This window comes from Aeromicrobium sp. MLTX1 (assembly GCF_046452335.1).
Classification (GTDB): domain Bacteria; phylum Actinomycetota; class Actinomycetes; order Propionibacteriales; family Nocardioidaceae; genus Aeromicrobium.
The window spans coordinates 1,903,857-1,959,391 of record NZ_JBKFDN010000001.1; the positions used below are offsets into that span (position 1 = coordinate 1,903,857).

The window sequence follows — 55,535 nt, forward strand, 5'->3', positions numbered from 1 at the left end:
GGTTGTAGGTCTTCTGGGCGTCGCGGACGGCGACGCGGTCCCAGTGGTGCGAGGCGATCGCGGTCTCGAGCTCGAGCACGCGGTCGGCGCGGTCGGCGGCATCGTCGAAGCCGGCCAGCTGGAGCATCGCGGCGACGTGGTCGCGGTAGGCGTCGCGGATCTCGGTGAACTGCTCGTCGCGGTAGTACGACTCGTCGGGCAGGCCGATGCCCGCCTGGACGACGTGCGTGACGTAGCGGTCGGGCTGGCCGCGGTCGGGCGCGATGTAGAGGCCGACGATGCTGTTGACGCCCGCACGCTCGAGCGCGCCGATCGTGCGGACGAGCGAGGGGATCGAGTCGATCGCGTCGATGGCGGCCAGGTCGTCGGCCAGGGGAGCGGCGCCGAGCTGCTCGATGCGCTCGGTGTCCATGAAGCTGGCGAACAGGTCGCCGATCTTGCGCTGCTCGTCGTCCTGTGGCTCGGCGGCGCAGGACTCGACGATGGAGCGGACGAGGATCTCGGCCTCGTCGACGAGGTCCACGAACCCTCCGGCGGTGGCCCGGTCGGGCTTGATCGGCGTGTCGCGCAGCCAAGGTCCGTTCACGTGGCGGAACAGGTCGTCCTGCGGGCGGATCTGGGTGTCGAACGTCGTGGGATCGAAGCCTTGGGTCACGCGGTTTAGGCTACACAGCGTGGCTCAGAAGACCGAGGTGGAACTGATCGTCCAGCGCACCGAGGACCTGGCGCCGCGACTGCGCCGCGTGGTACTCGGCGGACCCGCGTTCGACGAGTACCTGGCGCACCATCTCGACTCCACCGACACGTACGTCAAGCTCGTGTTCGCCGACGGCGACGACACCGTGCTGCGCACGTACACCGTGCGGTGGGTGGATCCCGAGGCCCGCGAGCTCGCGATCGACTTCGTCACGCACGGCACCGAGGGCCTCGCCGGGCCCTGGGCGCTGGCGGCACAGCCCGGCGACACGCTGCGATTCCGCGGCCCCGGCGGTGCCTACCGGCCACACCCCGACGCCGACCACCACCTGTTCGTGGGCGACGAGTCCGCCCTGCCGGCGATCGCCGCGTCCATCGCGGCCCTCGAGCCCGGCGCCACCGCGACGGCCTTCCTCGAGGTCGACGGCCCGGGGCACGAGATCGACCTGCCGACCTCGGGCGAGGTCGACGTGCACTGGCTGCACCGCGACGGCGCGGCACCCGGCTCCACCACGCTCCTCGACGACGCGGTGCGCGCCTGGCCGTGGCCGCAGGGTCGCGTCCAGGCCTTCGTGCACGGCGAGTCGGCACTGCTGAAGTCCGTGCGTCCCTACCTGCTCGACGGCCGCGTCGAACGCGCCGACATCTCCGTCTCGGCCTACTGGCGCAGCGGCGAGACCGAGGAGGGCTTCCGCGCCTGGAAGCGCGAGCAGCAGGACGCCGTCATGCGCCCCGGCGCCTGACGCCTACCCGCCGATCGCGGCCTCGAGCGCCTTCCGGCTGCCGCGCAGGTCGAACGCGAAGTCGGAGACGAACGCCACGGGGTCGTGCTTCCCGGGGCGCGGACGGATCGTGGACGTGCCGAAGAAGTAGTGGATCTCGTTGCCGTTCGCGGCGGCGAAGAGGTGCTCGTTCCGTGCCGTGTAGGCGTCGCCGGTGATGACGATGACGCGGGCGTCGGGATTGAACATCATGTTGAACATCCCGCTGCCGCCGTAGCCGGCGATCACCTTCGCGCGGGAGAAGATCCACGCCTGCTGACCCCACGTGAGCGTCTCGGGCCGCACGAGGCGGAAGCCCCGTCGCCGGAAGAACCGCTCGATCGCGGCGGCGCGTAGAGCCTCGCGCTGCGACCCCGGCGGGCGCGTGATGAAGAGGCGCTCGGGGGGCGGGACGTCGCGGGTCTCCGCGTCGCGCACGAGGTGACGGAACAGCGTCTGCCAGACCTCGCGCATCCGGAGGTCGACGAAGTGGGGGTTCTCGAACGCCGGCGTGCACGTGAGCAGCGCGTCCATCCGGACCGACTGGTTCGAGCGGAGGGCGATCACGGAGTCGGGCTCGATGCCGAATGCTCCCAGCATCTCCCGCTGGAACGGCCAGAGCTCGCGACGCTTCGGCGGCAGGGTCAGGACGACCCGGGCGTCGGGGAACCGCGACCGCACGAGGTCCCAGGCCCAGAGGTGGCCCAGCTGCTCGGTGACGGCGTGACCGAAGTGACCGGGATAGGTCGAGTCCAGCTGGAGGTGCGGGCCGGCGAGCGGCGGCAGCGACTCGTACTCGCGGCCCAGGCGCACGAAGTCCGGCGCGCTGGTGACGAGGTGCGGGTGGGTGAGCCGCTTGTTGTGGGGATGGCGGAACGAGCTGGGCAGGACGCGGCCGTGGCTCGTGGCGAGCATGCGGGGCAGGCACGTGACGTCGTGGGTGAGTCGCAGGTGCCGCTCCGGGACCTCGATCGTCGGGTGGAAGTGGGAGACGGAGGGTCGGCCGTGGACGTGCACGGTGGCCCGGGACGCGTAGGAGTAGGCGCGCTCCGTGTGGATCCGGTCCGCCTCATCGAGCGAGGGGCCGGAGGCATCCCGCAGCGGACGTGGCCACTCGCGCACGGTGAACAGGTGCGACGTGGCCTTGCGCACGAGCACCGCGCCGTCCATGACCTCCACGCCGTCGACGGCCAGCAGCGACTCCTCGTCCAGATCCGGGCGCGGGTCCGACGAGGACGCCGTGAGGACGTAAACGCCGCCGGGCTCCAGGGTCCACAGCAGCCGGTCGAGCACCGACGCGCCGGTGCGTCGCGCGCCGAGGTGGTCGACGATCGCCCGCGGCCGCACGCCGAGCGACTCCACGACCCAGGTGGCCAGGTCGGACCACCGCCGGTGGGCGTGCGGCGTGACGTTCTCGGGGAGGGCGCGCCGTGAAGGGTCCGTGCCCTTCGGGAGCACAAGGTGGATGCGGCTCTCCGGGAGCGCCTCGGCCAGCGCGACGAGTCCGGGATCGCCCGGGTCCAGACCGATGGCGACCACGTCGCCGGAGGCGGCGCCGGACCCCTCCACCGCCGCCAGCCACCGCGGTGCGGTGCGACCCTGGCGCATGAGGTGAGTGTAGGGACGGGAGGGACGCCAGAAACGCCTCCTTTGCCGCCCGGCGCGTCGTGGTGCCCCACCGGTAACCTCGACGGGTGACCGAATTGCGCAACGTGGCCGTGATCCTCGCCGGTGGCACCGGGACCCGTGTGGGGTTGGCGATCCCGAAGCAGCTGATCAAGATCGCCGGCAAGACGATCCTCGAGCACACCATCTCGGTGTTCCAGGCCGCCGACGCGGTCGACGAGATCATCATCCTCATGGCGCAGGGCCACCTCGACCCCGTGCACGCCATCGTGCGCGACGGCGCCTACCCGAAGGTCACGCAGGTGCTCGAGGGCGGCTCGACCCGCAACGAGACCACGAGCCTGGCGCTGCAGGCGCTCGGCGACGAGGAGTGCAACGTCCTCTTCCACGACGCGGTGCGTCCGCTCGTGTCGCAGACGATCATCTCCGACGTGGTCGACGCGCTCGCCACGTACGAGGCCGTCGACACCGCCATCCCGTCGGCCGACACCGTGGTCCAGGTGCACGACGAGCGCACGGGCGACCTCGACACGATCTCCGACGTGCTGCGTCGCGACCTGCTGCGCCGCGGCCAGACCCCGCAGGCCTTCCGGTCCTCGATCATCCGCGACGCCTACGAGAAGGCATGGCAGGACCCCGACTTCACCGCCACCGACGACTGCACCGTCGTGCTGCGCTACCGCCCCGACGTGCCGATCGCGGTCGTCCAGGGCCACGAGCGGAACATGAAGGTCACCGAGCCGATCGACGTCTACATCGCCGACAAGCTGTTCCAGCTGGCCTCGGCCGAGACGCCGGACGAGCTCGACGACGAGCAGTACCGCGCCGCCCTGGAGGGCAAGACGATGGTCGTGTTCGGCGGCTCCTACGGGATCGGCGGCGACATCGCGAAGCTCGCCGAGTCGTACGGCGCCCGGGTGTTCGCGTTCTCGCGCTCGTCCACGGGCACGCACGTCGACCGGCGCGAGGACGTCGCCGAGGCCGCGCGCGAGGTCGTGGAGAAGGCCGGCCGGGTCGACTTCGTCGTGAACACCGCCGGGGTGCTGCCGATCGGCGACCTCGCCGACACGTCCGAGGAGACGATCTGGGCCGCCACCGAGATCAACTACCTCGCCCCGATCTTCATCGCGCAGGAGTTCCGCCCGCTGCTGGCCGAGTCGAACGGCTCGCTGCTGCTGTTCACGTCGTCGTCCTACACGCGCGGCCGCAAGGGCTACTCGCTGTACTCGTCGGCGAAGGCCGCCACGGTGAACCTCACGCAGGCGCTGGCCGACGAGTGGGCCGGCGAGGTGCGCGTGAACTGCGTGAACCCCGAGCGCACCGGCACCCCGATGCGCACGAAGGCGTTCGGCGAGGAGCCCGAGGGCACGCTGCTGTCGTCCGAGGAGGTCGCGCGGCGCTCGCTCGACGTCCTCGTCGCGCCGATGACGGGCCACGTCATCGACATCCGCCGTGAGGCCGGCCCCGCCGCCATCGGCGGGGGCCACTGAGTCACGTCAGCGGGAACGTCCGGCCGCTCACCCAGCGGCGCTCGGTGCCGTCGACCGGGTCGGTGAGCTCGAGCTCGCTCGCGAGGAGCTGGAGCGGGCTCGAGAAGTCGTCGACCGAGACGTCGGCGACGGTCGGGTAGAGCGGGTCGCCGACGATCGGGCTGCCGAGCGCGGCCAGGTGCATCCGCAGCTGGTGGGTCCGTCCGGTGCGGGGACTGAGGCGGTAGACGGCGAGGTCGCCCCGGCGCTCCTCCATCTCGACCAGGGTCTCGGCGTTGACCGGCGCGTCCGGAACGACCTCGGCCCGGAGGGTGCCCCGGTCCTTGCGCAGGTGGTTGCGGACGACGACCGGCGACTCGAGCGCCTCCTGCCACAGCGCGAGGGCGCGGTAGGTCTTCTTGACCTTCCGCTGCTCGAAGAGGGTCTGGTACGGCCCGCGCCAGCGGCGCTCCGTCGCCAGCAGCAGGACGCCCGAGGTGACGCGGTCGAGCCGGTGCAGCGGCGTCAGCTCGGGGAGGTCGAGCTCGGTGCGCAGCCGCACGACGACGCTCTGCAGCACGTGGCGGCCACGCGGGATCGTCGAGAGGAACGGTGGCTTGTCCACCACGAGGATCCGCTCGTCGCGGTGCAGGATCCGGATCTCGCCGGGCACCTCGACCTCGTCGCGCAGGTCGCGGTGGAACCACACGAACGTGTGCGGCGCATAGGGGTCGCCGACCCTCACGGGCGTCAGGTCGTCGTAGACGATGCGCTCGTCCCCGAGCATCTCGCGGACGTCGGCGTGCGGGGCGATCTCGTGCTCGAGCCACGCGACCATCGACGGCCACGGCGGTCCCTGCGGATCGCGGTCTGGCGTGCGCAGCCAGGCCGCCTGGAGCCCGTGACGGGGCGGCAGCGGCGAACGGGGAGGCACCGCCCGAGTCTAGGCGCGGGATACTGGAGGGCGTGACGGTCACGAGGCGGGACGTGCAGGCAGCGGCGGATCGGATCGAGGGACGCGTGCGGCGCACGCCGCTGTGGCGGGCATCGGCGGACGACTCCCTGTGGCTCAAGCTCGAGCTGCTCCAGCACTGCGGCGTGTTCAAGACGCGCGGTGCGTTCAACCGCCAGCTCGCCGGCCTCGAGTCGGGGGAGATCACCGATGCCGGCATCGTGGTGGCGTCCGGCGGGAACGCGGGCCTCGCGCAGGCGTTCGCGGCCCGCGAGCTGGGCGTGCGGGCCACCGTGTTCGTCCCCGAGGCGGCACCGCAGGTCAAGGTCGACCGGATCGAGGCGTACGGGGCGGAGGTCCGCCGGGTCGGCTCCGAGTTCGCCGAGGCGCACCGCGCGTCCGTGGAGTACGCCGAGCAGGCCGGAGCGGCGCTCGCGCACGCCTACGACCAGGTCGACGTCGCAGCCGGTGCCGGCACGATCGCCGAGGAGCTGCTCGAGGACGAGCCGTCGATCGACACGATCGTCGTCGCCGTCGGCGGGGGAGGCCTGTACGCCGGGGTCGCGGCGTCCGCGCTGGGCCGGGCGCGCGTGGTGGTGGTCGAGCCCGAGCAGTGCCCCACGCTGCACCGCGCGGTCGAGGCGGGGCGACCCGTGGACGTCGCAGTCTCCGGCGTGGCCGCCGACTCGCTCGGCGCGCGCCGGCTCGGCGACCTCGCGTTCGCGGCCGTCGAGGCCGAGGCGCCGGTCCCGGTGATGGTCACCGACGACGAGATCGTCGCGGCCCGGACGGCGCTGTGGGACGAGTTCCGCCTCCCGTCCGAGCACGGCGCCGCCGCGGCCTACGCCGCGTTGCACTCCGGTCGCTACGTGCCGGAGCCCGGCGAGCGCGTCGCGGTCGTCGTCTGCGGCGCGAACACGGACCCCGCCACCCTCGCGCGGCCCTGAGGCGCCCGGCGGACGAACGATGAGGCATTCGGGTACCTGAGCGGGGCCGAATGCCTCATCGTTCGTCTTCCAGGACCATGCCGACCGACCGCGGGGCGCTGTCGACGAACCCGTGGCGCTCGTACAGGCGGCGGCCGAGCGGGTCGGCCATCAGCGAGACGTAGGCGCCCGGGGGAGCGTCGGCCGCGATCACGTCGAGCAGGTGCGACAGGACGAGGTCGCCGAGCCCGCGGCGCTGGTGGTCGGGCAGCACGGCCATGTCGACCACGTGGAAGTACCAGCCGCCGTCGCCGATGACGCGCCCCATCGCCACGGTCTCACCGGTGGCCTCGTGCACCACGTGGCACGCCGCCCAGCCGCCGGCGAGCGCCGGGCCTGCCTGGTCGGGACGCTTCGGCGTGAGCCCCGACTCCTCGCGCAGGCGCAGGTAGTCGACCTCCCGGCGCCGTTCCGTGCAGGGAGTATCCGTCCACCATGGCCCTACTGTCCCATCGTCGAGCCCGGCCGGAGGTGGCGGACGAGGAAGGCCATCGCGGGGTCGGCCTCGAACGCCGGCACGCCCGTGTGGCCTCCCAGGTTCGCGTGCAGGGTCTTCTCCTCGGTGGCGAACGCGTCGAACAGGTCGAGGGCCTGCTGCCGGTCGTTGCCCGCGTCGTCCCACTGCAGCAGGACGTGCACGGGGGTGCGCAGCCGCCGCGCCTCCCCGAGGGTGGATCGAGGCACGAAGCTGCCGGCGAACAGGAGTGCCGCCTCGATCCGCGGGTCGGTGACGGCCAGCCGGACGGCCAGCGCGATCACGCCGCCCGAGATGCCGACCGGGCCCTCGATCCCGGGCAGGGCGAGCGCGGCATCGAGCGCTGAGTGCCACTCGGGTGCGGCCAGGTCGACCAGCGTGAGGACGAGGGCATCGACGATCGTGTCGTCGACCGGTCGTCCCTCGGCCAGGGCCGATCGTAGGTCGGCGCGGGCCCGCTCCAGCTCCGGGACGCGAGGACGGACGCCCGCGCCGGGGAGCTCGATCGTGAGCGAGGCGAAGCCGTGCTCGGCGCCATGGCGGGCGCGGCCGAGGAGCCGCGGGTGCATCGGCTCCAGCCCGCCCGGGTGCCCGAGGAGGATCACGGGAGCGGGACCGGAGTCCGGCGTCCAGAGGATGCCGGGGATGTCGTCGTGGACGAGGTGGCGCTCGAGGACGCCGTCGAGCCGCTGCTCGGAGAGGAACTGCATGGTCGTGCCTTTCGGGAGTGCTGGAACGGCGCTCCCGGACGACCTATCGCCCGACCGTGACCCCGGAGGGGAGCACCCGTCGTGAAGTGTTCACGGGTACCACCTCCTCGCTGTGCTGCACGGACCTTCCGACCGTAGCAGCGCGCGGGCCGCTCACGAGCCTGATGCGACGCGCCGGCCGTCCACGTAGAGCGGAGCGCCGGGGGTGGTCGCGGCACGGAGGGCGGCCAGCGTGGCGTCCTCGAGGGCGGGGTGACGTCCGTCGAGGGCACCGACCCGGTTGGCGACGGCGAGGTCGAACGGGGCCTCGCCGGGCTCGAGCCGGAACGCCTCCGCCGAGGCGAGTCGCACGCCGAGGACGCCCGCCGCGATCTCGGCGGAGCAGGCGGTGCGGGTGGCCGCGACGCCCCGCTCCGAGCGGTCGACCACGAGGACGAAGCCGCCGGGGGAGACACGGGCGGCCATCGCGCGGGCGAGCGGGCCGGGCGCTCCGCCGACCTCGAGCACCCGCAGGCCCGGCGCGAGCGGCAGGGCCTCGAGGACCGCGGCCAGCCGGGGCGAGAGGGAGCTCATGGCGTCCATCGTCGCAACGAGCGGGCCTGTTCGGCACGCCCTCGCGGGGTTACCGTCGAGACATGTGCCGCAACATCCGAGTCCTCCACAACTTCGAGCCGGCGACGACGGACGAGGAGGTCCGCGAGGCCGCACTGCAGTTCGTGCGGAAGGTCAGCGGGTCCACCAAGCCGTCGCGCGCCAACCAGGAGGCGTTCGACCGCGCGATCGACGAGATCGCGGAGGCCACCCGACGGCTGCTCGACGACCTCGTGACGAAGGCGCCGCCGAAGAGCCGCGAGCGCGAGGCGATCAAGGGACGCGAGCGCCACGAGAAGCGGATGGAGCGCGAGGTCCGCCTGCGCACCGCCAGCGCCTGAGCCACTCGAGGGCGCACGTGAGGAGGGACACGTGCGCGTTCGGGAAGGTCCGGGCCCCCGCGGGGCGTTAGTTGAATCATGAACGATTTTCTCGAGCTCTCGTCCGACGCCCAGGACCTGCTGTTCCGTCAGGCCCGCACCGCGAACTCCTTCACCGACGAGCCGGTGACCGACGAGCAGGTCGCCGCGATCCAGGACCTCGTGAAGTTCGGTCCGACCGCGATGAACTCGCAGCCCCTGCGCGTCGTGCTGGTCCGCAGCGACGACGCCCGCGCGCGCCTGCTGAAGCACATGGCCGAGGGCAACCGCGACAAGACGGCCGCCGCCCCGCTGGTCGCCATCCTCGCCGCGGACACCGACTTCAACGAGCACCTGCCGACGGTCTTCCCGCACGCCGAGGGCGCCAAGGACTGGTTCCCGGACCCGGTCGCCCGTGAGGCCACGGCACGCCTCAACGCCGGCCTGCAGATCGGCTACTTCATCATGGGCGTGCGCGCCGCCGGACTGGCCGCGGGCCCGATGACCGGCTTCGACGCCGACGGCATCGACGAGGACCTGCTGGCCGGCACCGGCTACAAGACGATGGTCGTCGTCAACATCGGCCACCCGGGCGAGAACGCCTGGTTCGACCGCCTCCCGCGCCTCGAGCACGAGCAGGTCGTCACGGCTCTCTGAGCCCCACCGGGGGCGCGTCCACCGCGTCCTCCCCGTGCCCGCGTCGAGTCACCTCGGCGCGGGCACGGTCGATTCCACCGTGCTCCAGCGCCGCGAGCCCGGACTCGCCCTGCCACACCAGCCGGTCGCGGTGGTGGACCGTGACGTGCATGCGGGCGCCGAGGTGCTCGATCGCGCCCGGCACGTTGCGGCGCTCGCGGGGGAGCGGCACCGGCAGCACGTGGGCGGCGGCGAGGTCGCCCCAGCCCTCGATCTCGATTCGCCAGCGGGCACTGCGGCCGCGCAGGGACCAGCGCTCGTCGCTGACCTCGGCGCGCACCGGCGACACGACCGGGTCGCCGAGCCGCACCAGCCTCCCGTCGGGCAGCAGCACGACGACGGCTGTCACGGTGGTGCGCAGCGGTCCTGCCGAGACCTCGCCGCCCGCGAACGCGACGCACACCGACGGGTCCTCGAAGCCCTGCGCCTGGCCCCACCACCACGCGTCGGGGAAGCCGCCCTTGCCCCAGTTCTTCTCGCCGTAGACCTGCCAGCCGTCGAGCTGCCACGTCTCGGTGCCCACGACGGCCTCGCCGTGCGCGGAGCCGCCGAGCAGCCACGGATGCCAGTACTGGTTGAGGCCCGGGACCGCCTGGAAGCTGCTCGACCCTCCTAGGCTGCGACGCGGCCACGGCACGGGCCGCCTGACCTCGACGTCGATCCGCGCGTCGGGTCCGAGGTCGACGTGCAGGCGGTCGGGCGAGCCTCGGAACGCGACCCCGGAGACCACGCCGAGCCCGGTCTCGTCCGCCTGGCCCGCCGGATGCGCCGCCGTGCGCAGGAACCCGTTCGGGTGGGAGGCCACGCCGAGGGTCGACCACGTGCCGCCGGCCGCGCGGTTCACCCCGTCGAGAGCGATCAGCACGCGCCCGGAGGCCGGGTCGGTGAAGCGCCAGAAGTAGCCCTCCATCGCGACGCCGTGCGCCGGGAGGGGGTCGCCGAACGGGCGGTCCGCACCGCTCGCCCGGTAGGCGTCACGCAGCGCGGCGGGCCGGAGCATGGCTCAGTCGAACAGCTCGCCGAGCCAGTGGCTCTTCTTCTTGCCCCGGTAGCCGCTGCTGCGGTCGTCGTAGCGGCGGTCCCGGTCGTCGTACGACGGGCGCGGCGCGTAGCGGTCGTCGCGCTGCGGCGCGGCGGTGCGGGTGGCGTCCTGCTCGGCGCGCTCGAGGATCTTGTCCAGCTCGCCGCGGTCGAGCCACACGCCGCGGCACTCGGGGCAGTAGTCGATCTCCACGCCGGACCGCTCGCTCATCACGAGGGTCGTCGCGTCGTTGGGGCACTTCATCGGGGACCTCCAGGAGTGGGAACTGGATTCAGCGTAGGCGGGCCCTGCCAACGCCGCCGCCGCTCGGCGTGCTTGCCGAGCGGGCCGTGGGCGGTGAGCATGAGGCATGACCAGCCCGTCGCGCCGATGGCTCGTCCGGGCGCTCGTCGCGGCGGTCCTGCTGGTCGGGATGGGGGTGGCGGCCGTGTGGGCGCTGCAGCGCCAGCTGATCTACTTCCCCGACGCGGAGCCCGTGCCCGCGGCGGCGGAGGCGGTCCCGGGCGCGCGCGACGTCACGCTGAGCACCGCCGACGGGCTCGAGCTGGGGGCGTGGATCGTCCCCGCGGCCGAGCCCGACACCGGACTGGCGGTGCTCGTGGCGCCGGGCAACGGCGGCAACCGGCTGAGTCGCACGGGTCTCGCGGAGGAGCTGAGCCGGCGCGGTCTCACCGTCCTGCTGATGGACTACCGGGGGTACGGCGGCAACCCCGGCCGCCCGAGCGAGGACGGGCTCGCGGCCGACGCGGACGCCGCTCTCGAGGCCCTCGCCGACCTCGGGTACCCGCCCGAGCGCACGATCCTGTTCGGCGAGTCCCTCGGCTCGGGCGTGGTCGCCGCGCTGCAGGCCCGGACGCCACCGGCGGGCATCGTGCTGCGCTCGCCGTTCACCGAGCTGGCCGACGTCGGCGCGCACCACTACCCGTGGCTGCCGGTGCGGACGCTGCTGCGCGACCGCTTCCCGGTCTCTGAGCACCTGGCCGCCAGCGACGTGCCCGTCACGGTGGTCCACGGTCACCACGACGCGGTCGTGCCGACCGAGCTCAGCGAGCGCGTCGCCGACGGCGCGCCCTCCCTGTTCGAGCGCGTGGTGCTGACCGGGGACCACAACGACGCCGTGATGTTCGGCCCACCTGTCGCGGACGCCGTCCTGCGGCTCGCGAACCACGTGCGGTGAGACGCTGAGGCCGCGTCAGCCGCTCGGCCGCGTGGTCATCGGTCCCTGAGTCGTGCCGCGAGCGGCTCGACCCCGGGACCGTCGAGGTCGTCGAGAGCGACGGGACGGCCGGAGAGGGCGAGCAGCAGCGACAGCGCCGGTCCCCGGACCTCGGGCCCGTCGCCTGCGGTCAGGTCCGCGTCCGTGGCGGTCATGCGAACACCCGCCAGGTGCTCCTTGCCGCCGCCGAACGCCACGGCCGTGCGCTCCTGCAGACGGAACGCGCGCTCGACCGCCTCCTGCGGGTAGGCGCGCACCAGTCCCAGCGGTCGGCGGACGTCCTCACCGTGGACGACCTCCTCGACGAGGCGGCTGTCGAGCGGTGCCGGTGGCGTGGACGTGCGGTGCGCGACGTCGCGCAGGCGGTGCAGGGTCTCTCGAGGACTCGCACCGCGGTGGCGGCGGACGCCCCGCTCGTTCTGGCGATGGAAGTCGAACCGCGCCCGCACGAGTCCCGCGACGAAGCCCAGCCGTGTCGTGGAGGCCGTGTCCACGAGGTGCGCCGCGACGTCGTGCACGGTCCATCCCTCGCACAGCGAGGGCAGCTCCCACGAGGACTCCGGCAGCTGCTCGAGGTCGGCGATGAGCGCCCCGCGCTCGGCGTGCACGAGCGGCCAGACGTCGGACATGACGCCCACCCTACGAGGGATCGACGCCGCGCCCGGCCGGGCGTACATTCCGAGGATGAGCGCAGACGAGCTGCTCCCGCCGTTCCCCGCCGACGCGTTCGAGCGCGTCCTGTGCGTCGTGGCCCACCCGGACGACGTCGAGTACGGCACGTCCTCGGCCGTCGCGCGCTGGACGAGCGAGGGCGTCGACGTCGCCTATCTCCTGCTCACCCGTGGCGAGGCCGGCATGGACGCGCTGTCGCCGAAGGAGACCGCCGAGCTGCGCCGCGACGAGCAGCTGGCCGCCTCCGAGGTCGTCGGGGTGTCGCAGGTCGACTTCCTGGACTACCCGGACGGGATCCTCGAGTACTCCCTGGCGATGCGTCGCGACATCGCGATGTCGATCCGTGGGTTCCGCCCGGACGCGGTGCTGGTGGGCTCGTGGGACGTCGAGTTCGTCGCCGGGCTGAACCAGGCCGACCACCGCGTCGCCGGCCTCGCGGCGATCGACGGACTGCGCGACGCCGGCAACCGCTGGGTGTTCCCCGAGCTGCTCGCCGAGGGGCTGGAGCCGTGGTCGCCGCGCTGGCTGCTGGTCTCGGGCGACAACCGCCCGACCCACGGGGTCGACGTGACGGGCGAGCCGCTCGAGCGCGGCATCGCGTCGCTGGAGGCGCACGGACAGTACCTCGCCGGGATCGCCGGTCACCCGCCGCCGCGCCCGATGATCACGGGCATCACGGCGATGCAGGGCCGCCGGATGGGCGTCGACCACGCGGTCCTGTTCCGCGCCTTCGACTTCCATGCGCCGCCGCCGATCGCCCGCGAGGCGATGGAGCTCGGCGGAACGTGACCGGGCCGATGCGGACGAACCGGTCGGCGCCGCACGCCCGGCTGGTGCCCGTGCTGATCGTGTCCGACGTGCGGGCCGCCGTGGCCTGGTACGGCGATGTGATCGGGCTCGTCGAGCACGTCCGGATCGGCGAGCGGCACCGGGCACAGCTCGGCTTCCCTGACGGCCCGCCGGCGGAGCTGGTGGTCGCCGAGGTGCGACCCGGCAGGCGCGAGCCGGTGCCCGAGGTCTCGCACCAGGTGATGGCGAAGGTGGCCGACGTCGCGGCGACGGTCGAGGCTGCCGTGGACGCCGGTGCCCGCCTGGTCGACGAGCTGCACGACTGGGAGTACGGCGAGCGTCAGGCCACGATCGTGGACCCGTTCGGTCACCAGTGGGTGCTCAACCAGACGCTCCGCGACGTGGCGCCCGAGGAGTGGGGCGGCGTCGCCGTCACCCCGCGACCCGTCACGCCGTGAGCAGACCGATGCCCAGTGTCGTGAGGCTGATCGCGAGCAGCGCGGCCCCCGCGAACACGAGGGCGATCAGCGCGTTCGGTCGGGTGCGTCCGCGGCCCATCGACGCGAAGAAGAAGCCGCCCGGCATGAGCAGGGCCGAGACCGCGACGCCGGTGCGGGCGAGCCACTCCCAGACCCCGGTGAGCTCGGTGGCGTCGACGAAGGGCTGGCAGACCAGGGCGAGGACGAGCAGGACGCCCGCGTGGGCGTGACCGGCCCGCGCGAACTTCTCCTGGAACGCGGTGACGTCCTCGCGGCCGGTGACGATGCGCACCATGTACAGGCCGCCGGTCTCGACCGTGACGAGCGCGAGGAAGAGGATGCCGGCGAGCTGGCGCGAGTCGTCGGAGAGCAGGGATTCCATGGGGGCTCCAATGTTCGGATAGTGGAACTATCCCATTTATTGGAGACCTGAACTATCCGATCTGTCAAGATGGTCCGCATGCGCCTCGCCGAGCTCTCCGACCGCAGCGGCCTGCCGACCGCGACGATCAAGTACTACCTGCGCGCCGGGCTGGTCCCTCCGGGCGAGACCGAGGGCGCCACGTGGGCCCGCTACGACGACTCGCACCTGCGCCGGCTGCGGCTCGTGCGTGCCCTGACCGAGGTCGCGGGCCTCGCCCTCGACGACGTGCGCGCGGTGGTCGCGGCACTCGACGCGTCGGGCTCCGAGCACGAGGCCCGCGGGGTCGCCCAGTGGCCGCTCTCGACGCCCGTCGCCGAGGACCCGTCGGAGGACTCGCGCGAGCGGGTCGACGCCCTCCTCGCGCGGCACGACTGGCACCTGGAGGCCGAGAGCCCCCACCGCCGCACGCTCGCCGCCGCCCTCGACACGCTCCGAGAGCTCGACTTCCCGGCCACCGACGAGGTCCTCGACGCCTACCTCGGGGCGGCCGAGTCCGTGGCCGCCGTGGACGTCCCACGCGTCGCGGCCGAGACCGACCCCATCGTCGCGGCCGAGCGGCTCGTGGTCGGCACGCTGCTCTACGAGCCCGTGCTCACGACACTGCGACGCATGGCGCACGAGGTCGTCTCGGGCCGCGGCTAGTCGGGCAGCGAGCGGCGCTCGCCGACCGGGCTCTCGGCCTCGGGGAAGGCGAGGGTGCCCGAGGCGACCCACCACTGCATGACGTCGTACACGAGCCGGCCCGCGCGCACGGACGGGTCGGCCTCCGAGAGCCGGGCGGCCTCGGCGAGGTCGCAGCGGAAGATCGAGAGGCCGCGGTACGACTCGTCGGACTGCTCCAGGAACGGTCCGTTCGCGACGAGCACGCCCCGGCGTCGCAGGTCGGCGCGGTAGGCGAGGTGCTCGGCCTGGAGCGCGTCGAGGGCTTCCTCGGGCATCTCGGGCGCGTCCTCGGGCCGTCGCAGGACCTCGAGCGTGTAGACGTCGAACGAGTCGGGGATGTGGGGGTCGCGCACGGTCACCTCCGGGTCTCGCGGATGCGGTCGACGATGAGGCTCGGCACGTGGGCGGCGTCGGCGGGGCCGCCGCGCTCGGGGAAGTCGAACACCGCGAGCATGACCTGCATCGGGTAGCGCGGCGGGGTCGGGCAGGTGCGCAGGAGGCGGCCGTCGACCGAGAGGCCGACCTCGTCGGGCGTCCACTCCAGGCCGAAGGTGTGGAAGCGGCTCACGTCGATCGGCACCCGTGTCGTGGCGAAGTCCTCGGGGGCGTCCGGGTCGCGGAACGCGTGGAGTCCCGCGCCGACCTCGGCCGACTCGCCGGCGACGATCGTGTCGCCGAAGACCTCGAAGACGCAGATCTCGGCGCACTCCCGCGGGTCGACCTCGCGGCCCACCAGCCAGCACGACGCCATCGAGCGAGGGGAGAGGTCCATGCGCGCGGTGATCTCCAGTCCGGTCAGCCGCGGGGTCCAGCCCCAGAGCTCGGACTGCTCCTCCCGGACCTGCTGTCGTGGGCGGAACGGCTGCTGGCCCCGCATGCTGCCGACCGGACCGGAGTGGTTGCCGCTCTGCACGCCCGAGACCCGCAGCGGCGGCTCGTGGTCACCCTCGCACCAGACGCCCTGGTCCGGGCCGATGCGCAGGGTCAGGCAGGAGTCGGCGACGAGGAAGTCCGCCGCGGTGGTCTCGAGCGAGCTCCAGGCCGGGAGGTAGTGCGGCAGCCACACCGACCGGTCGAGGTCCGGGCCGTCGAAGTCGTCGTCGAAGCGCGTGCCCATGACTCATGGTGCCCCCGGGACGCGCCGAGGGGGACGGATCGTGGTACCAAGATGTCGCTGGAGCGACCCGAAGGTAGAAGGATCCGTCCCCCGCAGGGCGGTGCGGCGTCAGTCCTCGGGCTTGTCGGCGAACGCCTTCTTCATGTCGTTGTACCAGCCGAGGGACTTCTTGGGGTGGCGCCAGCGGCCCTTCATGGCGTCGCGCGCCGCCTGGTGGATGGCGTCGCCGGACTTCTCGGCGTCCTTGAGGTGCTTGTCCTGGGCCTGGATGACGTCGTCGGCCGTCTCGCCCCGGTGCTCGAGGTCGCAGGGTCCGCCGAGCTCGCGGCACGTCATGGTCTTCATGGTGTTCTCCTTCGAAGTGGGTCTTCTGCTCTTCTGACGATCGGGAGGGCGCGAGTGTGACCACTCAGCGCGGATCGGCGCCGTCGCGGCGCACGACCTGCTCGAGCACCTCGGGCGCGGCGCGGAACGTGATGCCCCGGACGAGGCCGTCGGCCACGGTGAAGTCGAAGACGACCTTGGCGTCGCCGAGGTGGAACCAGGCGGTGCCGGGCCGGTCCTCGACGAACACCGGGAGGGCCGCCTGGGCACTGCCGTTGAAGAAGGCCGCCACGTCGCCGCGCCCCTCGATCCGCTCGGGCGTGCCGACCAGGATCGCGGCGTCGTCCGCCGTGACGAGGGCGTCGGGGGCCAGCAGCTGCAGCAGCCGGTCGAACTCGCCGTTCTTCGCCGCGGCCATGAACGCGTCGACGACCTCCCAGTCGGCGAGGGCGTCCTCGGCCGCCGGCTGCCGGACCTTCGCACGGGCCCGCGAGGCGAGCTTGCGCGCCGCGGCCGGCGTCGTGTCGAGCAGCTGCGCGATCGTGGGGAACTCGAAGCCGAACGAGTCGTGCAGCACGAACGCGACGCGCTCACCCGGGGTCAGCCGGTCGAGGACGACGCTCAGCGCGATGCCCACCGTGTCGGCCAGCGCGACGTCGTCGGCGGGGTCGTCCACGGTCTCGCCGGGGTCGAGGTCGTCCACCGGCTGCGGCGTGCGGGACCGGAGCCGGTCGAGGCACAGCCGCGTGGTGACCGTGGTCAGCCAGGCCGGCAGGCTGTCGATCTCGGTCTCGGTCCCGTGCAGCCGCAGCCACGCCTGCTGCACGATGTCCTGCGCCTCGGCCGGGTCGCCGAGCACGCGGCTCGCGATCGACACGAGCCGCGGTCGCTCCGCCTCGAACTGCTCGTCCTGGTCCACGGTCATCACCCTTCCACGTTCGTCGGTCACTCCTTCGACGTTCGGCGCGGCGCGAGTGTGACCGTCGGTTTCCCCGGTTACGTGGGAAAGCTGTCACTTCCCGGGGGTTGCGATCCCCGGGAAGCGACAGGAAACCCACGTAACCGGGGAATCGGTCATCCCCCGCGAACCCCGTGCGGGTGAGCCCGTTCGGGAGCACAGTGGGAGCAGGAGCTGATCACGATGACGAATCTCCTTCGCTGGGCCGTGGTGATCATCGTGACCGTGCACGGCCTGATCCATCTCCTGGGCGCCGCCGAGCGGTTCGGCTGGGCCGACGACCCGACCCTCGAGCCGTCGAACGGGCTGGGCCTGCTGTGGCTCGCGGCCGCGATCCTGCTGCTCGTCACCGCGCTTTTCGCGGCGCTCGGACGGGTGGCCGGCTGGTGGCTGCTCGCCGTGGTCGCGGCGCTGGTCTCGCAGGCGGCGATCCTCACCTCGTGGGACGTGTCGAGCGGCGGCACCGTGGTCAACGTCTTCCTCCTGCTGGTCGCCGCCTACTCGTTCCTGCTGCGCGGGCCGTTCAGCCTCCACGCGCAGTGGCACCGTCACGTCGACGACGCGCTCGAGGCGGTCGGGACGGACGCTCCGGTCGTCACCGAGGAGGACCTCCGCGACCTCCCGGCGCAGGTCGCGGCGTATGTCCGGGCGTCGGGCGCGGTCGGCCGGCCGCGGCCCACGAGCGTGCGCGCCGACTTCCACGGCCGGATCCGCAGCGGGCCCGACGCGTCGTGGATGTCGATCACGGGCAAGCAGGTCAACACGTTCGGCGCCGACCCGCGGCGGTTCTTCCTGCTGGAGACCAGTCGCGGCGGGCTGCCCGTGCTGGTGCTGCACGCGTACGCCGGCGCCACCGCGTCGATGCGCGCCAAGGTGCTCTCGGTGGTCACGGTCGTCGACGCGACCGGCCCGGAGATGGACCAGGGCGAGACCGTCACGGTCTTCAACGACCTCGTCGTGCTGGCGCCCGGAGCGATCGTGGGGGCGCCCATCGAGTGGATCACGCTGGACGACCGGCAGGTCCGCGGCGCGTTCACGAACAAGGGCCGGCGGGTCGAGGCGGTGCTGACGTTCGACGGCGACCGCCTCGTCAACTTCGTCTCGCACGACCGCTTCCGCGCCTCGGCGGACGGAGGCTCGTTCGACCGTCAGGCCTGGTCGACCCCGCTCGCCGGCCACACGGCGGCCGACGGTCACCACGTCATCACCTCGGGCGTCGGCCGCTGGCAGGACCCCCGAGGCTGGTTCACGTACGTCGAGGTCGAGTTCGACGACATCACCCACGACATCGGTGAGATGCACCGCACCGGCGAGCCGCGGCGCCGCACGCGCGCGTCGATGCCTACCGATGCGACTCGGTGAGGAACTCGCGGACCTCCTGGTCGCACCGGCACGCCGCGGCGAACTCCGCGGCCCACTCCAGCGCCTCCTCGTAGGTGGGCACCTGGATCAGGGCGAACCCCGCGATCGCGCCGTTGACCCCGGGCTCGGGGCCGTCGATGATCTTGCGCTCGGGCGTGACGATGGTCGTCTCGTCGTGATGCCGCAGCCCCCCGCCGAGGATCCACACTCCAGCGTCCTTGGCCTCGGCGACCACGGCGTGGGCGGCGCGGACCACCTCCGGCAGCTCCTCCTCGGACACGTCCATCGCGCCTTCGGTGAACGAGATCAGATACTTCGTCATCTCACGCTTCCTTTCGGCAGCCTCGGGGGGCCTTACTGGCCATTGTGGACCCGCGGCCGGCTTCCCGGGTGTCCGAAGCGTGTCGCCGGTCCCTCAGGCCAGCTGCAGGAGTCGCTCGATCGCCGGCACCGTGTGCGTCGCGATCCGCTCGCGCGCGTCGTCGAGCGCGGGCGAGGCCGGGTACCCCGGAGGGATCCGCGTCGGGTTCAGCGGCACGTCGTTGGCCCACGCCTTCACGTCGGGCGCGGAGGTCGCCGACGCCGCCGCGCGCGTGCCCAGGACGGTCATCCGCACCCACTCGGCGAGGGAGTCACCGTACGGCGTGGGCGGGCACAGGCGGTTCTTCTCCGCGTCGTCGGCGCGGGTCGCCTCCACGTAGCCCGCGAGGGCGGCGCCGAAGCACGGGAATCCCGCCCGGACGGGCTGGAGGGTGATCTCGCGCGGGCCCCAGATCGGCACGAGCGGCGGGTACTTCAGGCCGTCGGCCGCGCAGTGCACGACGAGGGCGTCACGGCTCACCGCGACCGTGGCGTCGGCGAACCTCAGCTCGCCCGGGGCGACCGCCGCGAGGTGGCCGTGACGGACCACGTTCTCCAGGGTGCGCAGCTTCTCGAGCTCCCACGTGGCCAGCGTCGGCGCCTTCGCCATCGTCGGCACCCGTGAGCGGTCGATCCGCAGCATGATGCCGTGGTCCTCGAGCCGCAGGAAGAGGTCGTCGAGCGACTCCGCCGCGCGTGCCGACTCCATCAGGTCGGCCACCATTCCCAGGAAGATCGCCGGGTCCGGCTGGATGACGGCGCGGTTGAACATCCAGGGCTCGCGGGGGCGCACCCACGTGATCCGGTCGGGATCGACGCCCTGCGCGAGCAGCCAGATGCACGCGTCCGTGGCGGTCTTGCCCGCCCCGACGACGACGAGCTCGTCGGGGACGTCGTCGAGCCGGGGGAGCGCGTTGACCGGCACGACCCGGGCTCGGTCGAGCACCTCGAACGGCGGCGGCTTCTCCGCCGGAATGCTCGGCGCCAGGTAGCGGGCGTCGACGATCCGGCAGCCGTCCGCCACCTCGGTGCGCCGGCCCGAGACGCGCGAGACGACGGCGCCGTCGGCGTACTCGCTGCTGGTGAGGAGCTCGACCCGCCCGCTCTCCAGGAGCCGGGTGAGGACCTGCTCGTAGTACCGGCAGATCTCGGCCTGCGTGGCGCGCTCCTGGAGGCCCTTCTCGGGACCGTGCTGCTGCAGCTGCCCACCGCCGAGCAGCGTCGACGCGACGCCGTAGAACGCGGAGGCCTGGTGCAGGCGGACGAACGGGTACGCCTCGAGCCAGTGCCCGCCGACCCCGTGACGGCGGTCGACGAGGGCGACCCGGACGTCGGCGTGGTCGATCAGGGCGTCGGTGAAGGCCATCCCCATGGCGCCGGCGCCCACCACGAGGTAGTCGACCTCGAGCGTGCGAGCCACGCCTCCACCGTGCGCCTCGTCCGGGTCTCGGTCAATGGCCGTTCGGAGCGGAGTCCTTGCGCGTGATGCGGTAGTCGAGCGTGAGGAATGGGAAGCCGAAGACCCAGAACGCGTGCTCGGCGCGCAGCGCGCCGTCCTCGACGAACACGTCGAGCTGCTCCTCGAACCCGGGGACGGCGAGCGTGGTCAGCTCGTCGGCCTCGGTGTCGACGTAGGAGAGGTAGTGCCCGGCCTGGCCGTCGTCGACGCGGCTGGTCAGGGTCAGGCCACCGTCGCGTCGCGCCTGAGGACGCAGGGTGGCGGTGAAGCTGCCCTCCGGCAGCGGGAAGCCCACGCTGACGTAGCCGCGACCGTCGTGGACGTAGGTCGTGTAGATCCCCAGCATGATCGGCCGGTCGTCGTCGGCGAACGAGCGGATCCAGCCGCGCACGGACACGGTGCCGTCGACGCCGCCGATCGTGTCGATCTGGCTGCGGACGCCGCGCTGCGCCTCGCGCTGGTTCATCGGCATGATCGCCTGGCCGAGTGGCTGCGCGACGGTGGAGCGGTACAGCAGGTAGCCGGGCCGGACCCAGGCCCGCCAACGGGGCACGATGTCGAGCGCGAACTCCGTGGTGTGCTCGTAGAACTCGCGGACCAGCGGGTCGACGTCGGCCGGGTCGAACCCGGGTCCGGCCAGCGCGTCGAGCGACGCCACGATGCCGGTGTCGCGGCGGTCGGCGGTGTACGTCCCGCCGAGCTCCTCGGCCAGCTCGCGCACGTAGCCCGTGCCGATGTAGCGCGAGCGCGATCGTCGGGCGACGACGAACGGCAGATCGGCGGTGCGGGCGCGCTCCGCCAGCAGGGTCACCTGCGCGTCGCGGAAGAGCAGGTTGGCGAGGCAGCGCTGCGCGACGACGGCGGTCGCGGCGACCACGGCGCCGGACGCTCCCGCCCGCCTCAGGGCCAGGCCGACGCCCGCCCCCACGACTGGGCCCATGAGGACCTTCTGGGGCCGCACGCCCAGGGCGCCCACCGCGGCGCCGGCGACGGTGCCGACTGCGCGTGGTCCAGCTCCGGCGCGCTCGGCGGCCCAGCCGAGGGGCGCGGCGAGGGCTCCGCTCACGGCGATGCGGTGCCAGGGGGCGGGGATCTCGTCGGGCTGCTGGCGCGCGCGAGCCACGGCCTCCGACGTGGCGAGTGCGGCCCCTCCGGCGAGCGCGGTCAGCGCTGCCGCACGGGGTCCGCGGCGGGCCGACAGGGCGGCGCCGGCGAGGCCGCCGATCACCGCCGTGAAGCCGAGGGAGGAGGGAGTCGCCACGTCCGCGAGCCTAGTGCCGGACGGCCCTCAGCGGACCGCCCGCAGCTGCGAGGACGTGGCCAGGGGAGTCCCGTCAGGCGTCCAGATCGTGATGTTCTCGGTGAGCCAGCCGTCGTCGCTGGCGTCCACGGTGACGGCGTCGACGAGCACCCACGAGAAGTCCTCGGTGGCGACCTCGGGCGTGAACCGGACCGTCGTGCGGACGGTGGGCATCGTGCGCAGCTCGGTCATCACCGCCGAGAGCGACGGGGCGAGCGCGTCGGCCAGGACGAGCAGCCGCTCCCACGGGTCCGCGACCTCCTCCGCCAGCCGGATCCATGCGCGCAGGTTCGGCTCGGGCGACGCCGAGAACGGCAGGGGATCGGTGGCCGGACGGATCTCGATGCGTGTGCTGATCGGCACGAACTCGGGCGGCACGACGAACCGCCGTGCCTGCGCGAGCGGGTGGTCGACCTCGGGAAGGCGTACGCGTGTCGTGGGGACTCCGGGACGGTGCTCCGAGCCCAGCACCGCCGTGGCCACGGCGGCCGTGCGCGCGCCGGCGGAGGCCGTGGCCGACACGACGGTCACGGCGCGGCCACGGTGCGTCACCTCGGCTGACACGCGGAGTCGGGCGTCGACCGGACGGACGACGTGCGCGGTCAGCTCGACCGGGACGAGTCCGGCGCCGGCGACGGCTCGGATCTCGCGCAGCGTGATGGCGGCGACGATGCCGCCCTGGAGGCCGCCGAAGCCGTTGAACGGCCTCAGGTCGAGGTCGTCGCCGGCCAGGACGTCGGCGATGCCGGGGGAGGTCGCGGTCGTCATCGGGGCTCCCGCGCGATCACGGTGAGGGAGGACGCGAGGGCGAAGGCCGCCGTCGTCCACCACGCGGCCGCGAAGGCCTCGGCGCCGGCGGACTGCGCCCCGAGGACGGCGACCAGCACGGCCACGCCGACGGCGATGCCGACCTGCCTGGCCGTCTGCAGGACGGCCGAGCCGGTGCCGCGACGGTCGGGCGGCAGCTCGCTGGTGCCGAGCGCCATCGACGGCGGGACGACGAGACCGACGCCGATGCCGGTGAGCAGCATGCCCGGCAGGACGGTCGCGGCGTACGACGTGGACGCGCCGGCGAGGACCGCCCACGACGCCACGCCCGCCGCGAAGACCGCGCCGCCGATCGCGATGACGGCGCGCGGTCCGATCGGCGCGACGAGCCGGCCTCCGTACACCGCGACGAACGGCACGAGCAGCGGTCCCGGAGCGATCGCGAGGCCCGCCTCGAGCGCGGAGAGCTCCCAGACCTCCTGCAGCCACAGCACGATCGACAGCAGCATCGCGCCGAACGCGACGTGGAACGTCAGCAGGGTGAGGCTCGTCGACGCGAAGTGCGGCGCGCGCAGGACGTCGAGGCTGACCAGCGGGTCCGCCCCGCGCGTCACCGCAGCGACGTTGAGGACGAGTCCGACCACCGTGACGGCGGCGAACGCGAGGGTGCGGCCCGACGTCCAGCCCCACTCCGGTCCGTTGACCAGGACGAGGACGAGTGCCGCGACGGTGACGGTCAGGAGCAGTGCCCCGACGAGTCCGGGAGCCCGGCCCCGGTCGCCCGGCACGTCGGGCAGCACGCGCCAGCCGACGACCGCCGCCACGAGGCCGGTGGGGATGTTGACGAGGAAGACCCAGCGCCAGTCGGCGTGCACGAGGACACCGCCGACGACGGGCCCGAGGGCGGCGCCGATGCCGCCGAGACCGGCCCACAGGCGCACCGCGCCCTGGCGCCCCTCGGGCGGGAAGGCCGTGAGGACGAGCCCCAGCGACGCGGGGATCATCAGCGCCGCGCCCGCGGCCTGGACGACCCGGAAGGCGACGAGACCGGCGAGGCCGGGGGCGAAGGCGCAGGCCGCGGAGGCCGCCGTGAACAGCAGCAGTCCGCCGAGGAAGCCGCGCTTGGCGCCGATCCGGTCGCTGATCCGTCCGGCGGGCACCAGGAGGGCGGCGAAGGTGATCGCGTACGCGTTGAGGATCCACGACAGGTCGGCGAGGTCCCGCACGCCGAGCGCGGCCGCGATGTCGCCGAGGGCGACGTTGACGATGAACAGGTCGAAGCCGGAGAGGAGGACCCCGACCGCGACGACCGCCATGACGTGGCGGGGCGAGGTGGGCCGTTCAGTCAGTTGCGTCACGAAACGCACACTAGACCTAGTGCGTTGCATGGTGCAACTGACTAGGCTGAGGGCATGCGCCGCAGCAGCTTCTCCGACATGAACTGTTCGATCGCCCAGAGCCTCGAGGTGATCGGCGAGTGGTGGACGCCCCTGATCCTGCGCGACGCGCTCATGGGCGTGACCCGGTTCGAGCAGTTCCAGTCGCGCCTGGGCATCGCACGCAACGTCCTGTCGGCCCGGCTGCAGACCCTCGTCGAGCACGGCGTGCTGGAGGAGGTCGAGTACTCGCAGCGGCCGCCGCGGTCGGAGTACGTGCTGACCCCGAAGGGCCGCGAGCTGTGGACCGCCCTCACGATGCTGCGCCAGTGGGGCGACAAGTGGCTCGCGCCCGACGGCGCGCCGGTGGAGCTGGTGCACACCTCCTGCGAGCACGTCGCGCACGCCGAGCTGACCTGCTCGCACTGCGGCGAGCGCCTGCGCGGCCGTGACCTCGAGCTGCGTCACGGGCCCGGCGCGCCCGACGGCGGGCTGCTCCCCGAGCCTCGAGTCGACAGCGGGGTCGCGCAGGGCTAGACCTGAGGAATGGAACCAGGCACTCGCGCCGGCGCGAAGCTCGCCGGCATGGCGGCCGCGGCGCTCGGTGGCGTCGTCGCCTACGACCTCACGCAGAGGAAGCACGCGATCCTGCGCAACTTCCCGGTCGTCGGCCACTTCCGCTACTGGGTCGAGACGGTCGGTCCCGAGCTGCGCCAGTACATCGTCACGAGCAACGACGAGGAGCGTCCGTTCTCGCGGGACCAGCGGCGCTGGGTCTACGCCAGCGCGAAGGGCGAGAACAACTACTTCGGCTTCGGCACCGACAACGACGTGGAGCGCGTCGTCGGCTACCCGATCATCAAGCACCGCACGTTCACGGGCCCCGGTGCGACCACGGCCCCGCACGGCAGCGAGGGGATGCCGCTGCCGTCGGCGAAGGTGCTCGGCGGGCCACGCGGGCGACGGCACGCGTTCCGTCCGGCGTCGGTCGTGAACATCTCGGGCATGAGCTTCGGGGCGCTGTCCGCGCCCGCCACCACGGCGCTCAACGCGGGCGCGGCCATCGCCGGCTGCATGCAGAACACGGGGGAGGGCTCGATCGCCCCGGCCCACCGCCAGGGTGGCGACCTGGTGTTCCAGATCGGCACCGCGTACTTCGGCTGCCGTGACGAGCAGGGCCGCTTCGACCTCGGCCGCCTCGTCGACCTCGTCCAGTCGGCGCCCGTGCGCGCCATCGAGATCAAGCTGTCACAGGGCGCAAAGCCGGGACTCGGCGGCATGCTGCCGGCCGCGAAGGTCGATCGCACGATCGCCGGCATCCGCGGCATCCCCGAGGGCGTCGACTGCGCCTCGCCCAGCCGGCACACCGCGTTCGACGACGTCGACTCCATGCTGGACTTCGTCGAGACCGTGGCAGACGCCACGGGGCTGCCGGTCGGCATCAAGTCCGCGGTCGGCAACATGACGTTCTGGGACGAGCTCGTCGAGCGGATGGAGCCGCGGAGGCGCGGCGTCGACTTCGTGAACGTCGACGGCGGCGAGGGCGGCACGGGCGCGGCGCCGATGATCTTCGCCGACTCGGTGGCGTACCCGTTCCGCATCGCGTTCACCGAGGTCTACAAGCGCTTCGCCGAGGCCGGGCTGACCGACGACCTCACCTTCATCGGCGCCGGGAAGCTGGGCCTGACCGAGAACGCGCTGGTCGCGTTCGCGCTCGGCGCCGACATGGTCAACGTCGGCCGCGAGGCGATGCTGTCGATCGGGTGCATCCAGGCGCAGAAGTGCCACACCGACCACTGCCCGGTGGGCGTCGCGACGCAGAACCCGCGCTACACCCGTGGCCTCGACCCCACCTTGAAGAAGGAGCGGCTGGCGAACTACGTCCTGTCGCTGCGCCGCGACCTGCTGAAGGTCTCCGAGGCGGTCGGCGTCGTGCACCCCGGCCTCATCAACGCGGACGACATCGACATCCTCGACGGGCAGCGCTCGGCGGAGTCCCTCCGCTCGCTCTACGGCTACGAGCCCGGCTGGGGCGAGCTGGGCAAGGGCCTCCAGGACGAGCTGTTCGACGTCATGGCGTCACTCGGCGAGGGACAGCACGACGACGAGGACGGGAAGCGCTGAGCGCCGCCGTCCGGGCCGTGATCAGAAGGTGCGCGTGTTCGACGAGACGTCGGGATCGACGTTGCCCGCACCGGAGACGGTGACGGTTCCCGACGGTGACACCGCCATCAGCGCCAGCTGGAGCGGCGTCACGTCCTGGCCGGGCTGGTAGGCGTACTGGCAGCGCACCTGCAGGAAGAAGTAGGGGTTGCCGTCCGGGTCGCCGGCCTCGATCGGACCGCAGTCCCAGCCGGCGGAGCGCCGCGCGACGAACCCGGTGACCTGGTTCATCGTCAGGTCGACGATGAGGGTGAACGGGGCGGCCGCGGCTCCCTCCGTCGCGAGGATCGGCACCGTCAGCTCCCAGGTCGAGTCCTCGCCCGTCTCGACGAGCGTGGGCTCGCCCACGCCGAGGTCCACGGGTTCGGGCTGCGGCTCCGGAGTCGGTTCGGGGGTGGGCTCCGGGGTCGGTTCGGGGGTGGGCTCCGGGGTCGGCTCCGGAGTCGGTTCGGGCGTGGGCTCGGGGGTGGGCTCGGGGGTCGGCGTGGGCGTCGGCTCCGGATCGGTCACGGGCTCCGGATCGGGCGTCGGCGTCGGCGTGGGCGGAGGATCGTCGAGGGGCGTCACGTCCTCGCGCGTCGGGTCGGTGGGCGCGTCGGTGACGATCAGGGGAGACGAGAGCAGCGTCGCCGCGTCGTCGGGCGCTGCGGTCTCGGGCGGGAGCGGATCCGCCTCCCCGGCCGGCGTGAGGACGGGAGCGGCGGTGACGGGCGGATCCACGCGGTCGCCCGACAGGTGCACGACCCCGGCCGCGACGGCGGCGACCACGCCCACGGCCACGGCGATCGCGGGCACGGCGGCGAGGACCCCTCCGGAGGCCGCGGCCGACCCGGCCGCACCGGCCGAGCCGGCGCCACCGGACGCGCCACCGCCTGCCGAACCCGAGCCGTTGGGTGTCGCCGCACCGGTCGCCGGGGCCGACCACGGGAACGCCCCGGCGGACACGCCGCCCGCGAGCACGAGCGGCCACACGACGGCGCCCAGCTTCGTGTTGAGGCGGTGCAGGTCGTCGTACAGGGCGGAGCAGTCGGCGCACTCGCTCAGGTGCTGGTGGACCTTGGCGGTGAGACGCGAGGTGAGGCTGCCCCGGGCGAGCCGGCTGAGGCGGGCGCGCGTCCACTCGCAGCGATCGTCGTCGGCCGGCGGCACGTGCTGGTCGAGGTACGCCACGCGCAGCCCCTCGCGGGCCCGGTAGACCGTGCTGGACACGGTGGTGACGGGCACCTCCAGCTCGCGTGCGACCTCGGCCGGCTTGCTGCCCTGGACGTCGAGCCGCCACAGCAGCCGCTGCCAGGTCTCGGGCAGGGAGCGCAGCGCGCGAGCGGCGCGGTCGGCATCGACCTCGGCCTCGAAGGTCTCGGGCTCCGCCTCGTCCACGGAGTCCAGCAGCCACGGCTTGTCGGACGCGGCCTGCTCGCGGCCGGCCCGGCGACGCCGCTCGAGGTTGAGGTTGCGGATGACGGTGTGCAGGTAGGCGCGGAACCCCGTGGTGGGGCCGCCGCCGTCGGCGATCCGGGTGACCACGCGGGCGAACGCCTCGGCGGCGAGGTCGTCGGCGTCGGTGTCACGGCTGACGATGCGGGCGACCCGCAGGGCGTCGGGGTGGTGGCGTGCGTAGAGCTGCGCCATCGACTGATCGTCGCCGGACCGCACCCCTGCCACCAGCTCGGCGTCAGGGATCGCGGCGTGCGTCTCCAGTTCCGTCATCGCCTCGTGAGCGGGTCCTGTCGACCCCGCTCTCCTCCCATTCGCGCGACACGTTACGTCACCATCCGGAACAAAGGTCTCGTTTCGCCCCAATGTGAACAGGCCCACATCCGCGAGGTTTTCGCGCGAGATTTCGCGGCTCGTCACTCCAGTAGGCGTAACCAGCGTTCGCGGACTCGCGGATGCACGCCTCACCACGAAGGACGAGACACCGATGAGACGAACCCTGCCGGCCGTACGGGCCGCGGTCGTGGCGGCACTGGCGCTGCTGCTCACCGTGCTGGCGCTGCCTGCGATCGCCGCGACCTCCGGGATCACCTCCAGCCTGCTGCTCAACGGAGCGACCTACCACGGCACGGACGTGGTGACCGAGGGCGACGTGCTGACGCTGCGGGTGCAGTACAACACCGACGTGACCCCCGGCTCGACGGTCGAGTTCGACCTGGGCACGAGCGTCAGGCTCACCGGAGTCCCGTCGGCGAACACCGCGATCGAGTCCGTGACGCAGGACGGGAACTCCGTCGCGATCACCTTCAAGGACCCGTGGCCGACGGGCGTCAACCAGGGCGTCTTCGACCTGAGGCTGACGGTCGACGAGGTCGATGGCAGCTCCACCGAGAAGATCGTGTGGAAGGTCGACGGCGAGGAGAGCTCGATCGACGTCATCGTCCGCGACCGTGGCGACGAGTTCGCGAACGTCACCGAGGGCTTCTCCAAGGGCGTGGCCCCCGGCAACCTCGACAGCTTCGTGACCGTCGTCGACGGTGTCGTGAGGCTGAAGCCGGAGATCGTCGACCAGGACCTCACCTACACGCTGCGGGTGAGCTCGCCCGAGGCACGCGACGACTTCGAGATCGCCGACCGGCTGCCGGCCGGCCTCGGCTACGTCGCCGGCTCGTTCTCGGGCGAGCTCACCAGCTGGGACGCCGACGGACTCAACAAGCGGACCGCCCCGTTCACGTTCGCGCCCACCGTCTCGGGTCAGTCCTTCAGCGGCACGGTCGACGTGCCGGGACCGTCGATCCTCGCGATCACCTACAAGTCCCGGGTCACCGACGTCGCCGCGATCGAGGCCCTCCTGCAGGCGCAGCTCGACCGCCTCACCGGCGGCTACGGCCAGTTCGAGACCGTGCTGACCAACACGGCCACCTTCGGCTCGGCCTCGGTCGAGCGCCAGGCGGGCGTCCGCCTGCGCCACTCGGTGGCCAACCCGAACCCGGGCCCGAACGTCGGCTCGCTCTTCGGCAAGACCGCCGACTGGAGCACCAAGAACGTCGTGACGGACGAGGACGGGAACCTGGAGCCGCCGGCGGACATCACCTACACGCTGAAGGCCGACCTGCGCGGCTGGGACGGCAGCAACCCGAACAAGGTGCTCGCCCGCAACGTCGTCGTCAGCGACACGCTCCCCGCCCAGGCTTCCTGGCGCACCGACGCCGCCGACTTCATCACGTCGACGGGCATCACCCTGACGAAGGCCGAGACGTGCCCCGCGACTCCCGCGGGCTTCGCGGGCGACGAGTTCGTCGGCCAGTACTGCGTGGACGGCCAGCGCCTGCTGGTCAACGTCGGCAAGGACGCCACGACGAACGCGTCCATCGCGGTCAAGGCGCAGCTGAACTCCGTGGACGGACTGACCGTCGCCGGCAGCACGACGATCAAGGACGCGACCCCCTACCGCTGGCGCAACGTCGCGGACTTCCACTACCGCGACGGCAGCCCGCACACGTCCACCCGCGACGTCACGGTGGTCGTCCTGCCCGACACGACTGGCGGGATCAACGACCCGCGCGTCTTTAGCAAGACCGGCGCGCCGCGCCAGAAGGCCGTCGACCCGGGCGAGTCCGTGACCGTCGACTACACGTTCACCGTCGCCGCCGGCAAGGGCATCGACCTGCGCGACAGCCGGATCGTCGACCACGTGGACGCCGACGTCTACGACCTGGGCGACCTCTCCGGCGTGGGCGTCTCCGGCAGCTACGACGGCGTCGCGCTGAACGCCTCCCACGTCGACCTGCGGCAGAACGCCGACGGCGACCTCGTCATCGAGCTGAACGCCGCGGGCGACGCCATCGTCACCTCGCGCGGCGCCGACAAGCGCCTCCAGCTCACGATCGCGCTCACCACGAAGCCGTTCGAGGGCAAGGAGACGAGGACGATCAAGAACAGGGCCACGCTGCTGGGCCTCGACGACAAGCCGCTGCACTGGTCCGAGACCGTCAGCGAGGCCACGTCGTACGGCGACGAGGCCGAGGTCCGCAAGCGGGTCTGGGACAACGTCAAGCAGGAGTGGGTCGCCTCCCTGTCGGCGCAGATGGACGGCGCGGGCTCGCTCGTGCAGGACGAGTACGTCTACCGCATCGAGTTCATCCCGCACGGCAGCTACGACCAGGTCGCGATCCTGCCGGTCGTCGACGTCCTGCCCGACGCGGTCGAGTTCCTCGGCTTCGTCGACGAGGACGACAAGGCCACCGCAGCCGGCGCGAGCGCCGGACCCGTGGACATCGGCGGCAACCTGGTCGCCTCCCACGACGCGGGCACCGTGACGATCACGCAGAAGGACGGCACGCGTCTCCAGGCGGGCGGCACCCTCGCGGCCTACGTGGCCGTGAAGGTCACCGACGCGTCGGCTCCGATCGTCAACCGGATCGGCGACACGTCCGCCGAGATCGTGCCCGTGCGCTCGGTGTCGGTCGGCGACTTCGTCTGGGTCGACGAGGACCGCGACGGCCGCCAGGGCGAGGGTGAGTCCGGCATCGAGGGCGTCGTGCTCGAGCTGGTCGGTCCCGACGGCGAGCCCGTCGTGGACGTCTTCGGCCAGCCCGTGCGTCCGGTCACGACCGGCGCCGACGGCGCGTACACGTTCGACCACCTCCCGGCGCTGACGGGCGACCAGACGTACACCGTGCGGATCGACCGCGAGGCGTCCGCCGAGGCGCTGCGTCCGTACGTCCCGACGCGCCCCGGCGTGGGCGATCGCGTGCTCGACTCGTCGACGTGGGAGGCCACCACGGTTCCCGGCGAGCTGCACGAGGACGGTGACCGCGACCCGACGCTGGACTTCGGCTTCGTGACGAAGACCTACGCGATCGGCGACCGGGTCTGGATCGACACCGACAAGGACGGCGTCCAGGGCCCCGGCGAGAAGTCGCTGCCCGGCGTCACGGTGGAGCTGCTCGACACGGACGGCACCGTCCTGGCGACGACCACGACCGACCGCGACGGCCGGTACGCGTTCGACGAGCTGCCCGCGGGCACCTACCGCGTGCGGTTCACGCTGACCCCCGAGCAGCAGCGGACGTACGAGTTCACGAAGCGCGACGCCGGTGACGACGACGCGGCGGACTCGGACGCGAACCCGGCTGACGGGCTCACGATCGAGATCGTCCTCGACGACTCGAACACGTCGCTCACGGGCGACTACGAGCACCGCGAGATCGCGGCCACGCAGGGCATCGACCCGACGTGGGACGCCGGTGTCGTGGTGAAGCCGGAGCCGGTCGAGAGCGGCACCGGTGAGGAGCAGGACCCGGAGGGCGAGGACTCTCCGGTCACGGACCAGTCCGGTTCTGGGGGACCGGACGCCAGCGAGCCGAAGGCCGAGGAGTCGGACGGGCAGCTGCCCCGCACCGGCGCCGAACTCGGCCTCGGGCTCGTCGCGCTCCTGCTCGCGCTCTTCGGCGCGGGTGGAGCGCTGGTGTGGCGCGGCCGGCGCGGGACGCTGTGAGGGGCGAGTAGCGCCGGTCGCGTGAGGGGGGAAGTGGGGAAGTGACGGTGCCCCGGCCGAGAGGCCGGGGCACCGTTGCGTTCCGCGCCGCTCAGTCCTCGCCGATGCCGGCGTCGCGCGCCCGGGCGACGGCCTCGGCTCGGGTGCCGGCCTGCAGCTTCGCGAGGATGTCGCTGACGCGGTTGCGCACGGTCTTCTCCGAGAGGAACAGCTGCCGGGCGATGCTGGCGTTGTCGAGCCCGCGCGCCATGAGGTCGAGGACCTCCCGCTCACGGGTGGTCAGGTGGGGGAAGGCCGACGTCGCGGGCGCGCTCGCACCTCCGGCGAAGAACCGCACCACGTGCTCGGCCACCTTCGGGCCGAACACGGCCTCGCCGCGCATCACGGCCTCGACGACCCGGTGCACGTCGTCGGCGCCCGACTCCTTCAGCAGGTAGCCGCGGGCCCCGGCGCGCAGGGCGGCGAAGACCGAGTCGGGGTCCTCGTTCATCGTCAGCACCACGACCCTCGTGTCGGGGTGCCGCTCGGTGATCCGACCGGTCGCCGCGAGTCCGCCGATGCCGGGCATCCGCAGATCCATCAGCACGACGTCGGGCCGCAGCCGCGCCACGGCCTCGAGCGCCTCCTCGCCGGTGGCGGCCTCGCCTGCGACCTCGATCCCTGGCAGGCTGCCGAGGACGGCCAGCATCCCGGCGCGGAAGAGCTCGTGGTCGTCGACGACGAGGACGGTGGTCATGGGCGCTCCTCGGGCAGCGGGATCGAGAGGTGCACGGTGGTGCCGCCGCCGGGCGACTCGCGGTGCTCGAGCGTGCCCTCGAGCTCGGCGGCGCGCTGGCGCATGCTGGTGAGGCCCACTCCGGCGCGCGGGTGGGCGGGCAGGCCGCGGCCATTGTCGGCGACCGTCACGATGACGCCATCGCTGCGGCGGGCCGCGAGGCGGACGCGCGAGGCGGCGCTGTGCTTCACCGCGTTGGTCACGGCCTCGGCCGCGATGGCGTAGGCCGCCACCTCGACCGCGGCAGGCAGGTCGCCCAGGTCGTCGACGTCGGCCTCGCCCACGATCGGCTCGATGCCGGCGACGAGCTGGCGCAGCGCCTCCTCGAGCCCGACCTGGTCGAGGATCGGCGGCCGCAGTCCGTGCGAGACCGAGCGGACGTCGGCCACGGTCTCGCGCAGGCGGTCGCGGATCAGCACCGCGTGCTCGCCGTGGTCGCTGTCGGAGAGCTGGTGGGCCAGCACGTCGGCCTGCAGGGCGATGGCGGCGAGGGAGGGACCGACGCCGTCGTGCAGGTCGTTGCGGAGGCGGCGGCGCTCCTCCTCGCGCGCGCCGACGATCGAGGCGCGACTGCGCTGCACGTCGGCCACGAGGCCCGCCGCGTAGGCCAGCATCGCCGCCTGGGCGGCGGACTCGTCGAGCACCTGGCGCTCCTGGCGGGTGAAGCCCTCGCCCTCGCGGCGCGGGCCGATCTCGAGCAGGCCGACCTCGCGGCCCATCGCGACGGCGTCGAGCGCCACGACGTGCTCGGGACGGTGTCCGCTCTCGACCGAGGCGAAGCCGGGCCCGCTGAAGGCGACGTACGGCAGGCGCATCGTCGTGCGCACGGCCGCGACGAGCTCGCGCAGGGCCTCGCGCGGCTCGGTCGAGCCCGACATGGCCGCGGCGATGCGGCGGCCGAGCAGGCGCGAGCTCTCGCGCTCGGGGAACAGCCAGCGATCGACGCCGTGCTGGACGGCCGCCCGCAGCAGGACCGCCGCCACCGCGAGGGCCGCGATGAGGAAGATGCCGCGGCGCGTCCCGGCGACCTCGGGGTCGAGCCGCAGCAGCAGCCACGCGCCGCACGCCATCACGACCCCGAGCACGACGACGAAGACCAATGAGCGGCCGAGGACGACGTCGATGTCGAACAGCCGGTGCCGCACGACCGCGACGGCGATCGCGAACGGCACGCCCAGCAGCCCGATCGCGAAGACGGCGGGGTGGGTGTCGGGGACGGCCGAGAGCAGCAGCGACACCAGGACGAAGACGCCGCCGAGCGCCAGCCACTGCAGCTGGGCCCGCTCGACGCCGACCGATCGGCGGATGCGGCGCAGCACCGCCACGATCGCCACCGGGATGCCCACGAGGTTGCAGTAGATCGCGGAGATCAGGACGACGTAGTTGAGCGCGTCGGGGACGGGCAGGTCGAGCGGGCTGTAGACGTTCGGGTCGATGTCGCTGCGTCCGGGGACGAGCATGCGGCACACCGCGACGGCCGCGGCGGCGACGACGATCGAGCACGCGAAGGGACGCCAGCGCGGCGACGGGAGTCGACCGTCGGGGAACAGCAGCGGCACGAGGGGCAGCACGAGGACGTAGGCCGCGAAGCCCCACATCGACGTCCAGTCCGTGAACGCGGCGAACGGCAGGTCGGAGACGTAGGCGTTCCAGATGCTGTACTCGCCGAGCAGCTGGTAGACCGAGATCCACGCCGTGCCGACGAGCAGCCAGCCGCAGCGGTTGCGCGGCTGCGCGCGCACGACGACCAGTCCGGCGAGCGGCCACGTGGCGCCGAACGCGAGGTTCGACCACGCGAAGACCGGGACCTCGGGGGAGCGGGCCTGCGCCGCGACGTGCAGTGCCACGGCGCCCGCGGAGCACAGGAGCGACACGACCACGCACGCGGCGGCCAGGCGGCGCAGCTGCGGATCGGTGAGGCGGGGCACGAGCACATCGTGGCACGCAGCGGCCGCGGCCCGGGTCCGATCCGGGCAGGAATCCCGGGCGATCGGGGGTCCTCGTCCCTGCCGCCCGGGACGCGTCCCGACCTAGCTTCGGGTCACCGAGAACAGATCCGTGATCCTCCAGAAAGGGACCCACCATGACCGCCACCACCGCGCCCCACCCGCAGGCCGAGCCCGCCACCGTCGGACGAGGCCGCTGGCCGCTGCTCGGCGTCGCCGCCGGCATCGGCAGCATCGTCGCCACGCTCGCGCTGGACATCCACCCGTCGAGCTGGGACATCGACACCCCGTACAGCCAGGCCGTCGTCGAGGAGGTCAGCACGGGCAAGGCACACGCCAGCGTCATCGTCGGCTACCTGACCGTGGGCCTGCTGCTGTTCCTGGCCGCCGCCTGGCGTCGCCACGTCGAGCCGCGGGCGCTGGCCAGCACCGCCGCCCGGGTCGTCCCGCTCGCGCTGACGGCCGCGGCGGGCGCCCTGTCGCTCGGCTACGGCTGGCGCGGCGCGTTCGGCCTCTACACCGGCAACGAGGCGGGCGCCTTCGACACCGAGGGCCTCTACGTCCTGTTCGTGCTGAACGACTTCGGCGCCTACATCGGCTACCTCGGCGTCACCGTCGCCGCGGCCGCCGTGATCTGGATGTCCCTCAAGGAGCGCCTCGTCTCCCGCTGGATCGGCGTCTTCAGCATCCTGCCGATCCTGCCGGTCGTCATCACCGTCGCCGCCTTCGGCCTCCCGGGCTTCCCCGGCGTCGTGAGCGGCCTGTGGCTGATCGTCGTCTTCGCCGGCCTCGCCTTCGGCCGCAGCCCGATCAACCGCTGACGCACCACCCACCGGACCGGCGCCCCTTTGGGCGCCGGTTTCGTGGGTCTGGGGGCAAATGCACCAAACGCCCACGACGAACGACGACGAGACCTCAAGGTTGGGCCCATGGGAATCCGGACCTACTCGCGGCGACAGCTGTACAACCAGTTCTACCGCTGGCTGTGGACGAACCGAGCGCCTGTCGCGCTTCTGGCGGTGGGGTCGATCGTGGTGGTGGTAGTGAGTGGCCTCCTGATCGTCGGCGTTGGCACGCCAACGGCTGTGAGCTGGTACATGCTCGGGGCGTCGCACGCGATCGTCGCGTGCGGCCTCTCGTGGGCGTGCGTGGCAGCCTTCATCGGACATGACGGTGAAGCGATCAAGCACGTGAGAGGCGCGTGGGGTGAGGAGAACACGCGGAGCGAGCTCAGGCGCGCCAAGCGCAAGGGCTTGATCTGGGGTTGGGTCGACAGCATCGAACTGGAGCACGGCGACATCGACCACTTGGTGGTCACGCGCAATGGCGGGATTCTCGCCGTCGACTCGAAGTGGCGCAGTGGCTACACAGATCACGACCGTGACGCGATGGCGAGCTCGGCTAACCGCGTCAATCTGCGCTCACGTGGCGTCATCCAGAGTGTTCTTTCGCGCCAGCGCGCTGGTCGGCGTTCTGCAGGCCCTGCGATCCGCGTTCGGCCCGTCGTCGTGGTGTGGGGCGCTCTCCAGAGCGAGCTGCCCGACACCGCCCAGGCGGGCGGTGTGCCGTTCGTGGCGGGGAGGCGATTGGTCACTTGGCTGAAGCAACTCGACGGGGATGCCATCGACTCGGTGTCGGCTGCAGACCTGCTCAGCCGCATCGAGAAGTTCCGCGACGGTGCGGCAGAAGCGCGCACCCTCGTCTGACGAATCGACACACGAGACCCTTCGGACTGACTAGGGTCTGGGGCGGAAGAGTGACCAAAGTGGGAGAAGTGTTCGGTGAGCGAAGAAGCGTGGCATGAGGCTCGACTCATCCCCACGAGCGGGATCAACGGAGCCCAGGAGCAGGAGAAGCGGGCCACCTCCGCACTCTTGGCGGTGATGGGGGCCGTTCCGGAATTCTCGAAGGCCCTGCTCAGTCCGCTGGGTGCCCCCGGCCGGGTTCCCGAGACCTACATCGAGGTCCCGTTCGACCTGTCGGGAAAGAAGGTCATCCCTGACGGCCTGATTCGCGTGAGCCGCGGCAGCAAGACGTGGACGGCTCTCGTGGAGGTGAAGACGGGCAAGAACGAACTCCAGCCGGAGCAGCTCGACAGCTACCTCGACGTCGCCCGAACCGAAGGCTTCGATGCACTGATCACCATCAGCAACGAAGTGCCGTCCCTCCCCGGCGTGCACCCGACGGCCGTGGACAAGCGCAAGCTCCGGAAGGTGCAGATCCACCACTGGTCCTGGTCGTACGTGCTGTCGACGGCAATCGTCCAGAAGGAGCACCGGGGAATCGCGGACCCGGATCAGGCATGGATCCTTGGCGAGCTGATCCGATACCTGGAGCACGACCGGTCCGGAGCCCTGGAGTTCGACGACATGGGACCGAACTGGGTCTCAATTCGGGACGCCGTGTCGAGTGGCACGCTCCGGTCGAACGACAAGGTCGCGCCTGAGGTCATCGCGCGATTCGACGCTCTCCTGCAGTACCTCGCTCTCCGCCTGGGACGGCGCCTCGGCATCGACGTGTCTCAGGTCATCGATCGGAAGAGCGCGACGAATCCCGCCGGACACCTTGCCGACCGCATGGCCGATCTCGCCTCGGCCGGCACGATCCGGGGCGCTCTCCGCATTCCGAACGCGGTCGGCCATCTCGTCGTCACCGCCGACCTGCGCGCCAACATCGTCACCAGCCACGTGGAGATCGATGCTCCGAAGGAAGGCAGGCAGACGACCCGTGTGAACTGGCTGCTGCGCCAGCTGCGCGACGCCCCGGATCAGGTCCGCGTCGAATCGTTCGCAGTCCGGTCTCGAACGGGTCATGCCGAACTGCTCTCCGCTGTGCGCGAGGATCCGAGGCTCCTCGCCCCTGACTCGACGAAGGACCTGCGTTCATTCCGTGTCGCAATGGACTCGAAGGCAGGGGCGAAGCGGGGAAGCGGGCAGGGGAGCTTCATCGACTCGGTGGTCAAGTCGGTCGATCTCTTCTACGGAGAGGTCATGCAGAACCTGAAGGCATGGACTCCGACCGCGCCGAAGATGCGCCCGGAGGTCCGCACCGAGGACGATGGACTTCGCTCGGTCTCGCTCTCGTCTCAGGATGGTCCGGCGGCCGGAGCCTGATCTCCGAGAGGCCTGTCCGCTAGCCTCCGGGCCATGCCCAACATCGGTGCCGCCGAGCTCCTGATCGTCTTCGCCGTGCTGACGGTCCCGTGGATCGCCGCGCTGATCGACGTCGCGCGCCGGCCCGAGTCGGAGTGGGAGGCGTCGGGGCACCGACGGATGACGTGGGTTCTCGTGCTCGTGCTGCTGCCGTTCGTGTGTCTGGGTGCGCTCGGTGCGCTGCTGTACGCGTTGATCCCGCTCAAGGACCTCAGGCGCGCGCACCGCGAGGCTGGCGGCTGAGTCGGACCAGCGTGACCCTGATCGGGCGACATCTTGGTACCAAGATGTCGCCCCAGCGACCCGAAGGTCGAAAGATCAGTCGCCGGGCGAGCCCGCGTCGACCAGGGTGAACCGGATGCACGCGACCGGGGTGTCGTCCTCGACGGGTGTGCCGTCGTTCGCCCAGAAGCGACGGTGACCCGTGCGCCACTCGTCGAGGTCGGCGTCGCCCTCGCCCTCGGCAGCGGCGAACTCCCACGGGATCTCGATGAACGGGTGGATCGTCAGGCCGGTGACCTCGACCGTGCCGATGCGGTTCCCGTCGTCGTCGAGCAGCGCCAGCCGCTCGCCGACGTGCTCCAGCTCCTCGCTCTCCTCCTCGTACTCGCTCAGCAGGCCCGCGGTGGCGCGCTTCTGACCCGCCAGGACGAGTCCGTTGAGGCGGGCGCGCATCTCGCCGGGGAAGCCGAGCTCGAGCCCGCGCAGGCCGTCGACCCTGGGCCACGTCATCGCGGGTCCTCCGTCCGGCTCAGCGCCGCGCCGACGCGCACGCGATGCACTGCCGCGCCGTGGGTCGTGCCTCGAGTCGCGCCGGGGCGATGGGTCGTCCGCATGTCTCGCATGTCCCATAGGCTCCCGCATCGAGGCGCTCGATCGCAGCATCGACCTCGGCGAGGTTCCGGTGGGACTGCTGGATGAGGGAGTCCACCTGCGACCGCTCGAAGGCGATCGTCGAGCCGTCGGGATCGTGCTCGTCGTCGGCGTTGGAGTCGAGTGAGGCCTCGACCACGGCGTCGAAGTCGCGCGTCAGGCTGGCGAGCTGGCGCAGCGTCCGCTGCCGCTCGCCCTCGAGCCGCTCCCGGGTGTCCATCCCTCCATGATCCACGCCGGGGCCCAGCGCCGTGGGTTCCGCGCAGCGCCGCGCCCCGCGAGACTGCGGAGATGAGCAGAGTCGATCTGGAGCCGGCGGGCCACGCGCTCCTGCGCACCGCGTCCCGCATCACCGACCAGGACTTCCCTCGCGCCACGCCCTGCGAGGGCGTGACCGTCGGCCAGCTCCTGCACCACGTCGTCGGGCTCACCCAGGCCTTCCGGGCAGCCGCCGACAAGGAGTTCGGACCGCTGACCGACACGGCGCCGGACCCCGACGCCGCGCCGAGCGCGGACGACGGCTGGCAGGCCGACCTGGAGCAGCACGTGCCGCGCCTGGTCGACGCGTGGCGGGAGGCGGCGGCCTGGGAGGGCATGACCCGCGCCGGCGGCGTGGACCTGCCGGGCGCCGCCGCGGGGCTGGTGGCGCTCGACGAGGTCGTCCTGCACGGCTGGGACCTCGCTCGCGCGACGGGTCAGGAGTACGTCCTCGACGACGCCACCGCGGCCGCATGCCTGGGCTTCGTCGAGTCCTTCGACCCGGGCGGGACGCCGGGACTGTTCGGGCCGGCAGTGCCGATCGCGGACGACGCCCCCGTGCTGGACCGGCTCGTGGCGCGCGCCGGGCGGGATCCGGGCTGGTCGCCGCGCTGACGGCTCAGGCGCGCAGGACCTTCTCCATCGCCTTGCCCTTGGCGAGCTCGTCGACGAGCTTGTCGAGGTAGCGGATCTGCCGCATGAGCGGGTCCTCGACCTCCTCGACGCGCACGTGGCAGACGACGCCGGTGATGAGGGTGGCGTTCGGGTTGAGGTCCGCCTCGGCGAAGAAGTCCTGGAACGTGGTCTCGGCGTCGAGGTGCTTCCGCAGAGCGGCCTCGTCGAACCCGGTGAGCCACTCGATGACCTGGTCGAGCTCGGCCTTCGTGCGCCCCTTCTTCTCCACCTTGGTGACGTAGTGGGGGTAGACCGAGGCGACGCTCGTGGTGAAGATCCGGTGCATGCCGTGATTCTAGGCTCCCGTCAGCCCTCGACGGCAGCCTCGCTGTAGGCGGTGGCGAAGATGTCGAAGCTCTCGAGGAACCGCGCGCGCTCGCCCTCGGGAAGCGCCTGCAGTGCCCGGTCGAGGAGTGCCAGGTGGTCCTGCAGCTCACGCGAGAAGTCCTCGAGCGCGGCGTCGCTGGCCTTGAAGTGCCACGCCGTCTGGCCGGGCTCGCGCGACCGCGTCAGCAGCCCGGCCTTCAGCGCCGCGTTGGCCTGGCGGTTGACGGTGGACTGCTCCAGCGCGAGCTCGTCGGCGATCTCGCGCAGGGTGCGCGGCCGACCGTCGGAGAACATCCACAGCAGACGTCCGTCGGCGTGGCCGAACCGGGCGCTCTCGGCCGCGCGGCGACCCCGCTCCAGGCGGGCGATCCCGCGCAGGGCGGCCCACGCGGGAGCGGCGCGTGCGGACTGTGTGAGGGAGGTCATGCGGACTCCGATGCGGCGGGGGACGAGATCCATGTGTAGTCTACACAGGTTGATTGTGTAAATTACACATCGCTGTTCTGACAGGACCTCCCATGCGCTCACCCTCCGTCGTCGACGAGCCCGTCGACACGCGCTTCCCACCGCTCGCCGTGATCCTCGTGCTCTGCTTCGGCAGCCTCGCCGGTGCGCTCATGCAGTCGCTGGTCATCCCGATCCAGAGCGACCTGCCGCGCCTGCTGGGCACCGACCCCGGCAACGCCTCGTGGGCCGTCACGGCCACCCTGCTCGCCGCCGCGGTGACGATGCCGGTCACGGGCCGGCTCGCCGACATGTACGGCAAGAAGAAGGTCATGGTCGGCTCGGCCGGCATCCTCGTCCTCGGCTCGCTGATCGCCGCCCTGTCGAGCTCGCTCGCGCCGTTCCTCGTCGGCCGCGCCCTCCAGGGCATGGCGATGGGCTACATCCCGGTCGCGATCAGCATGGTGCGCGAGGTCGCGCCGGTGGAGAAGCGCGCGACCGCCGTCGCCGCCGTCAGCGCGACCCTCGGCGTCGGCGGCGCCCTCGGCCTGCCGCTGGCCGCCTGGATCGCCCAGGACTACTCGTGGCACGCCCTGTTCTGGTTCTCGTCCGTCCTCGCCGCGGTCATCCTCGCCGCGACGCTGGTCGTCGTCCCGGGCATCCACGACGAGCACCCCGCCCGCATCGACGTCGTCGGCGTCGCGGGCCTCGCGACCGGCCTGGTCTCGGCCCTCATCGGCGTCAGCAAGGGCAGCGAGTGGGGCTGGACCGACGGTCGCACCCTCGGCTCGATCATCGGCGGCGTCGTGGTCCTGCTGCTCTGGGGCTGGTTCGAGCTGCGTCACGACGACCCGCTCGTCGACCTGCGCACGAGCGCGAACCCGCCGGTGCTGTTCACCAACCTCGCCGCCGTGCTCATCGGCTTCGGCATGATGGCGCAGTCCATCGTCCTGCCGCAGCTCCTGCAGATGCCGGAGGAGACGGGCTTCGGCCTCGGTCAGACGATCCTGCAGGCGGGCCTGTGGATGGCGCCCGGCGGCCTCATGATGATGTTCTTCGCGCCCGTGTCGAGCAGGCTCATCACCACGGTGGGCGCACGGATCACTCTCTCGGTCGGCGCCACGGTGCTGGCCGTCGGCTACCTCGTGACGCTGTTCCTCATGAACGCGCCGTGGGAGCTCATGCTCGGCTCGCTGGTCGCGTGCGCCGGCGTCGGCATCGGCTACGCCGCGATGCCCACGCTGATCCTCGACAACGTCCCGGAGTCCGAGTCCGGCTCGGGCGTCGGCCTCAACGCGCTCATGCGCTCGGTCGGCACGACGATCGCCGGCGCGGTCATGGCCGCCGTGCTGACCAGCAAGACGGTCGACTTCGCCGGCTACGCGATCCCGGACAAGGGTGCGTTCCAGCTGTGCTTCGTGATCGGTGCGGGCGCCGCCTTCGCCGGTGCGCTCGTGGCGCTGCTGGTGCCCCGCCAGAAGGCCTGATCCCGTCGAGGGCGACGGATCTTGGTACCAAGGTGTCGCTGGGGCGACCCGAAGGTCGAAGGATCCGTCCCCCTCAGGGGCCGGTGGCGCCGCGGTCGCGGTGGGACGCCCAAGTTCGGTCGCGCAGGTCGATCGCGTCGCTGCACGCCTGCAGGAATCGCTCGGTCGCGGCGCCGGGAGTGGTGTCGCCGAGGTAGTACTCGAGCAGCTCGCGGCGGGCCGACTCACCGGGATCGGCCGCGAGGTGCTGCGCCACGAGCGCGGCCACGTCGGCGCTCTCGTCCAGCAGCGGCAGCGTGTCCATGAGGCGCGACGGCGGCACCGGCACCCGCGGCCGGCAGACGAGCACGGGCTTGCCGCTCGGCAGCCAGTTGAGCGTGACGGCCGAGACGTCGGTGATCAGCAGGTCGGCGTCGGCGAACGACTGCTCGAGCGGCACGTCGGTGTCCACCCGGTCAGCACGCTCGCGGATCGCGGCGTCGGCCTCGCCGTAGGCCGGGTCGATCACGCCGTTCAGCGGGTGCGGGCGGTAGACGACGCGGTACGTGCCCGACAGCGCGTCGAGGATCGCGGCTCCGTGGGTCAGCAGCGAGCCGTAGGAGACCGACGGCTGCGACGCCTCCCACGTGGGCGCGTAGAGCACTGTGGGCCGCTGCGGATCGGGGCTCGGCGCGGGCGCCGGGGCGTCCAGCTGCGGCTGCCCGATGAGCACCGACCGGGCCTGCGCGTCGTAGAGCATCACGCCGACGTCCGTGCGGTCGAGCGCGGCCTGTCCGGCGAGGAAGCACAGGTCGTAGGCCTTGACCTGGTTGGACACCGAGACGCCCTTGTCGCTGTCGCCGTGACCCAGGTAGACGTGCACGAGCGACGTGAACCGCAGGCACTCGAAGTTGATCGGGTCGTGGTTGACGTAGAGCGCCAGCTTCACGTCGCTGAGCGCGAGGATCTCGTCGAGCTGGCCGTAGCGGGCGAGCGTGACGCAGTCGAGGCCCGACTCGGCGCGCACCAGCGCGGCCGTGCGGGAGTCCTTGAACACCGCGACCACGCCGTGAGCCGCGTCGAGCGCCTTCAGGGCCGGGAACCACGGTCGCAGCTGGTAGAGCGCGTCGGCGCCGTTGGGGAAGTAGACCAGCACCGACTGGGTGAGCGGCCGGCCGAGCCGGTGCTCGTCGGTGCGCTTGTCGGGCATGCCGACGGGCAGGAAGCGCGAGCGGCGCAGGCGCGCGATCGCCCACTGGCGGAGCCGGGCGACGATCCCGACCCGCGACTCAGCCACGGACGAGCCCCGGCCTCAGGACGTTGTCGACCATCGAGAGCGCCGACGCGATCGCCATGTGCATGTCGAGGTACTGATAGGTGCCCAGGCGTCCGCCGAAGTGCACGCCGGTCTCGCCGGCCGTGAGCTCGCGGTAGGCCTTCAGCGCCGTGCGGTCGTCGGCGGTGTTGACGGGGTAGTAGGGCTCGTCGTCGGTGCCGGCGGTCGCGAAGCGGCTGAACTCGCGCATGATCACGGTGGCGTCGGACGGGTAGTCGCGCTCGGGGTGGAAGTGCCGGAACTCGTGGATCCGCGTGTACGGGATCTCCTCGTCGGCGTAGTTCATCACCGGCGTGCCCTGGAAGTCGCCGATCGGCAGCACCTCGGACTCGAAGTCGAGCGTGCGCCAGCCCAGCGGGCCGTGGGCGTGGTCGAAGTACCGGTCGAGCGGACCGGTGTAGACGACCGGCAGCTGGCCCACGGTGGCGGACTTGTTGAACGCCTGGGTCTCGTCGAAGAAGTCGGTGTCGAGGCCGATCGTGATGTTCGGGTGGTCGGCCATGCGCTCGAGCCACGCGGTGTAGCCGTCGGTCGGCAGGCCCTCGTACGTGTCGTTGAAGTACCGGTTGTCGTACGTGTAGCGCACGGGCAGTCGGGTGATGATGTCCGCCGAGAGCGCGGTGGGGTCGGTCTGCCACTGCTTGGCCGTGTAGCCGCGGATGAACGCCTCGTAGAGCGGTCGCCCGATCAGGCTGATCGCCTTCTCCTCGAGGTTCGTCGCCGCGGCGGAGCCGCCCGACAGGCCGATGCCGGCCTGCTCGGCCACCCACGCGCGGGCCTCGTCGGGCCCCATCGCCGAGCGGGTGAACTGGTTGATGGTGCCGAGATTGATCGGCAGCGGGTACACCTCGCCGCGGTACGTCGAGTAGACGTGGTGGCGGTAGCCCGTGAAGGTCGTGAAGCGGTTGACGTAGTCCCACACCCGCTCGTTGGACGTGTGGAACAGGTGCGCGCCGTAGCGGTGCACCTCGATGCCGGTGGTGGGCTCGGCCTCGCTGTAGGCGTTGCCGCCCAGGTGCGAGCGGCGGTCGATGACGTGCACCTTCAGCCCGGGGTCGTTCGCCAGCTGCTCGGCCACCGTGAGGCCGAAGAAGCCCGACCCGACGACGAGGACGTCAGTCATGCGTGCCGCCTTCCAGCGCGGGCATCGGCTGCCACGTGCGGTCGGCCCAGATCCCGCGGCCGTCGCGCCAGCCCTTCACGAGGGACGAGAAGCCCTTGAAGGAGCGCTCGACCACGATGAGCCGGACGATCTCCTTCGCGAACGTGAGCGCGGTGCCGAGGGCGAAGCCCGGCTTGTTGAGGCGGCCGTGCTCGGCGAAGTAGCGGCCGACGTAGGCCCGGTTCCGCATCACGTGGTACTTCGCCAGCGGACTGGAGTCGTTCAGGTGCCGCACCCCGAGGCTGACCTGCTTCTGCTCGCGCTTCTTCTGCAGCACGAACTCGTCGACGTAGACGACCTCGGTCTCCAGCGAGGCGAGCCAGGCGTAGATCGCGTCGTCCCACGAGATGAAGAAGCGGGGATCGGGCAGTCCGATCCGGCGCACGACGTCGGCGTGCACGAGCATGCCCTCGAACGTGCCGGAGTTCGTGACCGCGTAGCCGTCGGTGTTGAACGTGCGCACCGAGTAGGGCAGCGGCACGCCGAGGAACTGGTTGAACTTGGCCTGCCAGTAGAAGGGGGTGCCGTCGACGTCGTAGCGGCGGCCGTGGATGACCTTGAACCGCTCCATCCACGGGGCGAAGCGCTCGAGCGCGTCGGGGAGGATCTCGACGTCATCGTCCATCAGCCACACCCACTCGGCGCCCAGCTCGAGGGCGACCTTGGTGCCCTCGCTGAAGCCGCCGGCGCCGCCGGTGTTGGTCTCCATGCGGTGGTTGACGAGGACGTCGGGACCGAGCTTGGCCTGCCAGCGGGTGACGACCTCCTGCGTGTCGTCGGTGCTCGCGTTGTCGACGACGACGATGCGATCGGGCGCGGTCGTCATCGTCGAGGCGCTCCGCAGCAGCTCGTCGAGCAGGGCCGAGCGGTTGAACGTGACGATGGCGATCGCCAGGGGGCCGGTCGTCGAACTCACCACGACAGGCTATCGGCCCGGATGACGGATCCTCGAATCCCACCTAGGGTGAAGTCGTGGCGCTGCGCACCTCAGGTCGAGCACTTGCCGTCGTCGGGATTCTGACGATGGCCGTTGGGGGGAGCCTGTGGCGGACCACTCCGGCCTGGGCGGTTGGACCCGTCAATCCGGTAGTGGTCGACGATGCGTCCCCGGCCAACGACGGGTTCTTGGTCTTCGTCGAGGGTGACGCGTCACTCGGCGGCGGCCAGATCGGCGGATCGCTCGCCGTGGGCGGAGACCTCAGCTTCAACGGGACGCACGAGATCGCCGGGTCGACCATCGCCCAACCGCCGGAAGGGGTGGCGCTCTACGTCGCCGGGGGAATCTCGTTCCCCGCAGCGGGCTCCGACTCCGTCCTTCGCGTGAACGGCGGCGAGGCTCGCGTCCTGGGCGACGCGACCTACGACGCCTTCGACACGGGTCCGGGCCTGCAGCTGGAGGAGCCCGGTGCACCGGCCGGAGCGCTGCCCAGGGTCGACGTCCAGCTTCACGAGGACCCCGCCACGCTGACCGAGCCGTTGGAGGAGGTCCTCGTCGGTGAGGCGTTCGCGCAGTACCGATCCCTGAGCGCCGAGATCGGCACGTGCCAGTCGACGGTGGCACTCACGGAGGCGGACGGCACCGTGCTCGAGCGCCCGCTCCCGCCGGGATCCAACGCCTACGTCACGATGGAGCCCGGTCAGACCAACGTCCTGGAGTTGTCGGCCGACGAGCTCGCGAGCCTCGGTGGTCTGACCTTCCGGGAGCCGACGCCGTCGGCGGACGCACCGCTCGTGGTGAACGTCTCCGGTGACGCCTTCTCGGGATCGATCCCGAACTTCGCCGGTGTCGGCGGCGCGCAGGCGCCCTACATCCTGTGGAACTTTCCGGACGCCACATCGGTGGATGTCACGGGCGGCGGTCAGCTCCTGGGCACGCTCTACGCACCGCGTGCTGCAGTGCGCTGGGCTTCGCCGAGCCCCGTCGACGGGAACGTGATCGCAGCGAGCCTGCGGCACGGCGGCGACGGAACGGACGCAGGGCGCATCGACGAATCGCCGTTCGCGGGTCTGATCGACTGCGCCTCGCAGACGGAGCCCACCACGGGACCGACGACCGAGCCGACCACCGAGCCGACGACGGAGCCCACCACGGTGCCCACCACGGAGCCGACGACCGAGCCGACCACGGCTCCGACGACGCAGCCGACCGCGATCGACCCGGACGGCGACGAGAACGACGATGACGACGCGGCCTACTGGAGCTCGGGCGGCACCACGGGCGGCGGCTCCGGCCTGGCGTCCACGGGCGGTCCCGGGCCGGGCCTCGTGGCCGGGGGAGCGGTCGCCACCGCTGCCGGCCTGGCGCTGCTGCTGCTCAGCGGTAGATCGCGCGCTCGGCGTCCGAGCGCTCCACGAAGGCCGTGACCGCGGCGCGGAACGCCTCGAGCGTGCGCTGCTCGGGCGACCCGAGCAGGTAGGTCGCCAGCTTCGAGCGGTACTCCGCGAGCAGGTCGGGGCCACGGCCCGTGACCACGTCGAGGAGCTCCTCCACGCCCGTGGCCTGGGCGCCCAGGATCGTGGCCGCGGCACTGGAGGGGTAGTCCTCGCGGAACTGCTTGGTCGAGGAGCCCTCGTGGTTGAAGACGGCGTAGGGCTTCTCGCCGGCGAGCCAGTCCGACAGCACGCTGGAGATGTCGCTGACGAGCGCCGTGGACTGGTTCATCCAGCCGGTCAGCGAGCCACTCGTGACGACCCGGTGGTCGATCCCGGTGCGCGCCTTGGCGTCGTCGAGGCGGCGGCTGATCACGGCGTGCGCCACGCGGTACTTGGCGTCGCGCTGGCCCGTGAACGGGTGCGGCTTGTAGACGACCCGGACCGAGCCGTCGGCCAGCAGCGCGTCGATCAGCTGGACGCCGATCGCGCGCAGCGAGGAGTACTCCTGGTGCTGGTTGACGCCCTCCCACGTGGGCGCGTAGAGCACCGTCGGGACCTCCTGCTCACCGACGCGCGGGGTGGGCTCGATCGCGTGCACCTGGGGGCGGCCGACGAAGCGGAACTGGTCCTCGGGGATGTGCATGCCGGAGCGGCGGTACCGGTCTGCGCCGGCCTCGCCCGCCACCCAGAGCTCGTCGTAGACCCGCGAGAACGGGTTGTTCGAGGCACTCTTGTCGCTGTCGCCGTGGCCGATGAAGGCGCTCATCATCGTGGGCAGCCGCAGCAGGTGGATGTTGTTGCCGGTGTTGGCCGGGTAGAGCGCGACCTTGACCGTCGAGAAGTCGAGCATGAGCAGCTCGCCGGGCGCCGGCAGGGACAGCGTGGGCAGCCTCGAGGCGGCCATCCGCTCGAAGAGGGGGTGGTCGCGCAGGACCACCATGACCCGCTGGTCGAGGGCCTCGAGCGCCTCGATCCACGTGTTGATCTGGTAGGCCGCGGTGTCGGGTCCGGAGAGGTGGACCACGACCTCGGGCCGGTACTCGTCGATGAACCGCTGCACGGCCGACAGCTGGGGCGTGAACCCGGTGGCGCGCTTCGCCGTGCGCATCCGCCAGCTGGTGAGCAGCTCGGGCACGGTGCCGGCCAGCACGAGCGCCACGGCCGCGGCGCCCACGGCCAGCACGGCCCACCAGGGGGCGCCGAGCACGGCCGGCGCGAGCGCCCCGAGCTGCGCGACGGTGACCAGGAGCGGCCGGCTCTGCGGCTCCTCCTCGATGTACGTGTCGCCGGGGATGTGCCGGGTGCGCATCGGCTTGAGCGGGCCGATCCGGCGGTACTCGGCGTGCAGGGCTCGCACGCACAGCACCGTGATCATGAGCAGCGCGACGAGCAGGAACGCGTGCAGGGCGGGGCCGTCGGCGAACTGGGTGGACGCGGTCGCGGCCACGATGACGCGCAGCGCGAACCGCAGCGGCGGACCCGCCGACGCCTGCCGCAGCAGCATCGAGGAGACGGGGGAGCGGCGCTCGAGCCACCACTCGGCGGCGGTGGACACGAGCAGGGCGATCACGGCGGCGAGATCGAGGTCGAGGACCACGAGCAGCAGCGCCAGCAGGATCGTTCCGTTGACCAGCAGGAGGCCCGGAAGCTCCGAGCTGCGACCCAGACGCGTCACGAGGGCACGGACGAAATGCGCCGGGGAAGCCATGGCCGCAATCTACCGGGTGTGACGGCTGGGGCGGGTGTACCGTCGGGGCGTGCCCTGGCGCCGTCGCTTCCGTCTCCCGGCGTCGATCGCCCATCCCGTGCGATTGCTGCCGCTGGCCTTCATGTCGCTGATCGGTGCCGGGACCCTGCTGCTGCTGATGCCCTTCGCCCGCGCGGGCGAGGAGGACCCGTCCTTCATGGACGCGTTCTTCACCTCGGCGTCCGCCGTCACCGTGACGGGCCTGGCCGTGGTCGACACGGGCACCTACTGGTCGCCGATCGGTCAGGGCATCATCCTCGTGCTCGTCGAGATCGGCGGCATCGGCATCATCGCGATGACCACGGTGCTCGGCCTGTTCGTCGGCGGTCGCCTGGGCCTGCGCACGCGACTGGCGGCCCAGACCGACATGCACGTCGTGAGCCTGGGCGACGTCGGACCGCTCTTCAAGCGCGTCGCCATCACGACCCTGATCTTCCAGGGCATCACGGCGGTCATCCTCACGATCCGCTACGCGACGTACTACTTCGACTCGTTCACCTACTCGCTGTGGCACGGCGTCTTCGACGCGGTCATGGCGTTCAACAACGCGGGCTTCTCGCTGCACCCCGACAGCCTCACCAGCTACGCGGGCGACTACGCCGTGATCCTGCCGATCTCGGTGGCCGTGTTCGCCGGCGGCGTGGGGTTCCCCGTCCTCGCCGAGCTCTACCAGGAGTGGCGCTCGCCGAAGACCTGGACCATCCACACCCGCCTCACCGTGTGGGGCTCGCTGGCGCTGCTGGCCATCGCCTCCACGATGTTCGTCGTGGTCGAGTGGAACAACGCCGCCACGATCGGCGACCTCAGCCCCATCGACAAGCTGGTCACCGGCATCGAGGGCGGCATCATGCCGCGCTCGGGAGGCCTCAACAGCTTCGACTGGGGCGAGGTCGAGCCCGTCACGCTCTTCACCGCGATCATCATGATGTTCATCGGCGGCGGCAGCGCCTCGACCGCCGGCGGCATCAAGGTCACCACGTTCCTGCTGCTCGCCTACGTCATCCTCGCCGAGCTGCGCGGCGAGGAGCAGGTGCGCATCGGGTCGCGCGCGATCAACTCGCGCACCATCCGCACGGCACTCAGCATCGCGCTCATCGCGGTCGGCCTGGTGACGGGCGGCTCGATGGCGCTCATGGTCGTGGCGGGCGTGCCGCTGTCGGACGGTCTGTTCGAGTCGGCCTCCGCCTTCGGCACTGTGGGCCTCTCCACGGGCCTGACCCCCGAGCTCAACGTCGCGGGCCAGCTCGTCCTCATCGTCTTGATGTTCATCGGCCGAGTCGGCACCATTACGGCAGCCTCGGCGTTCGTGCTGCGGCGCCGCGTCGCCAGGTATCACCTTCCCGAGGAGCAACCGATCATTGGCTAACAACGACCCCCTCACCGCCCCGGTCCTGGTCGTCGGCCTCGGCCGCTTCGGCTCGGCCGTCGCGCGCTCGCTGGTCCGCCTCGGCCACGACGTCCTCGGCGTCGACGAGGACGCCTCCCTCGTGCAGCGCTTCGCCAGCGAGTTCACGCACGTCGTCTCGGCCGACACCACCGACACCGAGGCGCTGCGCCAGATCGGCGCGGAGCAGTTCGACCGCGCCGTCGTGGGCATCGGCACCGACATCGAGGCCAGCGTCCTGACCGTGCTGAGCCTCGTCGAGCTCGGCGTCTCGGAGGTGTGGGCCAAGGCCATCAACGCCAAGCACGCCCGGATCCTCGAGCGTGTCGGCGCCACCCACGTGGTGCGTCCCGAGTCGGCGATGGGCGAGCGCGTCGCCCACATGGTGACCGGCGCGATGATCGACTACATCGAGTTCGACGACGGCTTCTCGATCGCGCGCACGCGCGCGCCGAAGCTGGCCGCCGGTCGCACGCTGTTGGAGTCGCAGCTGCGGGCGAAGTTCGGCGTCACCGTCGTGGGCGTCAAGCGACGCGGCGAGGACTTCACGTATGCCCGTCCCGAGACCTCCATCGAGGCCACGGACGAGCTGATCGTCTCCGGTCCCACCCGCAAGGTGGAGACCTTCTGCGCCCTCAGCAACTCCTGACGCGACGGCGGGCGCCCGAGCCCTGCGGGTAACCTAGGTCGGTGAGCAACCAGGACACCCAGGAGGGCGCGGCAGCCGACGGCGCCGCACACCGGTACACCAGCGCGTACGCCGGCCGCATCGAGACGGCGTGGCAGGACCGCTGGGAGGCCGAGGGCACGTTCGAGGCCCCCAACCCGGTCGGTGACCTCGCGTTCGACGACGACCGCCACAACGCCGGCGGGTCGAAGTACTTCCTCATGGACATGTTCCCGTACCCCTCGGGCGCCGGCCTGCACGTCGGCCACCCGCTGGGCTACATCGCCACCGACGTCGTCGGCCGCTTCCGCCGCATGCAGGGCGACAACGTGCTGCACGCCCTCGGCTACGACGCCTTCGGCCTGCCCGCCGAGATCTACGCCGTCCAGACCGGCCGTCACCCGCGCGAGACCACGCTGGAGAACATCGCCAACATGCGGCGTCAGCTGCGCCGCCTCGGTCTGGCCCACGACGCGCGTCGCTCGTTCGCGACGATCGAGCCTGACTTCGTGCGCTGGACGCAGTGGATCTTCCTGCAGATCTTCAACTCCTGGTACGACCCCGAGCAGGGCAAGGCGCGCCCGATCAGCGAGCTCATCGAGCAGCTGGGCACCGACGACCCCGCCGTGATCGACCAGCACCGCCTGGCCTACATCAGCGAGTCCCCGGTCAACTGGTGCCCGGGCCTGGGCACGGTGCTGGCCAACGAGGAGGTCACGGCCGAGGGTCGCAGCGAGCGCGGCAACTTCCCGGTCTTCAAGCGCAGCCTGCGCCAGTGGCAGATGCGCATCACGGCCTACGCCGACCGCCTGATCGACGACCTCGACCGCGTCGACTGGCCCGAGCCGGTCAAGCTCATGCAGCGCAACTGGATCGGCCGCTCGCACGGCGCCCAGGTGCGCTTCGAGTCCGCCGCGGGCCCGATCGAGGTCTTCACCACGCGCCCCGACACCCTGTTCGGCGCCACCTACATGGTGCTGGCGCCCGAGCACCCGATGGTCGACCAGCTGGCGGCCGAGACGTGGCCCGAGGCCGTCGACGAGCGTTGGACGGGCGGCGCGCCCGACCCGGTCGCCGCGATCGCGCAGTACCGCCGCACGGCCGCGGCGAAGTCCGACGTCGAGCGCCAGGAGAACAAGGAGAAGACGGGCGTCTTCACCGGCTCCTTCGCCACCAACCCGGTCAACGGCGAGGCCGTGCCGGTGTTCATCGCCGACTACGTCCTCATGGGCTACGGCACCGGCGCGATCATGGCCGTCCCCGGCCACGACGAGCGCGACTTCGAGTTCGCCACCGAGCTGAGCCTGCGCATCACGCCGGTCGTCCAGGCGCCCGAGGACGAGGTCCTGCCCTGGACGGGCGCGGGCGTCGCGATCAACTCCGACAACACCGACGTGTTCGGCGACGAGGGCGTCAGCCTGAACGGCCTGACGGTCGACGACGCGAAGGCCGCGATCATCGCGTGGCTCGAGCAGCGCGGCCTCGGCGAGGGCACCACCACCTACCGCCTGCGCGACTGGCTGTTCAGCCGCCAGCGCTACTGGGGCGAGCCGTTCCCGATCGTCTACGACGAGGATGGCCGCGCGATCGCGCTGCCCGAGTCGATGCTCCCGGTCGAGCTGCCCGAGGTGCCCGACTACTCGCCGAAGACCTTCGAACCGGACGACGCCACGAGCGAGCCCGAGCCGCCGCTGGCGCGCGTGCCCGAGTGGGTCGAGGTCGAGCTCGACCTCGGCGACGGCCCGAAGCGCTACCGCCGCGAGACCAACACGATGCCCAACTGGGCCGGCTCCAGCTGGTACGAGCTGCGCTACACCGACCCGCACAACACCGACGTCCTCGCGGACCCGCAGAACGAGCGCTACTGGCTCGGGCCGAAGGCGCCCGGCGAGACCGGCGGCGTCGACCTCTACGTCGGCGGCGTCGAGCACGCGGTGCTGCACCTGCTCTACGCGCGCTTCTGGCACAAGGTGATGTTCGACCTCGGTCACGTGAGCAGCGAGGAGCCGTTCCACCGTCTGTTCAACCAGGGTTACATCCAGGCCTACGCCTTCACCGACGAGCGCGGCACCTACGTGCCCGCCGACGAGGTGGAGGAGCGCGACGGCGGCTGGTTCTTCGAGGGCCAGCCCGTCAACCGCGAGTACGGGAAGATGGGCAAGAGCCTCAAGAACGTCGTCACGCCCGACGAGATGTACGAGGCCTACGGCGCCGACACGTTCCGCGTGTACGAGATGAGCATGGGCCCGCTGGACGTCTCGCGTCCGTGGGAGACCCGCGCGGTCGTCGGCTCGCAGCGGTTCCTCCAGCGCGTGTGGCGCCTCGTCGTCGACGAGGAGACGGGCGAGGTCGTCGCCGACGACACCGAGCCCGACACCGCGTCGCTGCGCGCCCTGCACCAGGCCATCGCCGGCGTCACCGAGGACATGGGCGAGCTGCGGTTCAACACCGCGATCGCCAAGCTCATCGAGCTGACGAATCACCTGACCAAGTCGTCGGTGCGCTCGCGCACGATCATCGAGCCCCTCGTGCTGATGCTGGCCCCGCTGGCGCCGCACCTGGCCGAGGAGCTGTGGTCGCGACTGGGCCACGAGGACACGCTCACCTACGAGGCGTGGCCCGTCGCCGACGAGCAGTACCTCGTCCAGGACCTGGTGACGTGCGTCGTGCAGATCCAGGGCAAGGTGCGCGGCAAGCTCGAGGTGGCGGCCGACATCAGCGACGAGGACCTCACGGCCCTCGCGCTGGCCGAGCCGAACGTGGTCCGCACGATCGACGGCCGCGACATCCGCAAGGTCATCGTCCGCGCCCCCAAGCTCGTCAGCATCGTCGTCTGATCTCGATACTCCCCCGCAAGCGGGAGGTGCCCCCACGCCTCGCTTCGCTCGGCGGCACTCGATCACCGGGATCCGGCGATCGAGTGCGCGCGAGCGAAGCGAGAGCGTGTATCGAGATCACACCCGAGCCGCGCGGGTGTCGGTCCCGGGCCGCGCGTAGACGCCCCAGGCCACGACGAGCATGACGGCGTAGACGGCGGCGAAGGCCCACAGGCCTCCGGTGATGCCGAGCTCGGCGAAGGTGCGCGGCACGAAGAACGAGCCGAGCGCGCCGACGCAATCGGAGACTTCCGGTAGACCGAGCCGTGGAGGATGCCGGAAGCGGCGGGAAGGCCCACGCGAAGCGCTAGGTGCGAACCGGTAACACGACAGTGTCTAGCGACCGTGCTGGTCCGACGCTTCTTTCGCCCGGGACCTAGCGTGCGACATTGGAGGTGTGCCTCTTTCTGCCCATAAGGGGCGCCGAGCAGCGTCTGCGTGCGGGGGACACCGTTCTTCAGATAATCCGCTACGGGAGGCCTCGGCTGTGCGACCATCGGTCAAGCATGCCGACCCGGGGATCAGGATTGACAATGGAACTCGTATCCAACGCAGAACTACGCGCCGAGAAGGCTCAGAAGCTCACCGCCTTCTCGGGGCTTAACCTTCACCATGTTCGAAGTGAGGTTTCGGAAGCACTGAGCCACTTCGGCCGGATCGGCGTACTCGAGGAATACACGAAGCACGACATTACCCACATCGACTCGATGTTGGCGATGTACGACTGGTTGATCCCACAAGAATCACAGGCACAAATGACATCGGCTGACTGGCTGCTGTTGACGCTCTCAACCTATTTCCATGATTTCGGTTTGCTCGTAACGCGTGAGGAATTCGACGCGCGCGAGGATCTGCCTGCTTTCTTGACATACAAGAAGAGAATATTGGAGAACGACGACCCCAGTGTCCAAGATTATCGGTCACAGGTCGCTCAGATGGAGCAGGCCAGGGCTGAAGAATTCCTATACCAGGAATTCGTGCGCGAGAATCACGCCTCTCGGATCCGGGGGTGGCTACGCGATTCGCCGGATTCCTCGCTTGGAGGCGACCCGAACCTGCTGGCGGCCCTGCAGGCTCTGTTGAGACCACTGGAGGAGACTTTCCGTGATGACCTCGGAACTGTCTGCGAAAGTCACCATCTCGACGATCTGAACAATCTAAAGAAGTATCCGATTAGCCGGCCCTACGGATCCTCCTCAGAGGAGGAAGCAAATGTGCAGTATGCCGCACTCATGCTTCGGACCAGCGACTTGTTGCATATCACGAAGGATCGGGTTCCGTCGATGGCGGCACTCGTCATCAATCCTCGAAACCCGAAGAGCCAGACTGAGTGGGCGAAACAAAGGGCCGTACGATCTGTACGACCGAAGCCCGTAGCCATCCCCGAAGGTGAAGCGTCAATTCCGCCCTCGGATACTGTAGAGGTTCACGCTACCTTCAAGGATTCTGAAGGCTATTTCGGTCTGACGACCTATCTTTCCTATGCGTCGCGAGAACTGGCCCAGACGTTCGCGTGGTCGAAGGACAATCAGACCCATGGTCGTTCCGCGCTCACCTTTCCGTGGAGGAACGTTAGCTTCCAGCACATCGAGGCTAAAGGCTTCGTCGCCGAGCCGTTCGAATTTAAGATTGACCAAGGCAAGATCCTAGACCTTTTGACCGGTCACACGCTGTACAACGACACGGGTGTGGTTGTACGTGAGTTAGTGCAGAATTCGCTAGATGCGGTAAGGCTTCAGGATTACTTGTCAACAGGTTCGAACTATAAACCACGAGTGGATATTCGGTGGGATCCGGATTCGGAGATCTTAGAGATCACTGACAATGGGATCGGTATGACTCAGGATGTCATCGAGAAGAATTTCCTTCGGGTCGGTTCCTCGCGTTACCAAGAGCCGGACTTCAAGAAGAGCCATCCTGACTTCACTTCAATCAGTCGCTTCGGCATCGGTGTTCTTTCGACGTTCATGGTTGCCGACAATGTCTCAGTCACGACATCTAGCGAGAGCGAGGACCAAGCTCGTCAGCTCAGTCTTCGCGATGTGCACGGGCAATACCTTGTCCGTCTGTTGAAAAAGGATGACGTCGACGTCCCAGCTTCCGTGCGGAAGCACGGCACTTCTGTCGTCATCAAGCTGCGGCCGAGCGCTCAGTTGGATGACGTGGAAGCGATCCTTCGTCACTGGATCGTGGTGCCTGGCTGCGAAGTTACTCTGACGATCGGTGACGACGAACCGAAGGAGATCGGGTTCGACTCCACCGAGGCCGCGCTCAAGAACAGCTTGATTTCGGCGGATCTCGCTCGACCCAGGGACGGGAAACTCGTCAACCCGTATGGATCGGAAGTTCGGGTAGTGACTGAAGTGACCGACGGTACCGAAGTCTCATACGCCGTTGCATGGAGTCGTTGGCTCGAGGAGTGGGGGTACGTCCGCTACGACCCGAACGAGGAAGATCCCTTCGAGCGCTCGGCGGTCGGCTTCGGTACATGCATTGGGGGAGTCAGGGTCACTTCCGGCCCGCCTGGTTACGCGTCCGGCGGAATTGCGGCGATCGCGAACGCAACCGGCCCGCATGCCCCACGCACAAACGTTGCTCGGAGCGCCATCGAGAAAACAGACGAGTATGACAATCTGCTGCGTCGGGTATTCGCTGCATACGTGGGGCACATAGGCAAGGAGGTCGCCGCTCAGGTCGATCGGCGCGCCTCGGTAACTAGGGCGGCGCAGGAGGCTCGATTCCTCGCCGAGGATGTTGCTCGCCCTGAGCCAGCCTCACACGAGGTCAGGCGTGAAGTACTTCGTACGGCGCCCTTCATGATCGTCGAAGACTCTGCGGGGCGCAGCC

55 protein-coding genes and 1 pseudogene (2 of these 56 cut by a window edge) are annotated in these 55,535 nt (G+C 71.2%); 24 read left to right on the forward strand and 32 right to left on the reverse strand.

The features are described 5' to 3' along the window. On the reverse strand, positions 1-655 hold the beginning of the coding sequence (locus ACK99Q_RS09255) for a M13 family metallopeptidase (protein WP_410185831.1). Its footprint begins 1,298 nt before the window's first position; the window shows 655 of its 1,953 coding nt (coding positions 1-655); its start codon is at positions 653-655; the stop codon falls past the left edge of the window. 19 nt (positions 656-674) lie between these two features. On the opposite strand from ACK99Q_RS09255, the gene ACK99Q_RS09260 reads away from it, so the two are divergent. Beyond that, positions 675-1,439: a siderophore-interacting protein gene (locus tag ACK99Q_RS09260; RefSeq protein WP_410185832.1), complete on the forward strand. Its 765-nt coding sequence runs from the start codon at positions 675-677 to the stop codon at positions 1,437-1,439. Positions 1,440-1,442: 3 nt separating this feature from the next. Here ACK99Q_RS09260 and ACK99Q_RS09265 read toward each other — a convergent pair whose 3' ends face one another. Then, entirely contained in the window at positions 1,443-3,065 is a 1,623-nt protein-coding gene (locus tag ACK99Q_RS09265; protein WP_410185833.1) for a glycosyltransferase family 61 protein, read from the reverse strand. Positions 3,066-3,151: 86 nt separating this feature from the next. Between ACK99Q_RS09265 and ACK99Q_RS09270 the strand changes: the two genes are divergently transcribed. Then, positions 3,152-4,573, forward strand: a complete 1,422-nt coding sequence (locus ACK99Q_RS09270; RefSeq protein WP_410185834.1) for an SDR family NAD(P)-dependent oxidoreductase — start codon at positions 3,152-3,154, stop codon at positions 4,571-4,573. 1 nt (position 4,574) lies between these two features. On the opposite strand, the gene ACK99Q_RS09275 is transcribed toward ACK99Q_RS09270, so the two are convergent. Further along, positions 4,575-5,390 (reverse strand): pseudouridine synthase, encoded by an 816-nt coding sequence (locus ACK99Q_RS09275; RefSeq protein ID WP_410186081.1) that lies wholly within the window; start codon positions 5,388-5,390, stop codon positions 4,575-4,577. A 128-nt stretch (positions 5,391-5,518) separates the two neighbouring features. On the opposite strand from ACK99Q_RS09275, the gene ACK99Q_RS09280 reads away from it, so the two are divergent. Beyond that, complete coding sequence (locus tag ACK99Q_RS09280) at positions 5,519-6,451, forward strand: threonine/serine dehydratase (RefSeq protein ID WP_410185835.1); 933 nt, start codon at positions 5,519-5,521, stop codon at positions 6,449-6,451. A gap of 55 nt (positions 6,452-6,506) precedes the next feature. Here ACK99Q_RS09280 and ACK99Q_RS09285 read toward each other — a convergent pair whose 3' ends face one another. The 3 genes from ACK99Q_RS09285 to ACK99Q_RS09295 form a co-directional block, all read right to left on the reverse strand. Then, positions 6,507-6,878, reverse strand: coding sequence for a GNAT family N-acetyltransferase (locus ACK99Q_RS09285; RefSeq protein WP_410186082.1), 372 nt, complete (start codon positions 6,876-6,878; stop codon positions 6,507-6,509). A 53-nt stretch (positions 6,879-6,931) separates the two neighbouring features. Next, positions 6,932-7,675, reverse strand: coding sequence for a dienelactone hydrolase family protein (locus ACK99Q_RS09290; protein WP_410185836.1), 744 nt, complete (start codon positions 7,673-7,675; stop codon positions 6,932-6,934). 153 nt (positions 7,676-7,828) lie between these two features. Further along, positions 7,829-8,257, reverse strand: a complete 429-nt coding sequence (locus ACK99Q_RS09295) for a methyltransferase domain-containing protein (protein ID WP_410185837.1) — start codon at positions 8,255-8,257, stop codon at positions 7,829-7,831. Positions 8,258-8,310: 53 nt separating this feature from the next. Between ACK99Q_RS09295 and ACK99Q_RS09300 the strand changes: the two genes are divergently transcribed. Both ACK99Q_RS09300 and ACK99Q_RS09305 read left to right on the forward strand, forming a co-directional pair. Further along, a complete protein-coding gene (locus ACK99Q_RS09300; protein ID WP_410185838.1) occupies positions 8,311-8,607 on the forward strand; it encodes a DUF2277 domain-containing protein in 297 nt (98 codons plus the stop codon). Between the two features lie 78 nt (positions 8,608-8,685). After that, positions 8,686-9,282, forward strand: a complete 597-nt coding sequence (locus ACK99Q_RS09305) for a malonic semialdehyde reductase (RefSeq protein WP_410185839.1) — start codon at positions 8,686-8,688, stop codon at positions 9,280-9,282. On the opposite strand, the gene ACK99Q_RS09310 is transcribed toward ACK99Q_RS09305, so the two are convergent. After that, a complete protein-coding gene (locus ACK99Q_RS09310) occupies positions 9,269-10,321 on the reverse strand; it encodes a tocopherol cyclase family protein (RefSeq protein ID WP_410185840.1) in 1,053 nt (350 codons plus the stop codon). The two genes, ACK99Q_RS09305 and ACK99Q_RS09310, sit on opposite strands and share 14 nt — an antisense overlap. 3 nt (positions 10,322-10,324) lie before the next feature. Next, positions 10,325-10,606: a zf-TFIIB domain-containing protein gene (locus ACK99Q_RS09315; protein WP_179423649.1), complete on the reverse strand. Its 282-nt coding sequence runs from the start codon at positions 10,604-10,606 to the stop codon at positions 10,325-10,327. 106 nt (positions 10,607-10,712) lie between these two features. Here ACK99Q_RS09315 and ACK99Q_RS09320 point away from each other — a divergent pair, with 106 nt between their 5' ends. After that, on the forward strand, positions 10,713-11,540 hold the full coding sequence (locus ACK99Q_RS09320) for an alpha/beta hydrolase (RefSeq protein WP_410185841.1): 828 nt from the start codon (positions 10,713-10,715) through the stop codon (positions 11,538-11,540). A gap of 35 nt (positions 11,541-11,575) precedes the next feature. Here ACK99Q_RS09320 and ACK99Q_RS09325 read toward each other — a convergent pair whose 3' ends face one another. Beyond that, positions 11,576-12,208, reverse strand: coding sequence for a maleylpyruvate isomerase family mycothiol-dependent enzyme (locus ACK99Q_RS09325; RefSeq protein ID WP_410185842.1), 633 nt, complete (start codon positions 12,206-12,208; stop codon positions 11,576-11,578). 55 nt (positions 12,209-12,263) lie between these two features. Here ACK99Q_RS09325 and ACK99Q_RS09330 point away from each other — a divergent pair, with 55 nt between their 5' ends. Then, complete coding sequence (locus tag ACK99Q_RS09330; RefSeq protein ID WP_410185843.1) at positions 12,264-13,040, forward strand: PIG-L deacetylase family protein; 777 nt, start codon at positions 12,264-12,266, stop codon at positions 13,038-13,040. 8 nt (positions 13,041-13,048) lie between these two features. After that, on the forward strand, positions 13,049-13,498 hold the full coding sequence (locus tag ACK99Q_RS09335) for a VOC family protein (protein ID WP_410185844.1): 450 nt from the start codon (positions 13,049-13,051) through the stop codon (positions 13,496-13,498). Here the strand turns inward: ACK99Q_RS09335 and ACK99Q_RS09340 are convergent. Continuing rightward, complete coding sequence (locus ACK99Q_RS09340) at positions 13,488-13,901, reverse strand: hypothetical protein (RefSeq protein ID WP_410185845.1); 414 nt, start codon at positions 13,899-13,901, stop codon at positions 13,488-13,490. The genes ACK99Q_RS09335 and ACK99Q_RS09340 overlap by 11 nt on opposite strands. A gap of 78 nt (positions 13,902-13,979) precedes the next feature. Here ACK99Q_RS09340 and ACK99Q_RS09345 point away from each other — a divergent pair, with 78 nt between their 5' ends. Next, positions 13,980-14,585 carry a MerR family transcriptional regulator gene (locus ACK99Q_RS09345; RefSeq protein ID WP_410185846.1) on the forward strand — a complete coding sequence of 202 codons (606 nt, stop codon included), beginning with the start codon at positions 13,980-13,982 and terminating at the stop codon, positions 14,583-14,585. Here ACK99Q_RS09345 and ACK99Q_RS09350 read toward each other — a convergent pair. The 4 genes from ACK99Q_RS09350 to ACK99Q_RS09365 all read right to left on the reverse strand — a co-directional run bounded on the left by ACK99Q_RS09350 (position 14,582) and on the right by ACK99Q_RS09365 (position 16,966). Then, entirely contained in the window at positions 14,582-14,959 is a 378-nt protein-coding gene (locus ACK99Q_RS09350; protein WP_410185847.1) for a YciI family protein, read from the reverse strand. The two genes, ACK99Q_RS09345 and ACK99Q_RS09350, sit on opposite strands and share 4 nt — an antisense overlap. 2 nt (positions 14,960-14,961) lie before the next feature. Further along, positions 14,962-15,723: a glycoside hydrolase family 16 protein gene (locus ACK99Q_RS09355; RefSeq protein WP_410185848.1), complete on the reverse strand. Its 762-nt coding sequence runs from the start codon at positions 15,721-15,723 to the stop codon at positions 14,962-14,964. 108 nt (positions 15,724-15,831) lie between these two features. Then, complete coding sequence (locus ACK99Q_RS09360; RefSeq protein WP_179423665.1) at positions 15,832-16,068, reverse strand: DUF1059 domain-containing protein; 237 nt, start codon at positions 16,066-16,068, stop codon at positions 15,832-15,834. A gap of 64 nt (positions 16,069-16,132) precedes the next feature. Next, on the reverse strand, positions 16,133-16,966 hold the full coding sequence (locus ACK99Q_RS09365) for a sigma-70 family RNA polymerase sigma factor (protein ID WP_410185849.1): 834 nt from the start codon (positions 16,964-16,966) through the stop codon (positions 16,133-16,135). Between the two features lie 222 nt (positions 16,967-17,188). Here ACK99Q_RS09365 and ACK99Q_RS09370 point away from each other — a divergent pair, with 222 nt between their 5' ends. Further along, on the forward strand, positions 17,189-18,367 hold the full coding sequence (locus ACK99Q_RS09370; protein ID WP_410185850.1) for a DUF6544 family protein: 1,179 nt from the start codon (positions 17,189-17,191) through the stop codon (positions 18,365-18,367). Here the strand turns inward: ACK99Q_RS09370 and ACK99Q_RS09375 are convergent. The 5 genes from ACK99Q_RS09375 to ACK99Q_RS09395 form a co-directional block, all read right to left on the reverse strand. Continuing rightward, positions 18,348-18,689, reverse strand: a complete 342-nt coding sequence (locus ACK99Q_RS09375; protein ID WP_179423669.1) for a YciI family protein — start codon at positions 18,687-18,689, stop codon at positions 18,348-18,350. The two genes, ACK99Q_RS09370 and ACK99Q_RS09375, sit on opposite strands and share 20 nt — an antisense overlap. A gap of 93 nt (positions 18,690-18,782) precedes the next feature. After that, positions 18,783-20,147, reverse strand: coding sequence for an NAD(P)-binding protein (locus tag ACK99Q_RS09380; RefSeq protein WP_410185851.1), 1,365 nt, complete (start codon positions 20,145-20,147; stop codon positions 18,783-18,785). A gap of 31 nt (positions 20,148-20,178) precedes the next feature. Further along, positions 20,179-21,447 (reverse strand): hypothetical protein, encoded by a 1,269-nt coding sequence (locus ACK99Q_RS09385; RefSeq protein ID WP_410185852.1) that lies wholly within the window; start codon positions 21,445-21,447, stop codon positions 20,179-20,181. 27 nt (positions 21,448-21,474) lie between these two features. Beyond that, entirely contained in the window at positions 21,475-22,254 is a 780-nt protein-coding gene (locus ACK99Q_RS09390; protein WP_410185853.1) for an acyl-CoA thioesterase, read from the reverse strand. Beyond that, positions 22,251-23,612, reverse strand: a complete 1,362-nt coding sequence (locus ACK99Q_RS09395) for an MFS transporter (RefSeq protein ID WP_410185854.1) — start codon at positions 23,610-23,612, stop codon at positions 22,251-22,253. Before ACK99Q_RS09395 ends, ACK99Q_RS09390 begins: the two co-directional genes overlap by 4 nt. A gap of 54 nt (positions 23,613-23,666) precedes the next feature. Between ACK99Q_RS09395 and ACK99Q_RS09400 the strand changes: the two genes are divergently transcribed. Both ACK99Q_RS09400 and ACK99Q_RS09405 read left to right on the forward strand, forming a co-directional pair. Next, entirely contained in the window at positions 23,667-24,167 is a 501-nt protein-coding gene (locus tag ACK99Q_RS09400) for a winged helix-turn-helix transcriptional regulator (RefSeq protein WP_410185855.1), read from the forward strand. 9 nt (positions 24,168-24,176) lie between these two features. Beyond that, positions 24,177-25,754 carry a glutamate synthase-related protein gene (locus ACK99Q_RS09405; RefSeq protein ID WP_410185856.1) on the forward strand — a complete coding sequence of 526 codons (1,578 nt, stop codon included), beginning with the start codon at positions 24,177-24,179 and terminating at the stop codon, positions 25,752-25,754. A 21-nt stretch (positions 25,755-25,775) separates the two neighbouring features. On the opposite strand, the gene ACK99Q_RS09410 is transcribed toward ACK99Q_RS09405, so the two are convergent. Continuing rightward, positions 25,776-27,500 carry a sigma-70 family RNA polymerase sigma factor gene (locus ACK99Q_RS09410; protein ID WP_410185857.1) on the reverse strand — a complete coding sequence of 575 codons (1,725 nt, stop codon included), beginning with the start codon at positions 27,498-27,500 and terminating at the stop codon, positions 25,776-25,778. A 214-nt stretch (positions 27,501-27,714) separates the two neighbouring features. Here ACK99Q_RS09410 and ACK99Q_RS09415 point away from each other — a divergent pair, with 214 nt between their 5' ends. Then, positions 27,715-31,227: an SdrD B-like domain-containing protein gene (locus ACK99Q_RS09415; protein WP_410185858.1), complete on the forward strand. Its 3,513-nt coding sequence runs from the start codon at positions 27,715-27,717 to the stop codon at positions 31,225-31,227. Positions 31,228-31,318: 91 nt separating this feature from the next. Here the strand turns inward: ACK99Q_RS09415 and ACK99Q_RS09420 are convergent, their stop codons facing one another. Together ACK99Q_RS09420 and ACK99Q_RS09425 are read right to left on the reverse strand one after the other, a co-directional pair. Next, positions 31,319-31,963 (reverse strand): response regulator, encoded by a 645-nt coding sequence (locus ACK99Q_RS09420; RefSeq protein WP_410185859.1) that lies wholly within the window; start codon positions 31,961-31,963, stop codon positions 31,319-31,321. Further along, on the reverse strand, positions 31,960-33,930 hold the full coding sequence (locus ACK99Q_RS09425) for an ATP-binding protein (protein WP_410185860.1): 1,971 nt from the start codon (positions 33,928-33,930) through the stop codon (positions 31,960-31,962). Before ACK99Q_RS09425 ends, ACK99Q_RS09420 begins: the two co-directional genes overlap by 4 nt. Before the next feature lie 155 nt (positions 33,931-34,085). Between ACK99Q_RS09425 and ACK99Q_RS09430 the strand changes: the two genes are divergently transcribed. From ACK99Q_RS09430 to ACK99Q_RS09445, 4 genes are all read left to right on the forward strand, one after another. Further along, positions 34,086-34,769, forward strand: a complete 684-nt coding sequence (locus tag ACK99Q_RS09430; protein WP_410185861.1) for a hypothetical protein — start codon at positions 34,086-34,088, stop codon at positions 34,767-34,769. A gap of 108 nt (positions 34,770-34,877) precedes the next feature. Then, complete coding sequence (locus ACK99Q_RS09435) at positions 34,878-35,654, forward strand: nuclease-related domain-containing protein (RefSeq protein ID WP_410185862.1); 777 nt, start codon at positions 34,878-34,880, stop codon at positions 35,652-35,654. A 75-nt stretch (positions 35,655-35,729) separates the two neighbouring features. Further along, positions 35,730-37,061, forward strand: a complete 1,332-nt coding sequence (locus ACK99Q_RS09440; protein WP_410185863.1) for a hypothetical protein — start codon at positions 35,730-35,732, stop codon at positions 37,059-37,061. A gap of 33 nt (positions 37,062-37,094) precedes the next feature. Beyond that, entirely contained in the window at positions 37,095-37,343 is a 249-nt protein-coding gene (locus ACK99Q_RS09445) for a PLDc N-terminal domain-containing protein (RefSeq protein ID WP_410185864.1), read from the forward strand. 75 nt (positions 37,344-37,418) lie between these two features. Here the strand turns inward: ACK99Q_RS09445 and ACK99Q_RS09450 are convergent, their stop codons facing one another. Next, complete coding sequence (locus ACK99Q_RS09450) at positions 37,419-37,832, reverse strand: ASCH domain-containing protein (RefSeq protein ID WP_410185865.1); 414 nt, start codon at positions 37,830-37,832, stop codon at positions 37,419-37,421. Between the two features lie 19 nt (positions 37,833-37,851). Then, on the reverse strand, positions 37,852-38,193 hold the full coding sequence (locus ACK99Q_RS09455; protein WP_410185866.1) for a TraR/DksA family transcriptional regulator: 342 nt from the start codon (positions 38,191-38,193) through the stop codon (positions 37,852-37,854). A 71-nt stretch (positions 38,194-38,264) separates the two neighbouring features. On the opposite strand from ACK99Q_RS09455, the gene ACK99Q_RS09460 reads away from it, so the two are divergent. Further along, a complete protein-coding gene (locus ACK99Q_RS09460) occupies positions 38,265-38,846 on the forward strand; it encodes a TIGR03086 family metal-binding protein (protein WP_410185867.1) in 582 nt (193 codons plus the stop codon). A gap of 4 nt (positions 38,847-38,850) precedes the next feature. Here the strand turns inward: ACK99Q_RS09460 and ACK99Q_RS09465 are convergent, their stop codons facing one another. Both ACK99Q_RS09465 and ACK99Q_RS09470 read right to left on the reverse strand, forming a co-directional pair. Further along, positions 38,851-39,192, reverse strand: coding sequence for a DUF2200 domain-containing protein (locus tag ACK99Q_RS09465; RefSeq protein WP_410185868.1), 342 nt, complete (start codon positions 39,190-39,192; stop codon positions 38,851-38,853). A 20-nt stretch (positions 39,193-39,212) separates the two neighbouring features. Then, entirely contained in the window at positions 39,213-39,692 is a 480-nt protein-coding gene (locus ACK99Q_RS09470) for a hypothetical protein (RefSeq protein ID WP_410185869.1), read from the reverse strand. A 59-nt stretch (positions 39,693-39,751) separates the two neighbouring features. Between ACK99Q_RS09470 and ACK99Q_RS09475 the strand changes: the two genes are divergently transcribed. After that, a complete protein-coding gene (locus ACK99Q_RS09475; protein ID WP_410185870.1) occupies positions 39,752-41,164 on the forward strand; it encodes an MFS transporter in 1,413 nt (470 codons plus the stop codon). Between the two features lie 73 nt (positions 41,165-41,237). Here the strand turns inward: ACK99Q_RS09475 and ACK99Q_RS09480 are convergent, their stop codons facing one another. The 3 genes from ACK99Q_RS09480 to ACK99Q_RS09490 are packed head-to-tail and all read right to left on the reverse strand — an operon-like array spanning position 41,238 to position 44,557. Then, a complete protein-coding gene (locus tag ACK99Q_RS09480; protein WP_410185871.1) occupies positions 41,238-42,440 on the reverse strand; it encodes a CDP-glycerol glycerophosphotransferase family protein in 1,203 nt (400 codons plus the stop codon). Then, positions 42,433-43,602 carry a UDP-galactopyranose mutase gene (glf, locus tag ACK99Q_RS09485; RefSeq protein WP_410185872.1) on the reverse strand — a complete coding sequence of 390 codons (1,170 nt, stop codon included), beginning with the start codon at positions 43,600-43,602 and terminating at the stop codon, positions 42,433-42,435. The genes ACK99Q_RS09480 and glf overlap by 8 nt, the downstream gene beginning before the upstream one ends. Continuing rightward, positions 43,595-44,557, reverse strand: coding sequence for a glycosyltransferase (locus tag ACK99Q_RS09490; RefSeq protein WP_410185873.1), 963 nt, complete (start codon positions 44,555-44,557; stop codon positions 43,595-43,597). Before ACK99Q_RS09490 ends, glf begins: the two co-directional genes overlap by 8 nt. A 107-nt stretch (positions 44,558-44,664) precedes the next feature. On the opposite strand from ACK99Q_RS09490, the pseudogene ACK99Q_RS09495 reads away from it, so the two are divergent. Next, positions 44,665-45,603 (forward strand): annotated as a pseudogene (locus tag ACK99Q_RS09495) (collagen-binding domain-containing protein); the annotation flags it as partial. Here the strand turns inward: ACK99Q_RS09495 and ACK99Q_RS09500 are convergent. Then, complete coding sequence (locus tag ACK99Q_RS09500; RefSeq protein ID WP_410186083.1) at positions 45,519-45,767, reverse strand: glycine zipper domain-containing protein; 249 nt, start codon at positions 45,765-45,767, stop codon at positions 45,519-45,521. The pseudogene ACK99Q_RS09495 and the gene ACK99Q_RS09500 sit on opposite strands and share 85 nt — an antisense overlap. A 188-nt stretch (positions 45,768-45,955) precedes the next feature. Continuing rightward, complete coding sequence (locus ACK99Q_RS09505; protein WP_410185874.1) at positions 45,956-47,722, reverse strand: CDP-glycerol glycerophosphotransferase family protein; 1,767 nt, start codon at positions 47,720-47,722, stop codon at positions 45,956-45,958. Positions 47,723-47,771: 49 nt separating this feature from the next. On the opposite strand from ACK99Q_RS09505, the gene ACK99Q_RS09510 reads away from it, so the two are divergent. Genes ACK99Q_RS09510 through leuS form a run of 3 tightly spaced genes read left to right on the forward strand, consistent with a single transcriptional unit; the run spans position 47,772 to position 52,649 of the window. After that, entirely contained in the window at positions 47,772-49,127 is a 1,356-nt protein-coding gene (locus ACK99Q_RS09510) for a TrkH family potassium uptake protein (RefSeq protein ID WP_410185875.1), read from the forward strand. Further along, a complete protein-coding gene (locus ACK99Q_RS09515) occupies positions 49,120-49,794 on the forward strand; it encodes a potassium channel family protein (protein WP_410185876.1) in 675 nt (224 codons plus the stop codon). Before ACK99Q_RS09510 ends, ACK99Q_RS09515 begins: the two co-directional genes overlap by 8 nt. Positions 49,795-49,835: 41 nt before the next feature. After that, positions 49,836-52,649: a leucine--tRNA ligase gene (leuS, locus tag ACK99Q_RS09520; RefSeq protein ID WP_410185877.1), complete on the forward strand. Its 2,814-nt coding sequence runs from the start codon at positions 49,836-49,838 to the stop codon at positions 52,647-52,649. A 117-nt stretch (positions 52,650-52,766) separates the two neighbouring features. On the opposite strand, the gene ACK99Q_RS09525 is transcribed toward leuS, so the two are convergent. Beyond that, positions 52,767-52,901 (reverse strand): hypothetical protein, encoded by a 135-nt coding sequence (locus ACK99Q_RS09525; protein ID WP_410185878.1) that lies wholly within the window; start codon positions 52,899-52,901, stop codon positions 52,767-52,769. A gap of 320 nt (positions 52,902-53,221) precedes the next feature. Here ACK99Q_RS09525 and ACK99Q_RS09530 point away from each other — a divergent pair, with 320 nt between their 5' ends. Continuing rightward, positions 53,222-55,535: the 5' portion of an ATP-binding protein gene (locus tag ACK99Q_RS09530; RefSeq protein ID WP_410185879.1), read on the forward strand. 803 nt of this gene lie beyond the right edge of the window; only the first 2,314 of its 3,117 coding nucleotides appear in the window; the start codon lies at positions 53,222-53,224; its stop codon lies off the right edge, out of view.

What these genes read in the sequence shown, in the direction of transcription:
- ACK99Q_RS09265 (WP_410185833.1), bottom strand. Translation starts at nt 3,065, where the DNA reads ATGCGCCAGGGTCGCACCGCACCGCGGTGGCTGGCGGCGGTGGAGGGG.
- ACK99Q_RS09275 (WP_410186081.1), bottom strand. Translation starts at nt 5,390, where the DNA reads ATGGTCGCGTGGCTCGAGCACGAGATCGCCCCGCACGCCGACGTCCGC.
- ACK99Q_RS09290 (WP_410185836.1), bottom strand. Translation starts at nt 7,675, where the DNA reads ATGCAGTTCCTCTCCGAGCAGCGGCTCGACGGCGTCCTCGAGCGCCAC.
- ACK99Q_RS09295 (WP_410185837.1), bottom strand. Translation starts at nt 8,257, where the DNA reads ATGGACGCCATGAGCTCCCTCTCGCCCCGGCTGGCCGCGGTCCTCGAG.
- ACK99Q_RS09300 (WP_410185838.1), top strand. Translation starts at nt 8,311, where the DNA reads ATGTGCCGCAACATCCGAGTCCTCCACAACTTCGAGCCGGCGACGACG.
- ACK99Q_RS09305 (WP_410185839.1), top strand. Translation starts at nt 8,686, where the DNA reads ATGAACGATTTTCTCGAGCTCTCGTCCGACGCCCAGGACCTGCTGTTC.
- ACK99Q_RS09310 (WP_410185840.1), bottom strand. Translation starts at nt 10,321, where the DNA reads ATGCTCCGGCCCGCCGCGCTGCGTGACGCCTACCGGGCGAGCGGTGCG.
- ACK99Q_RS09315 (WP_179423649.1), bottom strand. Translation starts at nt 10,606, where the DNA reads ATGAAGTGCCCCAACGACGCGACGACCCTCGTGATGAGCGAGCGGTCC.
- ACK99Q_RS09320 (WP_410185841.1), top strand. Translation starts at nt 10,713, where the DNA reads ATGACCAGCCCGTCGCGCCGATGGCTCGTCCGGGCGCTCGTCGCGGCG.
- ACK99Q_RS09325 (WP_410185842.1), bottom strand. Translation starts at nt 12,208, where the DNA reads ATGTCCGACGTCTGGCCGCTCGTGCACGCCGAGCGCGGGGCGCTCATC.
- ACK99Q_RS09330 (WP_410185843.1), top strand. Translation starts at nt 12,264, where the DNA reads ATGAGCGCAGACGAGCTGCTCCCGCCGTTCCCCGCCGACGCGTTCGAG.
- ACK99Q_RS09335 (WP_410185844.1), top strand. Translation starts at nt 13,049, where the DNA reads ATGCGGACGAACCGGTCGGCGCCGCACGCCCGGCTGGTGCCCGTGCTG.
- ACK99Q_RS09340 (WP_410185845.1), bottom strand. Translation starts at nt 13,901, where the DNA reads ATGGAATCCCTGCTCTCCGACGACTCGCGCCAGCTCGCCGGCATCCTC.
- ACK99Q_RS09345 (WP_410185846.1), top strand. Translation starts at nt 13,980, where the DNA reads ATGCGCCTCGCCGAGCTCTCCGACCGCAGCGGCCTGCCGACCGCGACG.
- ACK99Q_RS09355 (WP_410185848.1), bottom strand. Translation starts at nt 15,723, where the DNA reads ATGGGCACGCGCTTCGACGACGACTTCGACGGCCCGGACCTCGACCGG.
- ACK99Q_RS09360 (WP_179423665.1), bottom strand. Translation starts at nt 16,068, where the DNA reads ATGAAGACCATGACGTGCCGCGAGCTCGGCGGACCCTGCGACCTCGAG.
- ACK99Q_RS09370 (WP_410185850.1), top strand. Translation starts at nt 17,189, where the DNA reads ATGACGAATCTCCTTCGCTGGGCCGTGGTGATCATCGTGACCGTGCAC.
- ACK99Q_RS09375 (WP_179423669.1), bottom strand. Translation starts at nt 18,689, where the DNA reads ATGACGAAGTATCTGATCTCGTTCACCGAAGGCGCGATGGACGTGTCC.
- ACK99Q_RS09390 (WP_410185853.1), bottom strand. Translation starts at nt 22,254, where the DNA reads ATGACGACCGCGACCTCCCCCGGCATCGCCGACGTCCTGGCCGGCGAC.
- ACK99Q_RS09400 (WP_410185855.1), top strand. Translation starts at nt 23,667, where the DNA reads ATGCGCCGCAGCAGCTTCTCCGACATGAACTGTTCGATCGCCCAGAGC.
- ACK99Q_RS09405 (WP_410185856.1), top strand. Translation starts at nt 24,177, where the DNA reads ATGGAACCAGGCACTCGCGCCGGCGCGAAGCTCGCCGGCATGGCGGCC.
- ACK99Q_RS09410 (WP_410185857.1), bottom strand. Translation starts at nt 27,500, where the DNA reads ATGACGGAACTGGAGACGCACGCCGCGATCCCTGACGCCGAGCTGGTG.
- ACK99Q_RS09415 (WP_410185858.1), top strand. Translation starts at nt 27,715, where the DNA reads ATGAGACGAACCCTGCCGGCCGTACGGGCCGCGGTCGTGGCGGCACTG.
- ACK99Q_RS09420 (WP_410185859.1), bottom strand. Translation starts at nt 31,963, where the DNA reads ATGACCACCGTCCTCGTCGTCGACGACCACGAGCTCTTCCGCGCCGGG.
- ACK99Q_RS09430 (WP_410185861.1), top strand. Translation starts at nt 34,086, where the DNA reads ATGACCGCCACCACCGCGCCCCACCCGCAGGCCGAGCCCGCCACCGTC.
- ACK99Q_RS09435 (WP_410185862.1), top strand. Translation starts at nt 34,878, where the DNA reads ATGGGAATCCGGACCTACTCGCGGCGACAGCTGTACAACCAGTTCTAC.
- ACK99Q_RS09445 (WP_410185864.1), top strand. Translation starts at nt 37,095, where the DNA reads ATGCCCAACATCGGTGCCGCCGAGCTCCTGATCGTCTTCGCCGTGCTG.
- ACK99Q_RS09450 (WP_410185865.1), bottom strand. Translation starts at nt 37,832, where the DNA reads ATGACGTGGCCCAGGGTCGACGGCCTGCGCGGGCTCGAGCTCGGCTTC.
- ACK99Q_RS09455 (WP_410185866.1), bottom strand. Translation starts at nt 38,193, where the DNA reads ATGGACACCCGGGAGCGGCTCGAGGGCGAGCGGCAGCGGACGCTGCGC.
- ACK99Q_RS09460 (WP_410185867.1), top strand. Translation starts at nt 38,265, where the DNA reads ATGAGCAGAGTCGATCTGGAGCCGGCGGGCCACGCGCTCCTGCGCACC.
- ACK99Q_RS09465 (WP_410185868.1), bottom strand. Translation starts at nt 39,192, where the DNA reads ATGCACCGGATCTTCACCACGAGCGTCGCCTCGGTCTACCCCCACTAC.
- ACK99Q_RS09470 (WP_410185869.1), bottom strand. Translation starts at nt 39,692, where the DNA reads ATGGATCTCGTCCCCCGCCGCATCGGAGTCCGCATGACCTCCCTCACA.
- ACK99Q_RS09475 (WP_410185870.1), top strand. Translation starts at nt 39,752, where the DNA reads ATGCGCTCACCCTCCGTCGTCGACGAGCCCGTCGACACGCGCTTCCCA.
- glf (WP_410185872.1), bottom strand. Translation starts at nt 43,602, where the DNA reads ATGACTGACGTCCTCGTCGTCGGGTCGGGCTTCTTCGGCCTCACGGTG.
- ACK99Q_RS09505 (WP_410185874.1), bottom strand. Translation starts at nt 47,722, where the DNA reads ATGGCTTCCCCGGCGCATTTCGTCCGTGCCCTCGTGACGCGTCTGGGT.